Genomic DNA, 56,291 nt, shown 5'->3' with positions numbered 1-56,291 from the left:
ACGCTGCTCTTGCTCAGGCGTTTTGCCATGTGATTATCAAAGAGTTTTATTTAAAACAACCTAGCGATTATTTCCTTGATTATGCTCGCCGTTATACTGATTTGCCTATGCTTGTGATGATTGAAGACGAAGGTAAGTCAGCTCGTGCTGGGCGTTTTTTGCGTGCGTCTGATTTGGTAGGTCATCTAGGTCAGGACAATAACCCTGAGTGGAAAACCATTGCCGTCAATGAAACAGGCGAGCTAGTCTCACCGATTGGCTCTATCGGTTATCGTTGGGGCGAAAAAGGTCGCTGGAATTTGGAAACTAAAGAAGGTACACATAACAGTGAAGTCAAACTACAACTATCTCAAAAAGGCTCTGGCGAGACAGTAGAAGTAGGGCTTGATTACTTTGGTGGTGGTGAGCATCCGTACTTTACGTCTGCCAAAGGCGATGATATTCAATACAAAACCATTCCTTGTCGTAGCCTAACCTTGGCTGATGGTACTACTGCCAAAGTGGTGACAGTATTTGATTTGATGCTTGCCAATCTGGGTGTAGATAATGGCGTCGGTGGTCAGCACGTTACTGATGATTATAATGATGCAACAGTAGCTGGTACACCTGCTTGGCAAGAAGCCATTACAGGGGTTAGCCGTGAGAAGGTCATTCAAATCGCCCGTGAATTTGCCGAAAATGCCCACAAAACTCATGGTAAGTCCATGATTATCATCGGGGCGGGGATGAACCACTGGTATCACATGGACATGAATTACCGTGGTGTCATCAATATGCTAATTCTGTGTGGCTGTATTGGTCAATCTGGCGGTGGTTGGGCTCATTATGTCGGTCAAGAAAAACTGCGTCCGCAGACAGGCTGGGCTCCGCTAGCGTTTGCTCTAGACTGGCACAGACCACCACGCCACATGAATGGCACAAGTTTCTTTTATAATCATTCAAGCCAATGGCGACACGAAAAAGTCTCAGCCCACGAGATTTTATCGCCACACGCTGATAAATCCAAATTCCCCGAGCATATGCTAGACTACAACGTACGTGCTGAGCGTGCGGGGTGGTTGCCGTCTGCTCCCCAGCTTAATCAAAATCCGCTACACATCGGCAAGGCTGCCAAAGCCTCAGGTGATGCCGAAAATTATGTCGTGGATAATTTGGCAAATGGTCAAATCCGCTTTGCTGCCGAAAGTCCAGACAATCCCGCCAACTTCCCGCGTAATTTGTTCATTTGGCGGTCAAACTTGCTAGGCTCATCAGGTAAAGGGCATGAATATATGCTTCATTATCTGCTAGGGACAAAGCACGGCATCCTAGGTGAAGAAACGGTACATGACGGCATTCGCCCAACCGAAGTAGAGTGGCTAGAAAATGCCCCAACAGGCAAGCTTGATTTGGTAACGACGCTAGATTTTCGTATGTCGTCCACCTGCTTGTATTCAGATATTGTCTTGCCAACCGCCACTTGGTATGAAAAAGACGATATGAATACTTCGGATATGCATCCGTTCATTCACCCTTTGACGGCGGCGACCGATCCTGCTTGGGAATCCAAGACTGATTGGGAAATTTATAAAGGCATCGCCAAAAAGTTTTCCGAACTAACGCATGGTCATTTAGGTGTCGAGACCGATATTGTCACTTTGCCAATGCAGCACGACAGTCCTGCTGAACTTGCTCAGCCTTTTGGTGGTACGGATTGGAAAACTGCAGGTGAACGCCCAATTCCAGGGATTAACTGCCCGCACATCAAGGTAGTAGAGCGTGATTATCCTAATACCTATGCTAAATACACATCTCTTGGGGTGTTGATGGATAAACTGGGTAATGGCTCAAAAGGTATCACTTGGGATACCAATGAAGAGGTGCGCCACTTGGCGGATTTGAATTATACCGTTACCGATGATGCCATTAGTAAAGGGCGTCCACGCATTGAGTCGGCGGTTGATGCTGCCGAGACAATTTTGATGCTGGCTCCTGAAACCAACGGACACGTAGCGGTCAAAGCATGGGCGGACTTATCAAAAACCACAGGACGAGACCATACTCACCTTGCCAAATCTAGCGAGCATGAAAAAATCCGTTTCCGTGATATTGTCGCTCAGCCTAGAAAGATTATTTCAAGCCCTACTTGGTCAGGTCTTGAGTCTGAAAAAGTCAGCTATAACGCAGGCTATACCAACGTGCATGAGCTAATTCCTTGGCGTACCATTACAGGTCGTCAGCAGTTTTATCAAGACCATCCATGGATGCAAGCTTTCGGTGAGCAAATGCAACAATACCGCCCACCGATTGATACACGTACCACCGATGAGCTCAAACGCTATAAGCCCAATGGCAACAAAGAAGTGGTGCTAAACTTCTTAACACCACACCAAAAGTGGGGCATTCATTCTACTTATTCTGAAAACTTGCTTATGCTGACGCTAAGCCGTGGCGGCCCTATTGTATGGATGAGTGAGATCGATGCCAAAAAAGCAGGCATTGTGGATAACGACTGGATTGAAGTGTTCAACCATAACGGTGCTATTACTGCCCGAGCGGTTGTCTCGCAGCGTGTCAAAGAAGGCATGACCATGATGTACCACGCTCAAGAAAAGCTAGTCAATATCCCAGGTTCTGAAAATTCAGGTACGCGTGGCGGTATTCATAACTCAGTCACTCGAGCAATCTTAAAACCAACTCACATGATTGGCGGTTATGCACAACAAAGTTATGGATTTAACTATTATGGCACAGTGGGGTGCAACCGAGATGAGTTTGTTGTGGTGCGTAAAATGGCAAATATTGACTGGCTAGAAGGCAAGCCAGACGACAGCCTGCCACAGCAATTACCTACCACTTTAGACTGATGCGCACGCTCTTTGGCAGAATAAAGAAATTCTGCCAAAGCAGGTACTATACTCAATGACACATTTTACCCAGCTTTTGCTAGGTTGAGGAAAATTAATATGAAAATTCGTTCTCAAGTGGGCATGGTGCTAAACCTTGACAAATGTATTGGTTGCCATACTTGTTCTGTTACTTGTAAAAATGTGTGGACCAGTCGTGAAGGCATGGAATACGCATGGTTTAATAATGTAGAGTCCAAACCTGGTATCGGTTTTCCCAAAGAATGGGAAAATCAAGAAAAATGGAAGGGTGGCTGGATAAGAAATGCCGACGGCTCTATCAATCCTAGAATTGGGGGCAAATTTCGTATTTTGGCGAATATCTTTGCTAACCCTGATTTGCCAACGCTAGATGATTATTATGAGCCGTTTGATTTTGATTATCAGCATCTACACACCGCCCCAATTAGTGAGCATCAGCCGATAGCACGCCCTCGTTCTTTAATAACGGGCAAAAGAATGCAAAAAATTGAATGGGGTCCAAACTGGGAGGAGATTTTAGGCTCTGAATTTGAAAAACGCCGTATTGACAAAAATTTTGACAATGTCCAAGCCGACATTTATGGTCAATACGAAAACACCTTTATGATGTATCTGCCAAGACTGTGCGAGCATTGCTTAAACCCAACGTGTGTGGCATCGTGCCCATCTGGGGCGATTTATAAGCGTGAAGAAGATGGTATTGTCTTGATTGACCAAGAAAAATGCCGTGGATGGCGGATGTGTATTTCTGGTTGTCCTTACAAAAAAATCTACTACAACTGGAAATCAGGCAAATCCGAAAAATGTATCTTTTGTTATCCACGTATTGAAAGCGGTCAGCCGACCATCTGTTCTGAGACGTGTGTGGGGCGTATCCGCTATCTTGGCGTACTGCTTTATGATGCTGACAAAATCAAAGATGCAGCCAGCACCCCCAACGAAAAAGACTTATATCAAGCACAGCTTGATGTATTCTTAGACCCTAATGACCCCAAAGTTATCGAGCAGGCTCTCAAAGATGGCGTGCCGATGAGTGTGATTGAAGCGGCTCAAAAATCCCCTGTGTACAAATTGGCGATGGACTGGAAACTTGCCTTGCCATTGCACCCAGAGTATCGCACTTTGCCGATGGTGTGGTATGTGCCACCACTATCACCCATCCAAAATGCTGCTGAGGCGGGGCAAGTGGGTATGGACGGGCTAATTCCTGATGTGGATAGCCTGCGTATTCCGCTAAAATACCTTGCCAATATGCTGACTGCTGGCGATGAAGAGCCTGTCCGCCTTGCCCTAAAGCGTCTGCTTGCCATGCGTAGCTATAAGCGCCTTGAACTGGTTGAAAAACAAGATGCTAAGGTAGTGCTTGATGCGGTGGGCTTGACCAAATTGCAAGTAGATGAAATGTATCGCTATTTGGCGATCGCCAATTATGAAGATAGATTTGTCATTCCGACAGCTCACCGTGAAGAAGCACTAAGCGATGTCTTTGCCGAGAAAAATGGCTGTGGCTTTAGCTTTGGCTCGGGCTGTGGCGGTGGCAGTGATACCAATATGTTTGGTCAAACCAGAGCCAATCGCCGTGAGATGATTGCAACGGTACAAACTTGGGAGAACTAGATGGATTTTCGTCTTTTGAAGGTCATTAGCCTATTGCTCGACTACCCAAGCGATGAGTTGTTCGTTGATGATACCTTAGAGCAATGCAAACAAATCGTGGCTAGCTCTGTGCTGATTAGTCCGCCTGTCCGCCAAGAAATTGCTGATTTTATTGATGAATTGGTAAGCCTAGGTGAGATTGAAGCCCAATCACGTTATGATGGCTTGTTTGAGCGGGGACGTAGCTTGTCGCTATGGCTATTTGAACACGTGCATGGCGAGAGTCGTGACCGTGGGCAGGCGATGGTGGACTTGATGGGTCAATACGAGCAGGCGGGCTTTGAAATTGGTGTCAAAGAATTGCCTGATTATCTGCCGATGTATCTAGAATTTTTGGCGTATCAAGCGACCCAGACTGATGATGATATGGACATTCGTATGCACATTGCCGATGTCAGCCATATTTTGACCTTGCTATCTGCAAGACTTGTGGACAAAAACAGCAGTTATGTCTGTTTGTTCAAAGCCTTGCTACAAGTGGCAGGCAAGCCACTGAGCGTGATTGATGATGAGCTTGCCAAGCTAGGCAAGCCTGTGGATGACAGTACGCCTGAAGCGATGGATAAAGAATGGGAAGAAGAAGTGGTGGACTTTTTGTCTGCCAAACAAGAAGACCGTTGCCCATCTAGCCAAACCGACCAACGTATCGCCGAAACATTGGCAAGACAAGCCAATCAAAATGCCCAAATTCCTGTGCATTGGGTTGGATTTGACAAACAAAATACAAGTGCAAGCTCTAAGGGGGTGTTCGCATGATTTCAACCGCTATAACCACAAGCTTTGACAACCTTGCTCATCTAAATTGGTTGCAAGTGTTTGTTTTTGGGATTTATCCTTATCTTGCTTTGGCGGTGTGCTTGATTGGCACATGGGCAAGATTTGATTTGTCTCAATATTCATGGAAAACAGGCTCAAGCCAAATGCTCAATGACAAGGGCATGAGAATCGCTAGCAATATGTTTCATATTGGTATCATTGGGATTTTGTGCGGGCATTTGGTCGGTATGTTAACACCACACGCTGTCTATGAGCATTTTATTAGCTCATCTCAAAAACAACTACTGGCGATGGTCGCTGGTGGCGTGATGGGGGTGGTGTGCTGGATTGGGCTTGCCATGCTGTTGGTTCGCCGTTTTACCGACCCACGAGTGTCGCATACGTCAAGTTTTGCTGATAAGCTGGTGCTGGTGATTTTATTTATTCAGCTAAATTTGGGCTTGGGGACGATTTTTGCTTCTACCAAGCACATGGACGGCTCGGTGATGGTAGCCTTGTCAAGCTGGGCTCAAAACATCACGGTGTTTCGCCCCATGCAGGCATTGGCAAATATGCAAGATATTAGCTTAATTTATCAGCTACATATCGCCTTGGGGATTACGATTATTTTGATTTTCCCATTTACTCGCTTGGTGCATATCATTTCTGCTCCAATCTGGTATCTAGGTCGTAATTATCAAATCGTCCGCCAAAAAATATCACAATAATAACAATAAATAAAACAATAACTTAACGAGTTTTGCCACAAAGATGACCCCAGCCAAGCCTTTGTGGTTTTTTATACGCATTGATTTGAGCGGATTTTGGTCGCTTATCCGCCCAAAGAAGTATGGCAAAGATAAAAGTTATCCTTGATAATATTGCTATCTGATTTTAAAGCAATACATTGCTGTCTTGTTTCGAACTTAAATTTTAAAATTTGTGTCAAGGTGATCTTATGACTGTCAGCACCTTTAATCCTAATTCAAGCCAAACGCCATCGCCAAAAGAAGCGTCACATGGCTGTGGCGGTGGTCATTGTACTTGTAGCGGTGAGCCTGCCAAAGCAGATGGTCATGATAAAATTACTCAAGAAATTCAAGAATTTACACCGCTTGGATTGATTGAAGATGATGATGGTATTCGTATCATGCCTACTAGCGATGATTTGACCAAGCCGTCATCGGACGCTGAATTTATCAAAAAAGCCTTGGCGGAAGAAAATAGCAATCACAGTAATTTGATTGCATCTAGTCGCCAAAGTCTGCCCAATATCAGTATCAATGGGGTCGCCATCGACCCAAAAGCCATCGCCAGCGAAGCCCAATATCACCCTACCGATAGCCAAGAAGAGGCTTTGTATTTGGCGGCTCAAGCCTTGGTGGTGCGTGAGCTGTTACATCAGGCGGTGTTGGCTCACCCCAATCTTGGTAAACAGGCATGGGCGGACGATGAAGAAAAAGCAATCGCCAAGCTATTACAATGGCAAGTGGATGTCAAAACCCCTCAACAATCCGCCTGTGAGCAGTATTATCACAACAATTTGACCAAATTTGTCAGTACGCCTGTCATGTCAGTACGTCATATTTTGATGGCAGTACCGCCAGAAGAAGGCGATGAGCGTCTAGAACTCAAAAAACAAGCCAGTCAACTGATCGCTAAGCTACAAAATAGCACTAACCGTGATGCTGATTTTATTGAATTGGCTCGCCAATATTCATCTTGCCCATCCAAAGACAATGGCGGTGAGTTGGGAATTTTGTACAAAGGGCAAACCGTACCTGAATTTGAAAAAGTGGTCTTTGCTCTTGATGTCGGCGTGGGCGTCAACCCCATAGAAACTCGCTATGGCGTGCATATCGTAGAAGTGCTATCCAAGCAAGATGGCAAACAGCTTAGCCTTGATGAGGCCTTGCCGATGATAGAAAACCAGCTCAAGCAACAATCTTTTCATCATGGCTTGTGTGATTATTTGTTTGAATTAAGCCAAAAAGCCGATATTGTCGGCATCCAATTACAAATGAATGAAGAAAATGTCTATCGGGGGTAGTATGATTGGGGTAGATGAACTAAAAAACCAAATAGCCAAACGTATCCAAGACTATGTCAATCATGACAACCCTATGGCTACTCGTACAGTGATCAGTATAGGCCTTGATAAGGCGGTGGGTCATGTCTTGGCTAGTCAGGTGGTAGCAAGTTTTGATGTCCCCCGCCAAAACCTATCGGCGATGGACGGTTTTGCCTTTGGGGTGAGGAGCCGTCTTGATAATAATGCTCGCCTAGAGATTATCGGGGAGTCGTGTGCAGGCGTGCCTTTTGTTGGGCAGATTTTGCCCAATCAGGGGGTGCGGATTTTTACGGGGGCGGTCGTGCCAGATGGCTGTGATACGGTGGTTATGCAAGAAAATACCGATTTTGAGACTATCAAGCGCACGCTAGATAAGCACCAAGCTTATCACATTACTTTGACCAAACCTGCCAAAATTGGGGCAAATATCCGTCATCAAGGCGAAGAAATCCAGCAAGATGAATTACTGCTTAGCCCCAACAAACGCCTAACCCCTAGCGATATTAGCTTGCTTGCGAGCATGGGCGTGGAGCAAATCAAGGTATTCAAGCCACTGGTGGTGGGGCTGATTGCCACAGGCGATGAGTTGGTGGCGATAGGTGAGCCTTTGGCACATTTGGCTCAAATTTATAATTCTAATACCCCTACGCTCAAGGCATTATTGGCAAGATTGCCCATTGTACTGCATGATTATGGTATTATCAAAGATGACTTACAGGCGACGACTGATGGTATCAAACGGGCGATTGATGAGTGCGATGTCATCATCTCTAGTGCAGGCGTGTCGGTGGGCGATTATGATTTTTTGACACAAGCTGTTGATAAGCTTGGCAAAATTAATCATTACAAAGTCGCCATGAAACCTGGTAAACCCTTTGTTTTTGGGGAATTTAAACGTACTGATGGGCAAGTGGTGCTGTATTTTGGGCTACCAGGTAATCCTTTGTCCACGGTGGTGGGCTGTCTTAACTTTGTCCGTCCTGCCCTATGGCAGATGGTGGGGGCGGATGTACCGACCACGCTACGCCTAAACGCCAAAACCACGCACACCATTCACAAAAATGCAGGTAGAAAAGAATATCAGCGGGGGTTTTTTGAACAAAAAGCCGATGGCGAGCTGGTGGTAACGCCTGCTGTCGCCCAAGACTCGCACCGTATCAAACAGCTAGCGTATGCCAACTGCCTAATCGTTCTTGATGAGAATAACACAGGTGTGGCGGTCGGTAGTGAAGTGGTGATTGAACCATTTGATTGGACATTTGGATAAGGTTAAAGAAAAGCCTAAATAAACTTGGATAAGCCCAAAACACCCAATAGCTAAGCTTGGCTTTTGGGTGTTTTTATGGTTTTGGTGTATGCTAAAGGTGATAAATCTCATCGGTGAGTTGTTTGATTTCGTCCTTGTCGTGGCTGACATAAATCATAGGAATGTGAGTGCTGGCGATAATTTCTTGAAAAAACGGCAAAATTTCTTGTTTGTGCATGCTATCAAGTGCCGATAAAGGTTCATCCAAAAGTAGCAGTTTAGGGGAGTATAACAAAGCACGCCCCAAAGCTACTCGCTGCTTTTCACCACCAGACAGTTTGTTTGGCAGACGGTGGATTAAATGACCAACTTTAAGTAGCTCAATAATCTCATCAGGATGAAACCGTCTTTCATTTGGATGAATATTTTGATAACCATAGGTTAAATTTTCTATGACAGTTTTGTGCGGAAAAAGTTGAGCGTCTTGAAAAACCATTCCAACACGGCGATTTTGAATGCTAAAATTAATATGGGTATTGCTATCAAACCAAGTTTGTTTGTTGATGATGATTTTGCCTACTTGGGGGGTTTGAATGCCTGCAACAGCATGAAGTATGCTGCTTTTACCTGAGCCTGATGCTCCAAACAAACCCACCACTTGTGCATTTGAGTATAAATTGACATCAAGATTAAACTTTCCCAAAGTCAGATGGAAATCACATTCAAACATACTCATTGGATCAGCCTGTTTCTTTGAGTTCGATTATACCATTGAGCAGTCCACATTGCTATAAATGCTACGCTGATACTAATTATCATTAAGCGCATTATCTTATCATCGCTGTTTGGTTGTTGTAATAGGCTATAAATGGCCAAAGGTAAGGTGCGAGTTTGTCCTGCAATATTTCCTACAAAAGTAATGGTCGCGCCAAACTCTCCTAAGCTACGACAAAAAGCAAGCATTGCACCGATCAAAATACCATTTTTTGATAAAGGTAAAGTAATCCCAAAAAATATCTTAAGTCGACTTGCACCCAAGGTCATGGCGGCGATCTCAAGCCGTCTGTCCACCAGCTCGATCGCTAAACGCACTGACTGCACCATGAGCGGAAAGCCCATAACGCTGCTTGCTAGAACCGCACCTTTCCAGTTAAAGGCAACCTCAAACCCTAAAGCAGATAAATGACGACCGATAACACCTTGATTACCAAAACTGATAAGTAACAAATAGCCTGGTACGACAGGGGGGAGTACCAATGGCAAAAACACTAAAGTTTCTACTAAAGATTTTCCCCAAAATTGCTTGCGAGCTAACCAGTATCCCACTCCTATTGCAGGTACCAAAGTAATGCTTAAGCTAAATAAAGCGATTTTACAGGATAGATAAACAACTTGCCACTCATCGTGGGTTAGGCTAATCATGGCAATACTTCAAAACCGTATTTTTTATAAATGGTTATTGCGTCAGCACTCTGAATAAAATCATAATATGACTTGATATTGAGATTATTCTGATGATCATTTTTAATCATCGCTAAGGGATAGGTAATTGGACGATGACTATCTTTGGGAAATATGGCGACAATCTGAACAGTGTTTGCTATGGTGGCATCACTTAGATAGACCACACCAAGCTGACACTCACCTCTATGAACAAAGTTTAAAGCAGAGCGTACATCTTGGGTTTCCACCAATTTATCTAAAAGACCATCCCATATACCCAAATAGGTAAAAGCTTCTTTGGCGTATTTGCCAACAGGCACGCTTTGGGGATTGCCGATACAAAGTTTGCCTTGAAAAAGATGAGGGTCAAACAATCCATTTTCTGCAACATTCAGTGGAACTGGCTTATCTTTTGGAGTAATAAGTACCAAACGATTGGTCAATAAATTTTTTTGGCTACCCTCGACCAAATAATTTTTGTTTGCCAGATTATCCATCCAAGTGGTATCTGCCGATAAAAATACTTCAGCAGGCGCACGACTTTGTATTTGTTTAGCAAGTGTACCTGAAGAGGCGTACGAGGTATGTACGACAGTATCATACTGTTGCTGATATAATGCATTAATCTCATCTAGGGCATTTGATAGGCTGACCGCAGCATAAACGGTCACAGTCTGCGCTTTGGTTGAAGGATCCTGACTGCATGCACCTAAACTTGATAAAACTAACAATATTAATATGCTAAAAAAGAATTTTTGCATAATTTTTTGACCTAACCGTTATTAGAAAGCCATAAGCTTTCCTGACTATCCGTATAAAACTCCTGTTTCCAGATAGGAATCTGTGCCTTGATGGCGTCGAGCAACCACTGACAAGCTTCGAAGGCAGGATAGCGATGATGAGCGCTAACGCCTATCCACACCGCCATATCGCCTATGTTCAGATCACCGATGCGATGCATGGCGATGGCATTTTCAATTTTAAAACGTTGACAGGCTTCACTGATCAATAGCTTTCCTTGATTAAGTGCCAATGCCTCATAACCATAATAGGTGAGCTTCTCTACCGGGCGGCTGTTGTTATGGTTTCTCACCCAACCTTCAAAGGTCACTAAAGCTCCACAGCGGTCATCAAGCAGACCTTTTTTTAGTTTCTTGTCATCGATAGCGATGTCCAATAGGGCGAATCCATCAGTGATTGCTGCATGATAGGCAGCCTCATGGCTTAAGGTGATTTTTGATGAGCTTTGATGTAGTTTTTGAGCCATATTAGCCTCCAGCGACAGGTGGAATGAAGGCAATGATATCACCATTGCTAACTTTAGTCTGCCAACTGGCAATCTGATGATTGACAGCAACCGCCAATTCATCTTGTGTTAATTTAAAATCGTATTTACTTGATAAATCAGAATAAATCTTATTAAGGCAGTGATGCGAGGTCGTTAAAATTTCTTCATCTATACCTGCCTGTTCGGCAAGACTGGCAAAATATAATACAGTAACAGTTAAGTTATTTGGCATAATCAGATTTCCCTCCAGTTTTATTTAATAGACAAACATCGGTAATGATAATGTCTTGGCTCATTGCTTTGGTCATGTCATAGATGGTCAGACAAGCTACTGATACTGCTGTTAAGGCTTCCATTTCTACACCAGTTTTGTGAGTAACCTTGACAGCTGCTGTCACAACGATGGCACATTTTGCATCATTATATTCAAAGCTTAGCTTGACACTATCAAGGGGTAACTGATGGCATAAAGGGATTAAATCGCTGGTCTTCTTGGCGCCCATAATGCCTGCAATGTGAGCTGTTTGGGTAATTGACCCTTTTTTTGTCATGCCATCAGTGTTTTTGATGGCTAAATAGATGTTTGAAGGAAAAATTACCTGAGCGCTTGCGGTGGCACTGCGCTGGGTTGCTATTTTGGTTGAAACATCAACCATGCTAATATCACCATTGGCGTCTAGATGAGTTAGGGTGCGGTGATCTAAATCAGTCATAAAAATTTTCCAAAGCTAAGGCAAATTCACTAGGTGTATTAAAGTTGGTCAAAGAGTGTAAATCATCATTAAGATCAAAAGTTTGGCGGTCAACAAGGTCTAAAAATTGCATGACTGAGCGACCACCCTGAGCCAGAAAATCAAGTAATATTGGTAGAATACTGGTGTGGTAAACCCCTAATAAGGGACAGTCTTTTTTTGCGTATAGATAGCCAACTTGAGCACTGGTAAACTTTAATATATCAGCAATTTTATCAATGGCTAGCAAATGATCGCAGCTAACAGTCAAAATATAACCTTTGCTTTCTACCGCCTGTAAGCCAGCAGCGATGCCGGATAAAGGACCTGCACCTTTCCCTGAATCATTGCAAGGCAAATAATCTTTAAGTGGCGTAATGAGTGGATCATGCACACAATTTTTACCATTATCTGCCAAAAAAATGGGTAAGTTTAATTTTTTGGCACAAGCGATATGAAAATCAAGTACCGTACTTTTGTTAGGTAGGGCAAGCTGTGCTTTGGGTTGTCCCATTCGAGTTGACTCTCCCCCTGCTAAAATTAAGACAGCGCATAAATTCATGGCTTAATTCCGATGTTAAGCATCATATTATAGTTACCATTAAACCGAGAATCCAAATCTGCCACTATTAGCCATGCGATGGATTTTGACGCATTAAATGTGGTACAAAGTTACAAGGACGAGTTCGGTTATCCAGCTGCTGTTTGATAATACCCTCCCAGCCTGTTCGACATGCTCCTGTTGATCCTGGTAAGCAAAAAATTACTGTGTTGTTTGCCATGCCTGCCACTGCTCTAGATTGTAGGGTTGACATTCCGATTTCGCTATGAGATAAGTATCTAAACATTTCACCAAAGCCTTGCACTTCTTTATCAAATAGCACGCCGACTGCTTCTGGCATGTTATCACGATGATAAAAACCTGTACCCCCTGTGGTAATAACGGCATGAATGCGTTCATCAGCGATCCATGCACTAATCACTGCACGGATTTGATAAATATCATCTTTGGTCAGCTTGCGGTCAACCAATACATGACCTGCCTCCACTAGGCTATCTACCAAGAATTTTCCTGAAGCATCTTCGTCCAGTGTGCGCGTATCAGATACCGTTAGTACAGCGATGTTTAAGGGAGTAAATGGTTTATCGGATTTTTTGGCTTGTGGTTGATGATTAGGGTCATTACATAAGTTACACATAAGATGTCCTGTGGGTTAATTAAAGTATCAAATCAAAGTTAAGGTCTTAGGGTTTTATTAAAAATTTTTTGTTTCCAGCTGCTCTCAAGGCAATCAATGTTCAGCCACTGATTGGCAGTAGCGGCATCGATTTTGCTTTTTTGATTCACTATTTGCCAAAGAGTGTGCAAAGTGGCGTATTCAAAAGGGCGTTCGATGAGGTAGACGGATAAGTCAGGCTTAATGATGCCTGTTTTGACCACTTGATAATACCACCCAGCAATGCCTTGATGACTAACAAAAGAAGATATGTTTGGAGTGTTTAATCGATCATTGATCTTATAACAAGGACGGCGAGGCTGCACCAGCTGAAGCTGTACGCAATCATCTGCATCACCGAATTGATAGATATCGCCAATGCATACCGAGCGTTCGTCCATCGGTATCTTATCGGTAATGAAGGTTAAATTTTCTCCGAGTGAGCCAACAGGGACGTTCAAACCAAACGCCTGATTGATGACATCATAGGTAGTGATTGGCATTTGATGCACTGCTTTGAGTGGTCCACCGTGAAATTTATGCTCAGCTTGTTCGTCTGCATCTAGACCCAGTAAATCAACTTTCATGCTGCCATCAATGGGAATTTTATTAATAGCACTCACGCCACGCACAAACGGCTCAATTTTACCTGTACGTACGGTGGTCAGAGTGCCAATAAATTTAGGTAGAGTATTCATTTCCTGCCTCATTATGTACTGATGGTTTCAGCAATCAGTGAAATAACCGATCAATCACACTTTAGCCGCCTACCAAGGATAAATTATGCATCATGCCGCTGTCGGCAGAGTGCAGGTGATGATGTTCAGGTTTGATAGGCATTAAGGCTTGTAAAGCTTGAATGAGCCCTTGGGTGTCACCTTGTGTCAGATAAGGACGAATGTCGTAATTTTGGCTATCAAACAAGCAAAGATGCACTTGACCTTGACTACTAACACGCAGGCGATTGCAATGATCACAAAATTTGGGTGAATAAGGTTCAATCAGACCAATTTTACCGACATAATCAGGGTGGCTGTATTCAGTTGCAGGTCCACCATCCGTTGCACGCATTTGAGCTCTCCAACCGTGCTTGATTAAATAGGTTTTGATATACTGACTGCTAGTATGTTCGGCAAAAAACAGTTGGCTATTATCTGATGTTTGCATAAATTCAATGAAACGGTAAGTAATGGGGCGATCTTTGACAAAGTCCAGTGCTGCCATAAGATTGTCATAGGCGGTATGTGCCATCAAAATACCGTTGAGTTTTAGGGTGATGCTAGTTGAGTATAAGAGTTTATCAATATCACGAAGTAGAGCAGGCAAGCCATCATATCCTGTAATTTTATGAAATGTTGTGGGGTTAAAACTGTCAATACTTAGATTTAATTTATCCAAGCCTGCATCATGCCAAGCGGATAGATGTTTGCCTAATTTATAGCCATTGGAGCTGATACACGCGGTCTTGATACCCTCTGTATTTTTGATGAGTCTGATCAAGTCAGGCAAATCATGGCGTATAGATGGCTCACCCCCTGTCAGACGAACTTTGGTGGTGCCAAGAGCAGCAAATCCTGCCAATAAAGTAGCAATTTCTTGTTGTGTCAGCTCGTTATTAGGACGTTTGCCTTGATAGCCATTAGGTAGACAATAATTACAACGAAAATTACAAAAATCAGTGATGGAAAGTCTAAGATAGGTTAGTTTACGCTGAAAGTTATCAGTCAATTTTTCTGTTGAGTTGGATGTTGCTAGGGTAAACTCATTGCCATAAAATACCGTGTCAAAACAATCCGTCGCTTGGTGGGCTGGCTGCGCCGGTTGGAATAATAAAGAGTTTTTCATGACAATAACTTATGGGCGTTGCCTCGGTGATGAATGTATTACAACTATAACAAAAAATACCCAAGCTCCCTATAGCCACATGGTTAAAATTTTTTGACATTCTCTACTACTTTGGATGTATGTGTCACTACAATGCTTGATTATTTCGCTTATCACTGATAATGACCAACCGCCCAAACGGCAATCTCAACGCGCGTACGCAGGCCAATCTTACCAAGAATGTGTTTGACATGAACTTTAACTGTGGATTCAGCAATACCAAGCTTGTTACCAATCATCTTATTACTCATCCCTTGAGCAATCATTTTAGCAACTTGGATCTCGCGCTCTGTCAGCTCGTGACTGCTGTCAGTTTTAACAGGTTTGCGCATAGCTTGTGCTAAAATCGGTGCAAGACTTGGACTGATGACTAATTCACCGCGCAAAATCTTACGTATATCAGTAATGATTTGCTCTGGCTCCATATCCTTGAGTAGATAGCCATCAACGCCTAAATGAAGCGCATCTTGAACATCTTTGCTATTGTCTGATACGGTAAATAATAGAACTTTGGTTTGAATACCCAACTCCCGTATTTTTTTGAGCGTTTCAATGCCATTTAAGATAGGCATGGTGTGATCTAAAATCACAAGATCTACAATTTCTTGATTTAGAATATCCAGAGCTTCCATCCCATGGTTGGCTTCAGCAATGACTTGAACATCCTTTTCTAGACTTAATAAATCTGCCAAACCACGACGTAGCATCGGATGATCATCGACAAGAAGAAGGTGTGCAGGATTGGCTGCGGTAAAAATCTTTAAAACCATGTTATTCCTAGTTCTCATAAAATTTAGGTAAAAACCAAATACGCACCAAAGTGCCCTTCGGGGTGTTTTGACTGATATCAAACTCGCCACCCAAACTGTGCGTGCGCTCTTGCATAATTTTTAATCCATGATGCTGTTGTCCATCAATATGCTTTGGTAAACCCACGCCGTCATCACCAATTTCCAGATAAATACGCTGTTCAGTGTCTAAATGTGTTTTTTGATAAAGGCTGACAGTTACCTCTTTGGCGTATGCATGGCGCTGAATATTGGATAATGCTTCACGAATAATTTGTAATAAGTCAATTTGCTCATTAGCGCTTAGATTTTGGCTTAAAATCCGATTATCTAATGTAATATTAAAACCGCCTTTCGCAGAAAATTCATCACAAGCTTGTTCGATGGCATTATCAAAACTGCCCGATTCTATTTTTAAGCGAAAGGTCACGAGTAACTCGCGCAGCTGAATGTAGGCAGCATCAAGCCCTGAACGTGCTTGCCCTAAAACTTGAAGCATGGCTTCAGTATGATCCATGAGCGTATCATTTTGGTTTTGTTGAGCTGCGTCAGAAAGTTGGCGCGCGTGCGTACCTAGCATAGAAAGCTGAATTTTTAGATATGACAATGACTGTGCCAATGAGTCATGTAGTTCGCGGGCAATGGTGTTCCGCTCTTCTAAAAGTATTAATTGATGCTCTTGCTGACGTTGCTTTTGGATGGTGAATACTAGGCTTACTAAACTTGCCAACGTTTGTACAAGTTCTTTGGTAATGGTGACATCATCTTCTTCAGACTGCTGATGAACCATCAGCTCGCCCCAGTAGCTGTTTTGGGTGCTGATTGGATAAATTCTTGTCGTAGATCTGGCTTTAAGAGCGCATTGATCGCAGTTGCCTGTAGAACAAATTTTACTCGACAAAAGATCGGTTTTGCCTGTTTGCAATTCTTCAACAGAGTGACTGTGAATACTAATGCTATCTTTAGATGACACAAGTACAGTGTCATTTTTCAAGAGAGGTCCTGAAGTGCTAGATTCACTTAATTTTAGGTGATCATGCAAGCATAATGTAAACCCAAAACTTGGATTTATTTTTGAAAAATTCTCAAGTAAATGATGTAGCTTAGATAATGTAACGGGCTCTTGATTGAGCTGATTAGAAAAATCATACAATAATTTAAGCAATTGGTTGGCTTGAGTAAGATGGCGAGTTTTGTTTAACACTTCTTGATTGAGCCTGGCTTGATGTTCGCTAATGGTATCTGCCATATCATTGAATGAGTTGCTAAGAGTTTGAAATTCTTGATAGCCAGTTACCAGTGCAGGCACATGATGACCGCGTCTGAAATGCTGCGTACTGTCTATGAGAGAGTGAATGGGTCTTAGTACATTACGCCGAAGCTCGTACATACCTAATAATAGGGTTAATAAGATGATACCAAGCGCAGACATTTGTAATACTTGTTGCCAGTGCTGACGGGTTTCACTGCGAACCTGAATTTTTTTAGTTAGCTCGTTAACTTCTTTAATGTATTTACCAGATGCCATTAATACCGCAGCATTATCATTATTAACTAGAGCAGGTTTTAGCATCTTTAACCAATGGTGTTGAATTGTTTTAGTTTGGCTATCTATCTCGGTGTCCTTATTGCCAGGCATATTCTGATATGCATACAGAACATTCAAACGTGCTTGCATATCATCAATCAATTGCTGATTGATCGATAAGGTTGGATCAAGTTTTAAATGATCATCAATTGGTAAAGTGGTATTGGTTGTTAATAAATAATTAATGCGATAAGTTGCCATCCGAATTGATCCGACAGAGTTGAGCGCTTGAGCATCAGATTTTGATACCCAGGCTAATATTGCTGAAGTGCTAGCTGTGACTGTAGCAAAAAATACAATAACGCCAACTGCTAGCCAAGCACGCACTGAAAGCGATCTGGGCAAAAAGCCACTAAGTCGGTTATTTAACATACATACCCCCAAAAAGCCAAGATCTGCTGTTTGAGTAAAAAATGATTGATTATAATCAGATGTTTAAAAACAAGTTCTTGAAAAATCAGGCAATTATACGCTAATCCTTATGAAGAACGACTACTTCTTAAGTAGTAGTAATCCATATTTTAGACATAAGAGTATCGATTTATGATTGATTTAAATCAACTAATTCAAAAAAATTTCAATTTATTATAGCTTGTGTACTTTTCTAAAGCTGATTTATTTGGAGAGATTTTGAGATCCAAATAAAAGCTGTTTTTAGCATCTTGTAAAAAGAGCCTATCATGACAACAAAATCTACCATTGTACTCATCTCATCGACCGTCGCATTTACGGTATGTTTTATGATTTGGATGATGTTTGCTGTTTTGGGCATTCCTATTCAGCAGGCACTTGATTTAAATGAAACTCAATTTGGACTACTTGCCGCCACGCCTGTTTTGACAGGTTCACTGGTTCGTTTACCGCTGGGTATCATGACGGATAAGTATGGCGGGCGCATTGTATTTTTCGTCTTAATGTTAGCGACAGTATTACCTATCTTTTTAATGGGGTATGCTGATCAATATTGGCAATTTTTGTTATTAGGCTTGTTTGTTGGTTTGGCAGGTGGATCCTTTTCAGTAGGTATCGCCTATGTAGCCAAGTGGTTTGAGACAGACAAGCAAGGCTTTGCCATGGGTGTATTTGGCGCAGGTAATGCAGGTTCAGCGATTACCAAGATGATTGGCCCTGCCATTATTGCTGTAGGGGCTTCCACAGCGGTCAGTGCTGCAGAAGGCTGGCGTTTTTTACCTAAAGTTTATGCAGGTATTATGCTGATTACTGCCATTGGTTTTTGGTTTTTTAGTTATGATAATAAAACACATCGTACTGCCAGTAATGCCACTCTTGCCAGTCAACTGGCTGTTTTAAAGGATAAAAATGTTTGGCGTTATAGCCAATACTATTCGATCGTTTTTGGCGGCTATGTGGCACTGGCGCTTTGGATGACCAAGTATTATGTCGGAGAATATGGTTTTAGCCTACAAACAGCAGCATTTTTGGCAGCGTGTTTTAGTTTGCCTGGTGGGGTATTGCGTGCACTGGGTGGGTGGCTGTCAGATAAGTATTCGGCACACACAGTCACTTGGTGGGTACTTTGGTCATCGTTTTTGCTGCTATTTGCCTTATCCTATCCTCAAACATTCTTGACCGTTCAGACAGTTGAGGGGGAAAAAAGCTTTTATATTGGCTTAAATGCCACCGTCTTTACTGTATTGATTTTCTTGCTAGGTATTGCCTTTGCTATTGGTAAGGCATCGGTATTTAAATATTTGTCTGATGAATACAAGGATAATATGGGTGCAGTATCAGGTGTTGTGGGCTTGGCAGGGGGTCTTGGTGGCTTTATTCTACCGATTATGTTTGGTGCCGCTGTAGATATCACAGGCATTCGTTCATCGGCATTTATGATCATGTTTGGTGTGGTGTGGGTGAGTTTGATTTGGATTTATTTATCAGAGGTCAAGCCAAAAATGGAACAAGACCATCAATCAAAAACCCTAAAATTATAGCTAATATTTTGGAGACCTAAATGAATAATCAACTCAAAGGTGGTCGTTGTATCAATGACTGGCGTCCTGAAGATGAAACATTTTGGCAAAATGGCGGCAGCCGTGTCGCTACTCGAAATCTTTTTATCTCAATTCCTGCACTATTGCTTGCATTTTCGGTCTGGGTTATCTGGAGCGTGATTGTAGTTCGTATGCCTGAAGTTGGATTTCAATTTGATAAAGCGCAGCTGTCTTGGCTTTTGGCACTACCTGCCTTATCTGGGGCAACCATGCGTTTATTTTATGCGTTTTTAGTACCTGTTTTTGGCGGTCGCCGCTGGACGACACTGTCAACAGCATCTTTGCTTATACCTACAATTTGGTTGGGTTTGGCTATACAAAACCCTGAAACTTCTTTCACCACATTTGCAATCATCGCGCTATTATGCGGTTTCGGCGGTGCCAATTTTTCATCTAGTATGTCTAATATCTCATTTTTTTACCCTAAATCTAAACAAGGTATGGCGTTAGGCTTAAACGCAGGTTTGGGCAATTTAGGGGTATCTGTACTGCAGTTTGTTGTGCCTGTGGTTATTGGATTTTCTTTATTTGGTGCATTGGCGGGAGATGGCCAGGTTACTGAATCTGGTAAAGTTTTATATTTACAAAATGCCGCTTTTGTTTGGGTTATTCCAATTGCTATTATGACTGTACTTGCATGGTTTGGCATGAATGATTTAAGCAACGCCAAAGCGTCATTTAAAGAACAGTCGATCATTTTTCGAAGACAACATAATTGGATCATGTGCATTCTTTACTTGGCAACTTTTGGATCTTTTATCGGCTTTAGTGCGGCGTTCCCTATGGTTATTAAGCAGTCGTTTCCTGAGATCGATCCCCTAAAAGTTGCCTTTCTAGGCCCTTTGGTTGGCGCTCTATTTCGTCCTGTAGGTGGTTGGTTGTCTGATAAGGTTGGCGGTGCGCGCGTCACATTCTGGAATTACATTATTATGACAATTGCTGTCATCGCAGTTATGTTTTTCCTTAAAAATGGTAATTTTACAGGCTATTTTGCTGGGTTTATGTTGCTATTTATCACCACTGGGATTGGTAACGGCTCAACGTTTCGTATGATTCCTGTGATCTTTCGAACCCTGCATGAGCGTTTACATTCCTCCGATGCTATTACACAAGCACGCAAAGAATCCGCCGCAGTTGTAGGTTTTTCGGCGGGATTTGCGGCATATGGTGGTTTTTTTATCCCAAAAATGTTCGGTTCAGGTCTGGGGGTAAATGGCACCTTCCTTGTACTAATTGCATTTTATATTATATGTATCGCTTTGACATGGTGGTATTATTCACGCAGAAATGCCCCATATCCTTGTTAGTATTAAATAAAAAACGGCTTATTGATAAAAGCCGTTTTTTATTATTTCTTCATATTAAATTATTATAGCGCGATAGATTTTTGACAAATAGGGCAGGAGGGGTTTTTGGTAAACTTCATTTTTTGAAAATTGGCACGAGAACCTTGCCATACCATCAGCGTATCTTTTAAGGTATTTTGATCTTTACCGAGAAAATGTAAGGCGATGTCAGCACCGAGTGCACCGATCACCGCCACCGTGCTTGCTAAGATACTAGAATTTGCACAGTTTTGGGCTGCGCTCATTGAAGTGCCAAATAAACATGCATAGCAGCCTGTTTTTCTTGGCTCAAAAAGTGCAACTTGCCCAGTTTCGCCAATGGCGGACAATGAAAGTAGAGCTGTACTGGTTATGATCGAATGGCGGTTAAGCGTTTGGCGAATATCGAAATTATCACTGCAATCAATCCATAAGTCTGATTTAATAGATATTAAGTTTTCTTTTATAGTACCATCATTGAGCGCAATATTATGACTATGGACTGCAGCCCAAGAGTTCTGTTCTATAAGTGCTTGTTTGGCTATTTGTGCTTTTGGTAACCCAATATCTGCTTGAGTGTACAACAGCTGTCTTTGTAAATTACTGTCATCTATCGTATCAAAATCAAATAAATGCACTTCACCCACACCCGCCCTCACTAAAATCGGAGCAACCATACAACCTAGACCGCCCATTCCAATTAGTGAAACGGATGATTGCTTAATTTTAAGTTGTGCTTCAATATCCCATCCGTCTAATAAAATTTGACGACTATAACGCATCAGTTCTGCATCACATAATACGGTTTTGGGGTGGGGTTTGGTATCGGTATTCATCATAGGATATGTATCGAATTATCAAGAAATACAGTTTGCCCAGATTATCGTGTTAGGTCAATACAACTTTTGGGTAAATGATATTGTTGTGAGTTTTAGACAAATGATTTCATAATATATTTTAGAGGGATTATTTTGTGTAGCGAACTACAGACATGATGTTAGATTGCAAAAAAACAATTTGAATAATTTGCTTTAAAAACCCGTTAATGAATTGGATAGTACACTAAAGTTGATGACATACATTTAGACAATTTGATTTAATATTATATTTAATAAATATAACTTATTAGAATATTGGTAAATAACTGATAAAAAATTAGGGACTGTACTAGATAAACCCCTAAATCCCACACCATTTTCTTAACAATCTTAATGGATTGGATGGTGTGCCATAGTTAAATCTAAACTCGCATTCTTTGATAAATAAATGGAAATGCTTTTTGTCAATACCGTTATATTTTCTTAGAATGCGCTTGGATTGCGATCAAAAGTTTTCAATGCCATTAATGTGATTATGATTGTTTGCAAATTCTTTGGAATGATTAATTCTATTTGGAATGATTAATTCTAAAGTGTTTAAAATCACTCACATCTAAAGCATGATAACTTCGATAGCTATCTGTATAAACCACGCTATCAGGTTTGATTTTACTGGCAATAATAGGTAGTAATGTCTTAGCTTTGGTATCTTTAACGCAAGCAGTATAAACCTTACCATTGCGTTTTAAAAGACCAAATACAGCAACTTTGCCAGCAGCGCCACGCCCACGCTTGCCTTTACGAATGCCACCGAAATAGCTTTCGTCTCATTCTACTTCACCATCAAATAATTCACAGGCTTCAAGGTTTCAGTGATACTCAATCACCAAGCGAATTTTATGATAAAACAAAGCGGCTAAATTATGATGTATCTCTAACAAATCAGCAGCTGATCTTGCGGTGACTTCAAGCACAAAGAATTCAAGCAGTTTAACTTGAACTTTTTTACTTAATTTACAACGGGTTATCTTCATAAAACTAGTATAGCATTATTGCTAATCTAGTATAGTCCCATATAAAATACTGTGTCTGTAATACATATAATAATGATTCATTGAAGTAATTGGCATCTGGATAACCGAATAAAAAATAACCATAAATCTCAAATAATATAAAATTAATAAGATAACTTATTTTATTATTTATTGCCAATCTGACTAGTGCAAGCAAAATAAAAATTGGAAATGAAAATATCGGCATTATAATTAGAAAAGCCATCAATCCTTTTAAATTTAAAATAAATTCCGTACCAAAATTATCAAAAAATTTTGGATACATTAAGTAAAAAAATGGAATAATACAAATTGAGTAACAAATCGAAAACCCTGCTATAATCCCCAAAAGAATGTAAAAATAATTTTTTCTTCTCATGGCTTGCACCCCTGTTGTTCAGTATAGCCTAGGTATAGCCTAGAAGTTTGCAACCATATCTAATTCCTGAACTTTTATCCAATATATCTATTCCACCAGATTGGGTTTGCTCTTCTTTGATAAGCTTTCCTGTGTATTTACGATTTTCACTATCCGTCATTTGGTTGGAAAACCATCTAAATAAATTTGCATCGGATAGATACTTTTCATGAATTGGCTGTAGCAAAGTTTGCTCATCACGTAATTGTTTAATATCCCATTGCATGGTATTTGGACAATTATTATACAAAATTACCGTATATCTGCCAGGTGATCAGCTTTTGGTAAAGATTTTATTCACCATCAATATTTATCGCTCAAATCACCGTGAGCGCCTCATCCAATCTGGTGGTAAATCGCTGACTCATCATTGTGCGGCTCATCTGCCAGTCATCAGGCAGGGTTTCGGTCGCAAGTTTGAGTGTGCCTTTGCCGTAAGTGTGGTTGATGCAGTCTAGCGCTTGCATCAGTTGGGGGTTATGGTCATCTGATGCACCAAACAGATCAAACTGATGGCGGCTGATCGGCTCAATGCCACCAAGCTCGATGCCACATTTTTATATCCAAATCCTGGCTGATAAATCTGTTTGAGTAGATGCTGCGCCAGTTTGTTGAGCACCAAATCATCACAGCTGCCCTGTGAAAGGGTCACACATTTAAAGCCGTTATAGTGACGGTTTTGATCAAAGGGGCTGGTTTTAATGAATACACTCAGTAGATGGGCTTTGGTGTTTTGCTCACGCAGCTTTTTGGCGCCAGCACTGATATGATGGCTGATGGCGACTTGCAAGGGAATCAAATCCGTGATGGTTTTGGTAAAGCTTCGGCTTCTGATGATGTGCTTTTTGGCTTCTTCAATCTCAAGAGCTGCACAAGGCTTGCTATTGATTTCTTGCCATGTTCTTTGAGTGACGACATTAAAATGATGTTTGAGTGTCTGCAGGTCAAGATTGGCAAAGTCTAACGCCGTGATCACTCCTAAGGCTTGTAATTTTTTGGCGGTTTGCTGACCAATGCCCCATATTTGCGACACTGGCTCACTGGCTAACGCCCTGGTTTGAACGTCCTTTGACCAATCCGTCCAAACCATCACTCCAGCAAATTGCGGATGTTTTTTGGCCAAATGATTACAAAACTTTGCCAATGTTTTGGTTGGTGCGATGCCAACACAGGTTGGAATGCCTACCCATTGCCAAACCCAGTTTTTAATCTCTTTGCCCAAAGTGTGTAACTTGGCTTGGCTGATGCCTATTAAATCGGCAAAACATTTATCAATGGAGTAAATCTCAGTGGCAGACACCAAGCTTTTGATAGTTGTCATCATGCGCTTTGAGATGTCGCCATACAGCTCATAATTACTTGAAAAGGCGATGACTTGCCACGATGCACCAACTCTTTGATTTGAAAATATGGCACACCCATCTTAATGCCAAGGGCTTTAGCTTCTGCGGTGCGTGCCACCACACAGCCGTCGTTATTAGATAACACCACAACAGCTTTGTTTTTAAGCATGGGCTTGAATGCACGCTCACAAGAGCAATAAAAGCTATTGCCATCAATCAACGCATACATCAGTGCTTGACTCTCATGTCTTTTAAAACATGCATCACCACACCTACAATGGCAAGCTCATCCCCCTCGCCAAAGGTGTAATTTGGATAGTTTGCTTGGCTGCTGCTATTTTCTGAATGCAACTTCACTCCACCTTGCTTTAAAAAATGTAATCGCTTGATGGTATATTGGGCACCTAAGTCTGCCATGACGATATCACGGTGACTGGGGGTCACACTGCGATCAATCACCAGCAGATCGCCTTTGACAATGCCAGCATCAAGCATGGAGTCGCCACCACAGCGCACGATAATGGTTGCTGAACGATTGCGTACTAAGTACTCATTAAGATCAATATAATCTTCAGCATAGCCTTCAGCCGGTGAAGCAAAACCTGCCGGAATGTACTCTAAGGTAAGGGGTATTTGGATCACATCCGCTTTAGGATCGATATGCTGAGCATCCAAAGGCATGCAAGCAAGGGTTTTGATGACGCCATTAAACGGTTTTTGGTGGGTTTTTATGAGCGTATCGACAATCGGTATCAATCCTTTGGGTACACGCTTGACCACAGTTTCACCCATTGGGTGTGGCTTGCGCCCACTGTTTGGACGCTTGCCGCCATAATTACTCATGTCGCATCCTGAAAAAGTAACATTTCAAGATTTTACTGTATTTAATAGGCTTTGTAAAGTCCTCTTTATAAAAATACCGCTTGCATCTTTGCAAACGGTATTTGTTTTAACTAAAGCCATCAATGATAGGTCTTAAAGTGACCCTGCTGGGAATTGTTTAATAAAATCAGCACGTATCTCATCATACACATCGTCATAGCTGCCAGCACTGAATGCTTGAGCATTATCGCTCTCCACCCATGCCATCACCCATCTCCAAACTGCCAGATAGTTATAATAGCAAGGACTTACGTTTAAAAAGTAACATAATCCATGCCCTTCTTGAATGTTTAAATCGACAATTAATTCTTTGGTCAGTCTATTTGCCAGTTGCATATCACTCATTGAAGATAAGTCTTGGCTATCACAAGCGAATACTGTTTGCATTTTGTTTTCCTTAAAAGTGAGTTTGATGATCATATTCAGATTGGGTGTTAAAAAGCATGGCCTCAAAAGCACTGCCATCACGGCGGGTGGCGTTCGGTACATAACGGCTATATACTTTAAATAGCATCATGGTATTAACATGACCCATTTGCCGTGCAATCCATTCAGGTGCTTCTCCTGCCGATAGCCACAATGTCGCAGCCGTATGCCTGGTTTGATAGGCACTTCTTGGCTTTAATCCAAGATTTTTTAGGGTTGGGTGCCAAATACGATGATTGACATTGTGATAATCGAGTGGCTCTCCAGTGTGCGCACAAAAGACAAACTTGGATTTGCCATAGGTGACCTGATACTGTGCTTTTAGCGCTTCATAGACAAAAGGTGACATGATAATCTCACGATTGGATTCTATTGTCTTAGGCTCACTCATCACACCATTAACTAAGGCTTGTCTGACACGGATTTCTTTGCGTTCAAAATCCACATGCTCCCAAGTTAATCCATCAATTTCGCTGGTACGCATACCTGTAAAGAATCGTACGATATAGTAGTTTTTATAATCATCTCGCACACCATGGATGAATTGCCACACTTCATCAATGCTAAACGGCTCAATCTGTGATTTTGGCGTCTTTAATTGCTTAATATCTTCACAAGGATTGTCAAAGTTATAGCGTTTTGACGCTTCTTTTAGTATCATAGTCAATGTGGTCATAATCGCGTTGATTCTGGCTGCAGACAGGGTGTTTTTGGTATTGTTGTAGGTCACTTTGGCGAGGGAACTACGAAATGCCAAGACATCCGACTTTTCAATCATAAATAAAGCCCGATTTGCAAACTTAGGCAATAAATACTTGTTTAAGATAATCGTAATTTTCTCCTGATAAGTTTTACGCCATTCAATCTGCCTTTCTTCAAACCAAAGTTCTACAAACTCTTTAAATAACGGCGTATCACTTTGTAAGCTCAATCGTCGATCATTGAGTGCATCAAAATAGGCAGCTTTATCACTCTTTGGGAAATACTGCTCATAACGAAAACTGCCCAATAAAATCTCCGCTTCCATCTTCTCAAGCACCTTAGCAAGCTTTTTACGATTTGCTGGTGTGTCAGTAAGATTGGTTGTTTCTCGGCAGCGTTTGCCCATATAACGAAAATCGACGATCAGTTTGTTATATCGCTTAGTAATTGTTGCCATATTATTCTCCTATTGTAGTGCCATACCATTAATACTACCCATAATGCTGGTACGCATGTCTTTTTCAATTTGTTCCCAAATATACAAGATCTTGCGACCACCAAATGGTCTGAAGTAATGAATGCCTTCAATCAATACAGAATCCTTCAACTGATTGCGAATAGTACGCTCATCATATTTAATCATCTGCGAAAGCTCTTGAGTGGTGAGATAGGTTTGTGTCATAATATTCTCCATTTGAAGTCGAAAATATAAATATCGAAATTATAAATACTTCTTTTGAATTATTTAATACTTCTATAGAAGTATATTAGCGTATTATATTATTTGATGCAAGTACTTTTTTAGAAAAAATTGGAGTTTTTTATGATTAAAAGCAATTTGCCGGTATTATTGGCACAAAGGCGATTGAAAGTTGCAGATCTGATTCGCATGACAGGGATTAGCAAATCCACAGTGCATAAGATTTACAATGATCAAACAACACGGATTGATTTTGAGACGATTGATAAAATTTGTGAAGCACTAGATGTGCAGGTTGGAGAGATTTTTGAGTATGTGCCAAATTCAGATTTAACCAAATAGGATTGCAAGTGCCAACCATAAGTACTTTAGGATTTGCAAAATGCTTATTGCTGGCAAATTGATTATTTGTACTTAAGATTACAAAAAATGGTACAAAAACGAGCCGGGGTCAAATTGGTAATTTGCACAGTGCACCACAAAGCACCTTTGGTCACCAAAGTGGACACCTTTTGGTCACCATCAAAATCAGTGGTGACCAAGTAAAGAAAAGTGATCACACAACAATAAAGATAAGCAGCCACACAAACCCTTGATTTTAAACAACAAAAAAGCCCAAATCTTTCAATTTGAGCTTTTTAAAATCTGGAGCGGGAAACGAGATTCGAACTCGCGACCCCAACCTTGGCAAGGTTGTGCTCTACCAACTGAGCTATTCCCGCTAATCAGCACTGCTTTATGAGTGCGTATTATATAGAATTTTAACGTTAAGTCAAGCACTTTTTTCAAAAAAATTTTAAAATTTTTTATCTTTTTGATGATTATTTTAAAAATCAATGACTTAAATTAACCAAAGCACACCACCCCAAGCACCACGCCTTTTTGTGCACCCGTTACCGCAGGTAGGTTGCCTGTTTGCATGAGCATACTTTGGCGAGCCAGCCACGCAAAGGCAAGTGCTTCTACCCATGTAGGGCTAATGCCTTGGGTGTCGGTTGTTTGAATGTCAAATGTTGGTAAGTAATGCCCCAAACGTTCAAGCAGATGTTGGTTGTATGCACCACCACCGCAGACATACAGCTTTTTGATATGGCTAAATTTTTGGATTTGTTGGCTGGCTGATAAGGCGGTAAACTCACATAAGGTTGCTTGTACGTCTTGGGCGGTGATTGTAAAATCTGTCAAGATCTCATCAAGCCATGTCAAATTAAATTCTTCTCGCCCTGTGGATTTGGGAGCGGATTTTGCCAAAAATGGGTGAGTCATCAGTGCATCAAGCAAGGTTTGATTAACAGTACCAGATTTTGCCCAGTCGCCATTTTTGTCAAATGGCATGCCCAAATGACGATTTGCCCAGCCGTCCATCAATAAGTTGGCAACGCCTGTGTCATAGCCGATGACTTGGTCTGCTTTGTCATCTAAAACGGTGATGTTGGCAATACCACCCAAATTTAAAACAACCACGCCACGCCCAAATATCGCTTGATGAAATGCAGGCACTAAGGGAGCTCCTTGACCACCAACCGCCATATCACGACGGCGAAAATCACTTACCACGGCAATGCCTGTTCGCTCAGCGATGATATTGGGGTCAATCAGCTGTAAGCTAAACCGCCAATTTGGGCGATGACGTACCGTTTGTCCATGGCAGCCAATGGCGGTAATGTCATCAGCAGTTAGCTTTGTTTTGTTTAGCAGTTCAAGCACCACATCGCTTGCCAGCTCGCCATAGAGCCGACTTGCTAGCCCCCAAAAATCTAGCTCACTAAACTTACTAAATTCTTCTTGTGTCAGTTTCTGCACGACGTTTGGTGTACAAAGCGCGAGCAATATCTGACGAAGCTCATCAGCAAAAGGCGTGCTGTGTGTGGCGATGATGGTTGGTTTGCCGTGTTCATCAAACTGACACAACACCGCATCTAGGGCATCAAGACTGGTGCCGCTCATCATGCCAATATAATACTCTGAGTCATTTGATAGCTCACCAAAGTAATCTGTTGGTGCTTGTGTTAATTGTGTCATTGTTGTTCCTTATATAAAGCATACATTATACTCCAAGTAAAATAGATAGATAAGAGCAGATTGTGTTACATGGATTACATTTTTGGTAACGATTGCAAAGTTGTTCTGGTTTTGGGAAGTGGGCATAATAATTTGTAACAATATCATACACAAGCAGCACAGATAATTTACATTAAAATCTCTATGATATACGGCATGGCAAGTTAGGCAGTCAATAACTTGTGTTGTTATTAACTTTTAGTGGAAAAGACTACTATGAAAAAATCACTGATTTATATGACCGCTTTGGGTTTGGCAATGGTTGGCATGAATGCCAATGCAAATGTGGCAGCACAAGAAGATGCAGCTACTGTGCATGCTCAAACCGTCAGCAAAAAAGCAGCCAACTATACTTGCCAATCAGGCAAAAAAATTAAAGTTACCTATGGCTTTAACAAGCAAGGTTTGCCAACTTATGCCCAAGCAACCCTAAATGGCAAATCACGCTTTATGCCCATTAACCTAAATCGTTCTGGCGATAACAACACAGTGTTTGGTGATGAAAATAACTTTTCATTGACCGCACACACAGAGCTAAACAGCCGTAACTATCGTAAAACCAATTTTATGATATTTAGCCCATCTAGTGAAATCTTGTACAAAGATTGTCATACTGGCAAAAGATAATAGCTACTTGTTTAAAAACCGCTCTTGATGGGGCGGTTTTTTCGTATCTAAAAATTTGTTATACTAAGTGGTTTTATCAGCATATAAAAGGTGTGTTATGTCAGATTTTTTACCCATTGAAGAGCAACTTGCTTTGATTAAGCGTGGCGTTTCAGCCATTTATTCTGAGGAAGATTTAATCACTAAACTCAAACAAAACCGCCCTTTGCGTATCAAACTTGGCATGGACCCTACCGCCCCTGATTTACATTTTGGGCATACAGTGGTTTTAAATAAACTGCGTCATTTTCAGGATTTGGGGCATGAGGTGCTGTTTTTGATTGGTGATTATACCGCCCGTATTGGCGACCCAACAGGCAAAAACACCACACGTCCGCCCCTGTCCGAAGAAGATGTCAAACGCAATGCCCAAACTTATGCCAAGCAAGTGTTTAAGATTTTGGATAAAGACAAAACCACCATCATGTTTAACTCAGATTGGTTTGGTAAAATGAGTGCAGGCGATATGATTGCCCTAGCCAGTCAGGTAACTGTCTCTCGTATGCTTGAACGTGATGATTTTGCCAAACGCTATGATAGCCAAACACCCATTGCCATTCATGAGTTTTTGTATCCACTTGTCCAAGGCTATGACAGCATTGCCATGCAGGCGGATGTGGAGCTTGGTGGTACTGACCAAACCTTTAATATTTTGATGGGGCGAACGCTACAAGGGCGATACAACCAAGAAGCCCAAGTGTGTATCACCATGCCGATTTTGGAAGGTTTGGACGGTGTACAAAAAATGAGTAAATCGCTAGGCAACTATATTGGCATCAGCGACCCTGCCGGTGTGATGTACCAAAAAATCTTGTCCATGCCTGACACGCTCATTGCTCGTTACTTTGAGTTACTTAGCTTTAAGCCGATGAGCCAAATCAATGTTTTGTTAGATGAGATGGCAAACGGACGCAACCCCCAAGAGATTAAGCGTATCTTAGCCCTAGAACTCATTGAGCGTTTTCATGATAAAGAATCTGCCGAAAATGCCCACAAATCAGCAGGTAATCGCTTGGCGGATGGTGAGTTGCCTGTGGATTTGCCAGAAGTGTCATTGCCTTTAAATGGGGCGGATAAGCTGTTTATTACGCAAATTTTAAATGGGGCAAACCTTGCCAAAAATTCTGCCCAAGCCAAAGATATGCTATCTCGTGGGGCGGTCAAAGTGGATGGACAAGTGGTGGATAGTGGCTTTGCCTTAGAATTTGGACAAACAGTGGTTATCCAAGCAGGGAAAAAGGCGTATGCTCGGATAACGGTGGCATAATCAACGAATGATTTTGGCATTATCTACCAAGCACAGCACTTTGGTGTTGTGCCAAGCACTATGCTCGCCAAAAAGTTCACTGCATTTTACACGAATACGTTTACCATTTGACCTGCTGTATTGAATGCCTGAATTATTATCAGCCAACTGAATGAGCTTGGTATTGATATGCTTGTACTCATCAAAATCATCATAACCTGTAACAGTTAGCGTTTTATCCAGTGTGATGGCAGGATAATTACTTTCATTATAAGGAGGTTCATCAATCAGACTTTTTATCATCATGATTTTTCCTGTCAAAACCGCAGGCTCACCAAGATGGGCAACATCTTGGGCATTGGCACATTGAATGCCCATTACCAAGGTAAAAATTGTTAGGAGCTTTTTCATAACACACCTTAATCACATTTGTTTGATTATTTTGGCTGTTGTTAAGATGATTATAGGCACATTCAAAGCAAAAAATCTATAATCATCTGATGTCAAGTGTATCAGTTTTGTATGACTAAATAGAAGTAATCTTATGAGTAAACGTGTCTTACCCATCACCCCATGGAGCAATACATCGCATTGGGCATTAAAGTTTAAACCCCTTGCTATGTTGTGTGTGTCGCTTGTTTTGTTTGGTTTTGGTGAAGCCTTGCTACTCAAATCACAACTTGGCTCGGCACCGTGGACAGTATTTGCTCAGGGACTTGCCGTGCAAACAGGCTTAAATATTGGGCTTTTGACCTTTATCGTCAGTTGTGGTGTGTTGGCATTGTGGTTGCCACTCAACCAAAAGTTTGGCTTGGGAACGGTGTTAAATATCTGTATCATCGCCATAAGCTTGGGGCTGTTTGATGGGTGGCTGCCTGTGATGGATGCTTTGGTATGGCAAATCATCTTTGCTGTGCTTGGTGTGGTGATTGTGGGTGTGGCGTCTGCTTTATATTTGACATCGCACATGGGTGCAGGTCCACGAGATGGCTTGATGGTGGGCTTGACGCAGCTGACAGGTCTAAAAGTGGGCATCATTCGCACCTTTTTGGAAGGCTTGGTGTGCCTGATAGGTTGGCTACTTGGTGGTGTGGTGGGCTTGGCGACTTTGCTGTTTGCTTTTGGGGTGGGGGTAGTGGTGCAGGTGTCGCTAGATGTGCTGTTTAAACTTTACCCACAACGTCCATGATTAAGTGAGAGATTGATGAATAAAATAACCACAGGCATTTATCGCCATTATAAAGGCAATCTGTATCAGGTTCTGTACACTGCGTGCCACAGTGAGACGGGCGAGTGGGTGGTCGTCTATCGTGCCTTATATGGCGAGTATGGAGTGTGGGTGCGACCTGTGGCGATGTTTTGTGAAATGGTGCAGTTTGATGGGCAAAGTGTGCCTAGGTTTAAACTAATCAAGGAGATAATATGACAGATTTTCAAATCATTGATTTGGTGGTTGGTACAGGCAAAGCAGCCGAGCGTGGCTCATTAATCACCGCTCACTACACAGGCACGCTCACTGATGGTGCAGAATTTGACAGCTCACACCGCCGTGGACAAGTTTTTGAATGCGTGATTGGCACAGGGCGAGTAATTAAGGGTTGGGATTTGGGCGTACTTGGCAGTGAAACTGGGGTAAAACTGCTTGATAAATGGGGAATTGAATTGGATTTGCCAAATTTTCCACCCATGCAAGTTGGCGGTAAAAGACGGCTTTATGTACCTGCGTTTTTGGCATATGGTGAGCGAGCGGTGGGTAAAATTTTGCCCAATAGTGATTTAATCTTTGAGATTGAGCTGATTGATGTCAAAACAAGAGATGAGTAACACAAGGGAAGAGAATGTCTGAGATAATCATAGGACTGGTGGTCATTGGGGCGGTGTTTTTACTGATTTTGTGGTATTTACATCGTCAGCACACCAAGGAGCGTCATGCATACGCCCAAGAGCTTACCCACCTTCGTCATGAACTGACCACACTACAACAAAGCCACCATGAGAGCGTAAATCAACGTGAACAGCAGCACCAAGCTGAGATTCAACATCATCACAACCAAATGACTGCCAAACAAGCTGAGCATTTAGACGAAATAAAGGCACTGCAACAGCAAATCACCGCATTAAAGGAAGAATTTGGCACAAAACAACTGGCGACTTTGACCGAGCATCAGCACCTTTTGGAGCAAAAACAACACACTATCAGTGAGCTAAATCAGCGTCTGATGGAGCAAGAGACGGCGTTTAAATTATCGCTAGATAAAGCGATAAAAGACGCTCAAACCCGCTCCAATAACGCCCAGCGTCATGTAATTAAGGGGCAGATTTCTGAAAAGTTTGTGCCGTTTATGGCAGGCTTTGAGTATAGCCCTGCTGATTGTCGCTTTATGGGTGAGCCGATAGATTATGTGGTGTTTCATCGTTTGCATGATTGTGTGGATGGGCAAGCAAGTCTTGATGAGGTCAGTGTGGTGTTTTTGGAAGTAAAAACAGGTCAAGCCAAACTCAACAAACGCCAACAGGTGCTAAAAGAAGTCATCACACGCGGACAGGTGAAGTTTGAGACTTTGCGTATCCATCAAAGCGATAATATGGGTGATGAGGTGCGTGTGAGTATTGACGTGCCGTATGTCAGCCCCGATAAACAGCTTTACCCTAATAGCGGAGCAAAATGGAGTGCAGAAGAAGAGTTGAGACTTATCCATGCCTTTGATAATGGTGCTAGTATTGATGAGCTGATGGCAAAGCATGGACGCAATCATGGCGGTATCATGAGCCGACTTAAAAAACTGGGTAAATTCCAAGAATAAATGTACAGCTTGATACTAGCTTAACCGCTCCAAGATATTTGCACCAATAATCTCAATAGACAGCTCGATCAAAGCCAACGCCATAATTGCCACCAAAGTAGAAAAGTCAAACATACCCAAATTTGGGGTAATGCGGCGAAATGGGGCGATGATGGGTTCTGCCATTTGCATGACCAAATCCATCACAGGGTGCATTTTATTGGCAAGCAGTATCACCCAGCTAAAAATCACCGAGCCTAGCACGATGTATTTGAGCATACTTACAAAACTTAGTATTCCCCCAAGTGTCCCTGCAAAAAACAAGGTTAAAGCATCTAAGGGTTTGCCCAGAATGCTTGCCATACCTGCAATCTTAATATAAGTCAAAAGCAACATCAGCACCACCGCCGACAGACTGATGCGTCCTTTGTCCAAATCAGGAAATATCCGCCCAAAAACCGACACCACCGCCGAGATATTATAGGTGGCTTTGGCATAGGGGTGGTTTTTGTCAATTTCGGCAAATTGAAACATAAACCGCAAAAAAATCACAAGCAAGGCAAAATTTACAACAATATTAAAAATAATGGTCAATGGGTCATTCATGGTGTTTGATAAGATTCAATGTTTAAATGTTAATGTCAAAATAACTTGCCAAGTTCATCGCTTCGTTTGGCACACGCCATCATGGCGTTGCTTAGGGCGTGCTGAAAATCGTGCTGTTGTAGGGTGTTTAGGGCTTCTTGGGTGGTGCCACCTTTGGAAGTTACTTGGGTACGAAGTTTGCCAATGTCATCGCTAGATAAGGCAAGTTCACCTGCTCCAATTAGGCTCATACATGCCATTTGTTTGGCGGTGGTGCGGTCTAGCCCCATTTTTACCGCTTGGTCTATCATCGCTTCTAGGGCATAAAAAAAGTAAGCAGGAGATGAGCCTGCCACGGCAGTAATGGCGTGTAAATGCTCTTCGCTGGCAATCCACGCTGTAAGGCCCACACAACTCATGATGGCAAAAGCAGTATCTTTGTCAGCTTGACTGATGTTTGGGGGAGCAAACAGTCCTGTTGCCCCACGTCCGATAGATGCAGGCAGATTTGGCATACATCTGACAATCCGAGATGTGCCAAGCCACAGCGATAAACGTTCGGTGGCGATACCTGCCATGACAGATAAGATGAGTTTGTCCTGCACCAAATCACAAAGCGTGGGGGCGACTTCTTGTATGACTTGTGGTTTGACCGCCAAGACGATGACATCGGCATTTTTGGTGAGTGTATGTACGTCATCAGGTGTGGCGGTTGATATGCCTTTTTGTGCAAAGCTGGCAAGTTTGGGGGGATTTTTATCGGACACACCCAAGCTTAAACCAAGTTGGTGCTGTTGATTGGCAGATAACAAGCCATCAATAATAGCACTTGCCATGTTGCCCCCACCGATAAAGACAATGTTTTTGTGGTATAAGGCAAGTGGGTTGAAATTATCCATAATCATCTAATGTATGTGGTTGGTCTTTTTAAATTGCCATTGTACACCATCGCCCCCATCATGGCAAAATTATCTTTCTTTGCCAACGCATGCCGATGATATGACAAGGTGTGCCTGACAGTTGCCATGATTGATAAGGGGCGATGAGCCATGAGTGTTTTTTATCAGTGATAAGGTATAAATGTTCTCTAAAAAATGGAGCAATCCCTAAGGTTTGATAGAGTTTTTTACCATGTAAGTGGCGTAGTTTGCCATGAATGGTGATGCTGATTTTATCGGTGCGGTCAAGCAGGCGGGCTGTATGGTCAGGTGGTAGGGCAAGTGCGATGGCGTTGTCTGTACTTTGCCCATTTAGATAATCCCATGCTTTATCCCAAAAGCGATACAGATGATGGCGATAGCGACAGATGACATAACCATAAGAGCCTTGCCAAAACAGCTTGGTGCGCTGGTCAGGGTTGCTACGGTGAACAAGTGTCAAGATGTCTTTGATGATTTGGCTAGGTGGTGGCGTGGTTTCGTTAGTGCTTAGCCAAGCGTGCAAGATGGCAGATTGATGAGAGTCGTCAAAGGTTGTTAAGGCGTTGATGTCTAATACGCTTTGGTAGGGGGTATCGCTTTGGTTGTGGCACAGACATTTACCCAATGATGAGCTGATGATGGGGCGTAAAATGTCCGTGCTTTGAGTGATGAGTGTGGCACTGCGAGCGATGTTGGCGATGACTTGGGGATTTAAGTTGGCAAGGCGTGGCAAAATGTCATTGCGGATAAAACTGCGAGCGTTGTCTGTGGTGGTGTTGGTGGGGTCATCCACATAGGGCAGGGCGTGGGTATGAGCAAAATCGCTGATGTCTTGACGACTGACTGACAGCCACGGACGGTGTAGATGTATGGTTTTGTCATCTAAGGTTTTGGTTTGCCATGCTCTGATGCCTGATAAGCCATGAATGCCTGTGCCATTGATAAGTCGCATGAGTACAGTTTCGGCTTGGTCGCCTTGATGATGAGCCAAAAGCAGGACATCGCCATCACTCATGATGTCTGCCATTGCTTGATAGCGAGCGTGGCGGGCGGTGGTTTCGCTTTTTTTGTTTAGGCAAATTGGTAGAACATGACAAATAAAATCATGTTTATCAGCCCAAGATTTGACCAATTTTGCCCAGTCATCATTGGCGTCTTGCATGCCGTGGTGAACGTGTAACAAGATGGGTTTGGTGGTCAGTTTGCCATCTTGATAAAGCAGGTGGCACGCCCACGCCAAAGACAAAGAATCCCGTCCGCCACTGCACGCCAAAAATAATCGTGAGTGGTCAGACAGATGAGATAAGCAAGTTAAGAGTGCAGACATGATGTGTTAGGATAAAATTTTTGCTTATTTTATCATAACTGTCCCCATGTTGGTTTAGGCGGTATAGCACCCTTCCATGCGTTTGGCAAGCTGAATGTCTCGCCCTTGTACTGCCGATTGGTCAAATTCGCCAATCTTGACACTGACGATGTTTTGGTGATTTGACCAGTTGGGATAGTGTTCTAGCTCCACACAATAAAACGCCACTTTGGTCATAAATGCGATGGCGGAGGCAAAATCTGTAAACACAAAGGTTTTGCTGATGCTGTTGCCTTCTAAGTTCCAGCCATCTAGGGCATCAAGTTGTAGGGCGACTTGGTCGGAAGTAAGACTGCTCATGAGTTCTCCTAGGAGTTAAGATTATCCAAAATCATACATCATTCTTGGGCAAATGAGAAGAGTTTGGCTATGATGAGGTTTGTGCAATTTTTGTGCCATCTTGTATGATGGTGTCAAGCGTGGTTTTGGCTTTATGGTTTGGTGTATTTTACCCAAAATCCACCCAAAAATGCTATAATACCCAACTATTTTATTTACTTTATGTTTATTCCAAGGAATACTATGACCGCCTTATCTCAAATCACCACCGACCGCATTCTTATCTTGGATTTTGGTTCGCAGTACAGTCAGCTCATCGCTCGGCGTGTGCGTGAAGCAGGCGTGTACTCTGAAATGCACCCTTTTGACATGGACAGCAACGCCATCAAAGCCTTTAACCCTAAGGGCATTATCCTGTCAGGAGGCCCTGAGAGCGTGTATTTGGAGAACTCCCCCAAAGCTCCCCAGATTGTTTTTGAGCTGGGCGTACCTGTTTTGGGTATTTGCTATGGCTTTCAAACCATGTCGGCTCAGCTTGGCGGTTCGGTGGTGGCAGGTAAGGTGCATGAGTTTGGTCATGCACAAGTGCAAATCAACCATCGAGATAGATTGATTGGCAATTTAAAAGACAATGCTGATGATGAGTCTGTTTGTGATGTGTTAAATGTGTGGATGAGTCATGGTGATAAGGTGGCAAATCTGCCAGAAGGGTTTGGTGCAACATCAAGCACGCCAAGCTGTGCGTTTGCGTCCGCCAGTGATGAAACTCGTGGTTTTTATGGCGTGCAATTTCATCCAGAAGTTACCCATACCGCCAAAGGCGTGCAGCTCATTTCTAATTTTGTGCATGGCATTTGTGGTTGTGATAGTTTGTGGAATAGCGAAAACATCATTGAGATGCGTGTTGCTCAGTTGCGTAAACAAATCGGTGATGAAAAAGTGTTGCTTGGTCTGTCAGGGGGTGTGGACAGCTCGGTGGTGGCAGCTCTTTTACATAAAGCCATTGGCGACCAACTGACGTGTGTTTTTGTGGATAATGGTTTGTTACGTCTAAATGAAGGTGAGCAGGTCATGCAAATGTTTGCCAAAAATATGGGCATTCATGTCATTCGTGCTGATGCTGAAAATGACTTTTTGAGTGCATTGGCAGGCGTTACTGACCCAGAAGCTAAGCGTAAAATCATTGGATATAAGTTCATTGAAGTATTTAGCGAAGAAGCTCGCAAACTAGATGGCGTAAAATTTTTGGCACAAGGTACGATTTATCCTGATGTGATTGAGTCGGCCAAAACCAAAAATGGCAAAGCCCATGTGATTAAATCGCACCATAATGTCGGTGGCTTGCCTGATGATTTGCATTTTGAGTTGGTTGAGCCGTTGCGTGATTTGTTTAAAGATGAAGTGCGTAAATTGGGTGTGGCACTTGGTTTGCCCCATGAGATGATTTACCGCCATCCGTTCCCAGGACCGGGTTTAGGCGTGCGGATTTTGGGCGAGATTAGAAAAGAATATGCTGACATTTTAAGAGTGGCGGACGACATTTTTATGCAGGAGTTACGTGCAAGCGGTTGGTATGATAAAACCGCCCAAGCCTTTGCGGTGTTTTGCCCTGTCAAATCGGTTGGCGTGGTGGGTGATGCACGGCGTTATGCGTGGGTGATTTCGCTCAGAGCGGTGGAGACGGTGGATTTTATGACGGCTCGTTTTGCTTATTTGCCTTATGAATTGGTGGATAAAATTTCAACACGTATCATGAACGAAATTAAAGACGTATCACGTGTGGTTTATGATGTGTCAAGTAAGCCGCCTGCCACGATTGAGTGGGAGTGATGAAAAAAACCGCCAAGCATTCATTGGCGGTTTTTTATTAGGCTAGGTGGAAAAATCGGTTAGGAATTAGCTGTGCCTTGGGGTCATCAATATGGGGTCTGTCAGCGTGCTGTAGTGCTTGGGCTATCCAAGTGTCCGCATCTTTAATGGCTTGCACCAAGTCCATACCTAATGCCAGCTTACCTGCGATGTGGCTTGCCAAAGAACAGCCCGACCCATGAAACTCACCGTTCAAGCGTGGAACAATGCTGGTGTGAGCAATTTCACCATTGATGTATAAAAACTGCTCAATATCACCTGTTTCATAGTCATGAGAAGTTTTGACCAGTACAGCATTTACCCCATTTTGACACAGTTTTTTTGCCCCAGCGTGCAAATCCGTCTCGCCTGATAAGGCTCTAAGCTCATGTGTGTTTGGTGTGATGAGTGTAGCAAAAGGCAAAAGTTCTACAAAGGCTTTGACCAGTGTCTCTTTATCACCCAAACTGCCCCCACTATTTGCCACTAATACAGGGTCAAGCACAAAAGGCGTGCCTTGTTTGATGTGGTTATTCTTAAAAAGTGTGGCTATGGCATGAATGTTGTCGGTCGTGCCAAGCATGCCTGATTTGACAGCTTTAATGGGCAAATCATCAAGTACCGCCATTGCCTGAGCGATTAATAACTCCGCCGATACAGACTCAAAACCCATCACTTGCTGTGAGTTTTGTATGGTGATGGCAGTACACGCCACGGCTGCGTGAGCACCTGCCTGACCAATGGACTCAATGTCCGCTTGCAAGCCTGCTCCCCCTGATGGGTCAAGCCCTGAAAAACACAGTACCACAGGACGCATAAATACTCCTTAAATAAAAAACCTTATCATAGCAATTTTTTTAGATAATCGCCAAGATTTTTTTAAAAAGTACTTGCATTTTGTGGATTATTTGCTATAATACCGCCCACAGTAGATTTACTGACTCGGTGAAGTGGGTGAGTGGCTGAAACCACGTCCCTGCTAAGGACGCATACGGGAAACTGTATCGAGGGTTCGAATCCCTCCTTCACCGCCATTAAATTTAAAAAAGGCTTGACATAGATAAATTATCTGCTATAATAGCCGACCATACGCACCCGTAGCTCAGTTGGATAGAGCACTTGGCTACGAACTAAGGGGTCGGGAGTTCGAATCTCTCCGGGTGTGCCATTTTAAAGAAAAACCAAAACGTTATGTTTTGGTTTTTTTATTTTATGTCAATCAACTTGTCTTTTTGTTCACAGGTGTTTTGTGCTAAAATACCCGCTTTTATGATAAAACCAACATCATCATGTCAAATCAAGCTCCCACATCTCCCCCCGAAGAAAGTGCTGTTATTGCTCGTCCAATGGTGCGTCTGTTTGCCATTGTTTATGATGGCATGTTGATTTTGGCAAGTTTATTTTTGGTGGGAACATTATTGGCAGTCATTGGTACACTGATGTTTATGGATGTGGGAACAACGTCTGAGCAAGCTCAAAAACTGCCCATTTGGTACCAAAATGGCATCATGACACCAGCTTTTATTTTGACCTTAGTGGGATTTTATGGGTTATTTTGGCGAAAATCTGGTCAAACGCTGGGCATGCAGACATGGCGACTAAAAACAGTTGCGATAGATGGCAAATTATTAACTTGGGGACAAAGTTGTCGGCGGATTTTTAGTGCCTGTCTATTACCGATTCTTTGTGCGATTGTTGGTGGTGCTTTGTACGGCTCACGTTTATCATTATTGGTAAGTGCCTTTGTTGGGTTTTTGTTTAACTATCTATTTTGTTGGGTGAATGTGAAAGGTTTGGCGGTGCATGACATATTATCAAACTCTTTAACCCTAAAAATTCCCAAATATCAACACGAAAGTATTTTTTCAAAACTTAAAAAATCAAAATCCAATAAGGCAAAAACCCCATGAAAAAGTGGCTATTGTGTTTGGGATTGGCACTATCTGTTAGTGCTGGTGCAACATCAAATATTAAAGAGATATTGGTAAATGCAGGGCTAACCATGCCCATTAAAGACATCCGCTCATCTATGATAGAAGGGCTTTGGCAAGTGCATTTGGATGAAGCAGAGCCATTATTTATCAGTCAAGATGGGCGTTATGTGCTACAAGGAACGCCTGAGCCTAATCCTAGCCCAAAAGTTGCCATCAGTTCATCATTAATAACATCAACTGATAAAGCAGGTAAGCCTGTATCAGATGAGTATCATCAAGCACTGCTTGCCAATATGACATCGCTTAAAAACCTAAATGCAGATACTGCCTTTTTTTATACTAACATCAAGGATCTGTTATGGGGTGTATCAGGAGTGGGTGGTGTGCCATTTTTGGTTAGTGGCGATGGTCGTTATTTTATCAATGGCGAGATTTCTGTCATTGAAAATGGGCAGTTTGCAGGTTTGGATACGGATTTTGAATGGACAAAGAACCGCCATGTTTTATCATCACTTGATGAAAAAACGCTGACCATTTACCCTGCCAACCCTCAAAAAGCGGTGATATACGTCGCCACAGACACCCAATGTCCTTATTGTCGTTTGTTTCATAAACAAATCAGTCGTTTAAATGCTCAGGGCATTACCGTGAAAGTCATCGGTTATCCTGTGTATGATGAAGCACATGAGCCCATGCGACAGATTTGGTGTGAGGCGGATAATACCAAGCGTGCCAAACTGTTATCATTGGCAATGACGGGGGTTCACCCAAAAAACACCTGCCAAACTCAAACAAATGCTTTGACAAAAAACCAAAAGATGGCCCAAGCTCTTGCACTGATAGCAACACCTGCCATTTATCGTGCTGATGGTGTGTTGTTTGAAGGGGATTTTCAAAATGGTGAGCTATTGGCGTTTTTGGGTGTGCGTTGAGTTGGCGTTGGGTCTTATGATTTGTTAAACATAAAACTGGCATTGGCAGTTGGTTTTGCTTTAAACAAAATAAAAACCAAATGAGATAATCAATGACTGCCAATGTGGCTGAGTGCTAAACTTATGATTGGCTCAACGCACATTTATTGGGTTTGTTTTTATTCTTCGCTGGTCTCAAAACGCAAACCAGATGTTTTAATTGCCCAAATCAGTTCCACAAAAGCACGGTTATTGGTCAAAGGTTCGCCATCTAGGATTAACACATAGCCTGAACCATCAATCCACAAAAACACAAAACTGGTCTTTGGCATCAGCAAGTCCACCTGCTCAAAAAATGAGACAGCTTGGTCTTTAATAATCCAGCCACGTTGCTGCTGGCGATTTAAAAAATCAAAAAAGTCTGCCGCCGCCACACTTAGTGTGTCTGCTTCTTCTTGGGTGTAGCCAACACGAGCCAAACAAAATCCTTCGTTTGAACCAATGGCGGCACGACGTGTACCCGACAAACTGGCAACCACGTAGGGCAAAAATTTATCCAAAGGCAGGTTTGGTGCAGATAAAGAGTTGTCCAAAAACTCAATCCAACCATTACCAGAGAAGTCTTCTAGCCATTCACGATAGTATTTATTTGCCCAAGTGGACACCTGTGGACAGCTTTTGGCTGAGATAATCTCTTGTAGGGCTTGCTGTTGTTCATTGGGTTTGGTGCCTGTAAAGGCTTCAAAAACCCCTGCAGGCGTTAAAATGATGTACGAGTCGTCAGTAAAATGTGCGTGCATGATGAGACCAAAATAGTTAAGCAGAAATCATATATACCAAAGAACGCACTAAGTTTTGCATTTGTTCACGTTTGCGAGCGTCCACCAAGCTAACATTGGCAGCGACATTATGATTGACCAGATAGTCGGACAGGCGTTGATGTAAATCCCAAGGTGCATTTTCACAATGTGTTACTCCAACCACCAAAGCACTGCCTTTGATGAGTGGCTGAAAGCTTTCTAAATAATAAGCAAGGTCGCCCACAGGGTCGGACTCTTCGGCGTTTAATAACAGCAAAAGCCCCAAAGCATTTTCGCTTAAAATATCCCACATAAAATCAAAACGGCGTTGCCCGGGTGTGCCATACAGTCGCACCTGCTCGCCACTTTCTAAAATCATCACTCCATAATCCATCGCCACGGTGGTGGTTTTTTTCATTTTGGCGACACCATCAGACGCAATCTCTTCGGTGGTAACCACGCCTTTATCAGATAAAGAGCGAATGGCTTCGGTTTTACCTGCACCCACAGGGCCTGCGATGATGATTTTATAGGTGCCTGCACCGATTTCTTGGTCTAACATAATGACTCCAATTGATGTGAATGTACGAGATGATGATTACTAAATTGTGCCAAATACCTGACAAAAATTGTTCAATTTCTCTAAAAAGCCAACTTTCTGAGCAGTCGCTTAAAAAAGCCTGTTTTGGTTGCTTTTGCCACACCATCATTTTTCTTTGGGGCTGTTTCTGGGATAAAGCCGCTTACGTGTTGGGGGCTGACAAGCTGTAAGCTGTCTAAATCCACCGTTTTTGAGATGATGGCAAGCAAGCATAAGCGGTTGAGTTTGCCTGTATGAGCTTCACTAAATAAGGTATATATGTCGCTTAGTGTCTTGGGAGTGGACAAACACGATGCCATGACTGCTTGGGTGTAACTTGGCAAATCCTCAATGTCGTTAAGGTTTGGCATAAACTTTAATTTTATTTGCAAGTTATGTGCCGTAGTGTTAATTTCTTCGGGTAAAATTGCTTGATACATTTGCCAAATGAGTGTATTTAGGGCGTATTTTTTGGCATCATGCTCTTGCAGTCTGTCTGTGTGTTCTTGATAAGTGGCAGTATCTAGCGGTTCAACGGTGATAGAATTGGCAAATTCATCATGACTTTTGGCAATGGTCAAGTAGTCAATAATACGAGCCACATTGGTGCTGATTAACAAGTTGCGAGTGGGGTCAATCAGTGCTTCATAACGACTGGTTTTTAGCAAAAATGGTTCATCTTGCCAAAAAAGTTGGCACAGTTGTCTGACCATGGGTAAATAATAAATGTCTTTAAAATGTTCACCCAAAACAGCATCTAAGATACTTTGTTCTTTATTGTTGGGTTTTTGTAATAAAGTATTATCTGACAAGGGTTGTTTACGGTCTGTCTCTTTGGGTTTGGGGGTTGGGATAGGTGCTGGGGTAGTAGCGACCGAAATGTCATCTAAAATCTCGTCGTTTGAGTGTTGTATCGTGTCTGCTAGGGGGCTAAACAGCTCGCCTTTATCTATCAGTTGTTGCAACACGGGTAAGATGGTGTCTTTGCTGTACGGAGACTGAATGTATATATAATGACCAAATTCTGTCAAAGCTTCTTGCCACACATCAATTGGTGTGCGTGTTGTCAGCAGGGTGGGGCGGTTTTGGGTAAAATTGAGTAGGGCTGCTTTGTGTTGGTGTTGATAGGACAGCATGCCAATGCCTCCCAGATTGATAATCAACCCTTGTGCGTCTTGGTGTTGGCTTGGAATATTTGGCAGGGCAAAACGCAAATCGGAAGTCAAATCACGTTCGATATAAACACATTGAATGTTTGTAAAATGTTGCTCAATCAAAAAGCTTAACAAATTGGCGTTTTGTTCTGAAAAACCAACAAATAAAAGTTTCATTTAAAAAAGTCTCCATCATCATGACGACTAAACAGCGTCAATCATTGAGTTATGATAAACAGTCAAGAGATATCAAATCATGTCATCACAAAGTTAGGTGATGATAAATTGGGTTGTGGCAGAGTGCGTGTATTTTAATCTTATCTGCTGATTTTTCCTAGAACAGTCATCACTTTTGCCATTTGCCCAAACATTCAAATTGTGCATTTTGTGCTAAAATTTTTTGTTTAATTTGATGATATTGGGTCATTTATTTGCCATGAACTGCTGATAAATTTGCTGTATTGACCAGATGACCTAAATGGTTGTTTGGGTGGTTTGGATTTGCCCATCAAAGGCTTTCTAAAAGTTTACGACACTGTGTCCAACGTTCATCAAAAACCCAACCTTCTTTATTTAAGCGAAACCACACCACCATAAATGCCATGCGGTCAGCACAAGCGATACAATGCTCCAAAAAATCATCTTCCATTTGGGTCAATAAGGAGCTGTTTTCAGTTTTGGTTTTAAGTAAGTTGGCGATGATGCTGTCTGCCATGTGCCACGCATGGTCGCTACTGGTGCGTAATTTGTGGGCAGGTACGTCCAAAGATGGTGTTACCAAAACGCTCCAACGAGTTGCTAAGGGGCTGATGTCCCAAACATAATCTTGTTTGTGAACGCAGTTTAAAAATGCTTGATAAATTGGTGCAGACAGTCGCTCTTTGGCTTCATCTAGGATTTGTTGCCCTTGATAGGGAGCGTCGTACCAACAACCAAAAAAATAATCCGCCAACGCTCCTTGTAGTGGCTCGCTTTCAAAAAAATTCATTGCCGTGCGAATGCGTTCTTTGTGATAAGTGATGATAGTGGGCGAGCCTAAGATACGCCGAGACATACGGCGGTACTGTTCACGCACCATAGTGGGTGTTCGCTGTAACTCAGACATGGTGTTCCTTGATGTGGTGATAAACCAGATGTGCTTGTTTGACCGTGGTGATTGGGCGTGATGGTTTTGTTTAATGAAACAAAAGCCATGTCAAGATTTTATCAGTTACCCAAAATTAACTCATTGAAATTTAATAAGATATTTTTATCAAAATGGCGTTTGACATAAAATATGGTGTTTGTATGCGGATTGGCGTGTGTTGAGCTTTATGGCGTGATTTGCAATTGGCAGTGTTTGCAAATAAAAAGTTTCGCCCCAAAATTCCCATATCTTGTTAAATTGTTCTTTGGGTGCAAATTCAAAGCTCAACACACAACGTCTATCCACTGTGTTTTGATGAATAGACATATACCAAACTGACAAAATGTGTCAATGTGTACTTAGTCTAGCAAAGTTTCCATCAGGTCAATCATAAACTCAGCTTCTTCTTCGCTGACTGCTTCAAAACCATTTGGCATACCAAGTTCACTTAGTACCGCTTGACCATCGGCATCATTTTTTAATGACAACAGCACATCACAAATGGTGTTGGCATCGCTCAAATCATCTTTGGCAAGTAGTACATGAGTGATGTCAGCAAGGTCGCTTTCAATCAGGACATTAAGCTGCATTTTGGTCAGATTAGACAGTGAGTGATAAATCTCAGCAATAAAAAACGCAGCATCTGCTTGACCTTGGGCAACCAATTTGGCGGCAGCCTGATAAGTTTCAGTAATCTCAAATTTGACATCATTTTCGGTCAAATCAACCGCTTCTAGCAGACGCAAACCAATCAGTTTGACATCACGGTTATCTGCCATGGCAATGGTTGCCCCAGCTTTTAGGTCATCTAGGGTTTTAATGTCGCCTTTGGACGATGATACGATGACCATTTCATCAGATTTGCCCACAGGACGAGCAATGGCTTTGTAGCCTTTTTCACGAATCAGTTTGGCAGCATCAAAAGGGTTGGCATAAACCAAAGCGATGTCGCCACCATCAATCATTTTGGTTTGTTCCTGAGATGAAGCGGGGGTTTCTAGGTGAACTGCTAAATTTGAGCGTTTTTGTAGTAGGGTGTTTAGGGTGTACCAACCACTAAATAGATTTGGTGGAAAATCAGGGGCGATGACAAAACGATGAGACATGATTAGTTTGCTCCTTTTAGGGCAGCATATTGTTTGCTGGCTTCTTCAATTTTACTACGTGATGGTTTGCGACGAACCGAAGTGTAGCCCACAACTTCTCCACGGCGGATATTTGGCACAACGGTGGCATAGACCCAGTAGTGTCCACCATCTTTGCACAAGTTTTTGACATAACCATGCCATTTGTTGCCAGCTTTGACAGTTGCCCAAAGGTCAGCAAAGGCTTCGCTTGGCATATCAGGGTGGCGTAAAATGTGATGGGGTTTGCCCAAAAGCTCTGGCAACAAAAGCATCATTAACGTGTGTCAAAATGCCGTTTAGGTCGGTGCTAGATACGATGAGTTTGCCATCTGGATAAGGGTGTTCAACGCCAGTATCATAGACGGTGCGTGTTGTGCCATCATGATAGCTCAGTTGGTGTTCAACGCTATCGCCACTGGGTTTTTGCATGTCGGATAATTGTGTCATGAACGAATTTCCTATTCTTGTAAATGTTAGGTCTGATGATGCCAAAACCACCAACTAAGATGATTTTGGCAACCAAGATTAAAGCAGTTTAGACAATGCCTCAGAAGCACGTTTGATGTCTAGGAAAATCAGACCTAGTTTGGCGTTAGATTTGGCAAGTACAGTCAATACCGCCTCAGAGCCTGCCGATGTCATGATGACATAGCCTTTTTCACCTTGTACCAAAACACGGTCAGTGCTACCACGACCAAGCTCGCTACCAGCACGGTCCCCCAAAGATAATAGGGCGGCACTCATCGCACCCACACGGTCTTCGTCAATACCAGTAGGCAAGGCAGAAGCAATCATCAAACCGTCTGTTGAGATAAGGGCAGAAGCTTCAACGTCAGCAGATGAGCTGTTTAGGTCTTCTAGGATTTGTTGGAACATATCGGTACGCATAATTCACCTTTTTGTGTTAGTGTAAAAACCTATTTGGTCAGATAGCCAGTCAGATGGACAATGTTTCTGACCTCCATGATTGATGGGTTGGGCACAAAGTCCATCTGTCAATCATACTGGATAAAGCAAGTTTTGTGCCGAATTTTTTTTAAAGCGTGTGATTTGTGGGTAATTTAGGATAAAAGGGGGTGTTTTGGGGTTAAAATTAATTTTTATCATTATACCTTTAAACATTTGTTGATGTCTTTGATGTGCGATTGTTGAAATTGTATCAATTTTGTTTTGTCCGTTGAGTGATTGACAGTTTTTTGGTGTGAAAAGGTGCGATGAGAGCGATTTTTGCTAAAAATTAATCTGTCCTGATTTAATGCATGGTAGCCCAAGATGAAAAATGCTAAAATAGTTATTTTTATACTAGGAATCAATCATGACTTTGACTGCTGACCAAGTTCTTTTTGAAAAAGCCAAACGCCATATTGCAGGTGGGGTAAATTCACCAGTGCGTGCTTTTGCTGGTGTGGGTGGTACGCCTGTATTTATCAGCCGTGCTGCTGGCTCAAAGATGTATGACACGACAGGGCGTGCGTATATTGATTATGTTGGTTCGTGGGGTCCGATGATTTTGGGGCATACTCACCCAAAAGTCATTGCGGCGGTCAAAGCTGCTGCCGATGATGGATTGTCCTTTGGAGCTCCCACACCCAGTGAGACGACGATGGCAGACATCATCGCTGACATTGTGCCAAGTGTGGAGCTTTTGCGTATGACCAGCTCTGGCACAGAGGCGACCATGAGTGCCATTCGTCTGGCTCGTGGCTATACAGGACGTGATAAGATTGTTAAATTTGAAGGCTGTTATCATGGGCATTCGGACAGTTTGTTGGTCAAAGCAGGCTCAGGCATGCTAGACATTGGTGAGCCAACCAGTCAAGGTGTGCCAGCCGATTTTGCCAAACACACGCTGACCTTGCCTTATAATGATGTGTCAGCTTTACAGGCGGCGTTTGAAAAATTTGGCAGTGAAATTGCTTGCGTGATTGTTGAGCCAATCGCAGGCAATATGAATATGATTATTCCTAGCCAGCATTTTCATGACACACTCCGTCAGTTATGCACAGACAATGGTGCGGTGCTGATTTTTGATGAAGTGATGACAGGTTTTCGGGTGGGACTTGGTGGGGCTCAGGCTTATTTTAACATCACGCCAGATTTGACTACCTTTGGTAAAATCATCGGTGCAGGCTTGCCTGTTGGGGCGTTTGGGGGTAAGCGTGAGATTATGGAATGCATCGCACCGCTTGGTGGCGTTTATCAAGCGGGCACACTCTCAGGTAACCCCTTGGCAATGCGAGCAGGTAAGGCGATGTTTGATGAGCTGACGGTAGAGGGCTTTTATGAGGCACTAAGTGCCAAAACCGCCAAACTGGTACAAGGCTTGCAAGCATTGGCTGACAAACATGGTGTAGATTTTGCAACCTGTCATCTTGGCGGTATGTTTGGGCTGTTTTTTGCCAAAACTTTGCCCCAAAATTTTGGTGAAGTTAGCCAAGCTGACAGCCAAAAATTTGCCAAATTTTTTCATGGCATGCTTGACCGTGGCATTTATTTGGCGCCTTCTGCGTTTGAGGCGGCATTTATGTCCATCATGCATTCTGATGAAGACATTCAAAAGACGCTTTTGGCAGCAGATGAAGTCTTTGGCGAGCTGTCAGGCACATAAACCCTTGTTATTTTTTTGAGAATAACCATATAAATGCAAGTTTAATGATTGCCGGCTGATTTGGTTGGCACACAGCATGCCTAGCATTGGGCGTGCTGATAATTGATGGTGGATATATTATGTTAGCAAAAATCATCGGTGGCGTTATTGGCACCAAAAATGAGCGTGAATTAAAACGCATGAGAAAAATCGTAGACAAAATCAATGCCTACGAACCCACCATTTCGGCACTGACCGATGATGAATTGCACCAAAAAACCACCGAATTTAAAAACCGCTACCAAGCAGGCGAAAGCCTAGACAAACTGCTGCCTGAGACCTTTGCGGTGTGTCGTGAAGCGTCCAAGCGTGTCAATGGCATGCGTCATTATGACGTGCAGCTTATCGGTGGTATCACACTCCACGAGGGCAAAATCGCCGAGATGAAAACGGGTGAGGGTAAAACTTTGATGGCGACCCTTGCCATTTATCTTAATGCCATCAGTGGCAAAGGCGTTCATGTGGTTACGGTCAATGACTACTTGGCTACCCGTGATGCTGAGTTAAACCGTCCTTTGTTTAGCTTTTTGGGGCTGACGGTTGGGGTGATTTATAGTCAGCAGCCATCTTATGAAAAGTTTGACGCTTATCGTGCCGACATCACTTATGGCACCAACAACGAGTATGGCTTTGATTATCTGCGTGATAATATGGTGTTTAGCATGGATGAAAAAAAACAGCGTCCGCTCAACTACTGTATTATTGATGAGATTGACAGTATTTTGATTGATGAGGCTCGCACGCCGCTTATCATCTCTGGGGCAGCGGAGGATTCGGCACATTTATACGCCTTGATTAACACCATCATTCCCCGCTTGATACGCTCAAAAGATGAGGAGCTTAACAAAGAAAACAAAGAAGGTGATTTTTGGATTGACGAAAAAAACCGAGCCATTGAAATCAGCGAAAAAGGCTATGAAAAAATAGAAAAGTTTTTGATAGAAGTGGGCGAGCTGGGCGAAAAAGAAAGTTTGTACAGCCCTGCTCGGTTGCCTTTATTGGCTCATGTACAAGCAGCCATCCGAGCCCATCATATTTTTGTCAAAAACATTCATTACATCGTCTCTGAGGGCGAGGTGGTGATTGTTGATGAAAACACAGGGCGTACCATGCCAGGTCGGCGTTGGAGTGATGGCTTGCACCAAGCGGTAGAAGCCAAAGAAGGCGTGGAAATCCAAGCTGAAAACCAAACGATGGCGACCACCACTTTCCAAAACTATTTTCGTTTATATGACAAACTCTCTGGCATGACTGGTACTGCTGACACCGAAGCGGCAGAGTTTAAGTCCACCTACGACCTTGATGTGGTGATTATTCCAACACACCGTCCGATTGCTCGTACTGATTTAAACGACCAGATTTTTTTGACCAAATTAGGCAAATACCAAGGCATTATCCGTGAGATTCGTGAAATCACCGCCAAAGGAGCACCTGTGCTGGTGGGAACGGCGACCATTGAAGCCAGTGAGGAGCTGTCTTATTTGCTTGACCAAGAAAACATCGCCCACAATGTCCTAAACGCCAAACAGCACGAACGAGAAGCAGAAATCATCGCTCAGGCAGGTCGCCCCAAAGCGGTAACGATTGCCACCAACATGGCAGGACGTGGTACGGATATTATTTTGGGGGGTAACTGGCAAGCCCAAGTCCCTAATTTAGATGAGCTTACGGACGAACAAAAAAAGGCACTAGAAGCAGATTGGCTCATCAAAAACGAACAAGTCAAACAAGCAGGTGGTCTGCACATCATTGGCTCAGAGCGTCATGAATCACGCCGTATTGACAACCAGCTACGTGGGCGAGCAGGGCGACAAGGCGACCCAGGTTATTCACGCTTTTTCTTGTCGCTAGAAGATGATTTGATGCGTATTTTTGCAGGCGACCGTGTGGTGGCGATGATGCGTACCATGGGTCTTAAAGAAGATGAAGCCATTGAACATAAAATGGTCTCCAAATCCATTGAAAACGCCCAAGGCAAAGTAGAAGCACGAGATTTTGATGCCCGTAAACAGCTGCTTAAATATGACGATGTCGCCAACGAACAGCGTAAAGTCATTTATGCTCAGCGTGATGATTTGCTTGGTCAAGCAGATTTACAAGACGACATTAAAGCCATGCACCATGAAGTGTACAATGCCTTGATTGACCAATTTGTGCCACCAGGTTCGGTGGATGACCAATGGAATATTGATGGCTTAGAAGATGAGATTGAAGAAGCGTTTCGTTTTTATATGCCCATCAATGACTGGCTAGATGCTGACCGCCGTTTGGACGAAGATGGACTGCGTAAAAAAATTGTGGACACCGCCATCGCTCATTATGACAATAAACGCACACAAATGGGCGAGCAAAACGCTGCTCGCTTGGAGCGTGATTTTATGCTTCGTAATCTTGACCGCCACTGGAAAGAGCATTTGACGCAAATGGACCAGTTGCGTAAAGGTATTCATTTGCGTAGTTATGCCCAAAAAAATCCCGAACAAGAATACAAACGCGAATCTTTTGAGCTGTTTCGTGCCATGCTTGGGGCGATTAAGTCAGACGTGGTGCAGGATTTGGCACGCGTGCATATCCCGACCCCAGAAGAGATGGCAGCTTTGGCAGAAGAACGCCGATTACAAGCTGAGCAGATGCAAATGCGTTTTGAACATCATCAGATGGGGCTTGAAGGCGAGCTTGATGACCAAGCCATAAGCCAAAAGCCAGCAGCTCACACGCCATCAGTGGCAATGAGTATCAGTTTGGGAGCAAGTCCATCAGGCAATCAAACCGCCACTACAAATGATGAAGATTTGGTCATTCCTGCCAATATCAGTCGTAATGCCCCATGTCCTTGTGGCAGCGGTCTAAAATATAAGCAGTGCCACGGCAAGCTCTAATAATTTTTTTAAGGTAATTTATGAACTACAAAATCATAACAACAGCCATTATTTTGGCAGCACTTGGTTTGTCAGCTTGCGACAACAAAAACACCCAAGATGTCAAAACCCAAGCACAGCCTGAACCCGAGGTGCCTATGTCTGCTGAGCCAGCCGAGCCAACTGGCGTGATGAATGCTGAACCTGTGGTCTTGGAAGCAGAATCAGAAGCGGCTGAGGCAGCTTCTACTACCGATACCGCAAGCGGTGCACCCACAAGCGGTCAGTAGTGAATTTAAAGATGGGCTTGTAAGATAGATAAGGTATGTTTAGAGCTGTTTGGTGCCAAAAATCTTATCACCAGCATCGCCAAGCCCAGGAATGATATAGCCTTGCTCATTAAGATAGCTATCCAAAGCAGCGGTAAAAATATGTACATCAGGGTGGGCATCATTGACCAGCTTGACACCTTCTGGGGCAGCAACCAGCACAAGAGCTTTGATGTTTTGACAACCATGTTTTTTGAGCATGTCAATGGTGGCGACCATGCTACCACCTGTGGCTAGCATTGGGTCTAGGATAAGGGCAGGACGTTTATCAATGTCTTTGACGAACTTTTCAAAAAATGGCACAGGTTCAAGTGTGGTCTCATCTCGCTGTAAGCCCACCACAGAAATTTTGGCGGTTGGTAGCAGGTCAAGCACGCCATCAAGCATGCCAAGCCCTGCACGCAAAATTGGCACTAGGGTAACTGTTTTACCCTTAATCTGCTCACCATCAATCTGTCCGCACCAGCCAGCCATTTTAAAGGTTTCAATCTCAAAATCACGACTGGCTTCATACGCCATGAGTCGCCCAAGCTCTTTGGTGAGTGTGCGAAATTTATAAGTGCTACAATCTTTTTCACGCATGAGTGAGAGTTTGTGGCGAACTAAGGGGTGGTTGATGACGGTGATGTTCATATGTGTGCCCTATGCAAAAATCTTGTGTATTATAGCGTTTTTTTAAGACATCTGCTAAAATAAATCATCAAATGATAATCATATTTTTATAATAAAAGGCTTGCATTTTTTAATATGTACTTTATAATTTCAGCGTTCAGCCAAATTTATCCTTAAATGCCATTAAAAATCAGTATGTTAATGGTTTAGCTTCATGTTTCTTTAATAAAAGTCCGTCTGTGTATGGGCTTTTTTTGTTGTCCAAAATTTATTCTAAGGGTGGTAAAAATGACTGACACTACCCAACCCCTGCAAAAAACCACCACAAAACAAACTAAATCTAAAAAACGCATTGCTGAGCATGGCGAGGTATTTACTGCTGAGCGTGAAGTCAATGCCATGCTAGATTTGGTTAAATTTCAATCTGAACAAATTGCCAGTACCTTTTTGGAACCTGCTTGTGGCAATGGCAATTTTTTGGTGGAAATTTTAAGCCGAAAACTTACAACCGCCTTAGCGAAATCTCAAATCAATAAAAGCCAAAAATCCCCCAAATATGCCCAATTTTATTACGAAAAAAATGCCATTCACGCCATTTCTAGTATTTATGGCATTGAGCTGTTGGCGGATAATTGTGCTGAATGTCGCAGTCGATTGTTAGATTTATTTCAAGCGCATTATCAAAGTTATTTTAAGCAAATTAACCCATTGGTAATAAAAACCGCTCAATTTTTGTTATCAAAAAATATCGTCAATGGCAATGCCTTAACCCTAAAAGATTTAAATGACAAACCAATTCTATTTAGTGAATGGAAATTTATCAGCGACACACTCATTCAAAGGCGTGATTATATTTATGAGAATTTGGTAGAAAAAACCGACAATCAATTAAGCGACAACCAAGGATTTATTCCAAAAAATATCCAAGATTACCCACCCATTCATTATCTAAAATTAAGCGAGCAATAAATGGACAGCGCCAAATTTCAGATAAATAGTAATATCACCAAAGACTTAGATAAATTAAATCAAGGTCAATTATCGCTATTTGAGCAGAGTTATAATCCTGATGTATTGGACTGTTTATCCAGTCTATCCAACGATGAAGTATTTACCTCGCCAAAACTTGCCAATTTAATGCTGGATTTATTGCCAAATGATATTTGGTCAAATCCAAAGGCGACATTCTTGGATCCTGTGTCAAAATCAGGTGTATTCTTGCGTGAAATTGTCAAACGATTGGATAAAGGCTTAGAAAATCAAATCCCTGATAAACAAACTCGCATTAATCACATTCTAAAAAATCAAGTGTTTGGCATTGCCATCACGCAGCTCACCGCTTTATTGTCTCGCCGTAGTGTCTATTGTGCCAAAGTTGCTAATTCGCCGTTTTCTATCTGTGATGAATTTGATAATGAGATGGGAAATATCATTTTTGGACAAGTTCATCATCAATTTAAAGACGGCAAATGCACAGAATGCGGTGCTAGCCAAGAGGTTTTTGGTTATAGAGATGGCTTAGAAAATCATGCCTACGCCTTTATCCATACCAATAAAGACAAGATATTTACGGAGTTAGAAAAAGTGAAATTTGATGTCATTATTGGTAATCCGCCTTATCAATTAGATGACGGTGGGGCAGGGGCAAGTGCCAAACCCATTTATCATTTGTTTATAGAACAAGCCAAAAAATTAAACCCCAATTATCTGATTATGATTACGCCAAGCCGATGGTTTACTGGTGGTAAAGGGCTTGATAAATTTCGGGATAATATGCTAAATGATAAACGTATTGCTCAAATTCACGATTTTCCTAATTCCAAAGATTGTTTTGATAATGTAGAAATTAAAGGCGGGGTAAATTATTTTTTATGGGATGCCAAACATAATGATGATTGTGAGGTATTTACTTATGAAAATGGAAACTGTGTTTCACAACTAAAAAGACCATTAAAAGAGCAAGGTTTAAATGTTCTAATTCGCTATAACCAAGCTATTAAGATTTTGAATAAAGTTAGGAAATTTAATGAACCAAGTTTTAATGAGATTATTAGTGGTGCAAAGCCGTTTGGTTTAAGAACTTACTTTAAAGGCAATAGCAAGCCTTATAAAAATAAATCAGATAATGTTATGCTTTATCAAAATGGCGGAATAGGCTACATTAGTAGAGCAGATATCCTTAAAAAAACAGAATGGATTTTAAGACATAAGGTGATTGTACCTTATGCCATAGGAACAGGAGATGGAAAAACAGATAGGGTTAATCCAATTTATGCGGGGATAAATACAGCTTGTACAGAAACTTATTTGGTCATTGGACCTTTTGAAAATGAAGAAATTTGTAATAATGTGATGGGCTATATCAACACTAAATTTTTACATTTTATGCTAACCTTAAAGAAAAATACACAGCATGCTACAAGGGGAGCTTATCAATTTGTACCTATGCAAGACTTTACCCAATCTTGGACAGATGAAAAATTGTATCAAAAATATGGCTTAACCAAAGATGAGATTGAATTTATTGAAACTATGATACGCCCAATGGATGGCGACAGCGATAAATCCAAAAAATCACACACCAAAAAATCAAAACAAGATAAATTAGCATTGGAGAATGATGATGAGTGAAATAATTAGAATTGAGAGTATTTCAGATTTTGTCAACGCTTTATCAGAGTTGGGGGAGTGTAATAAGGAGAAATCACGATTTTTTCATGGACATTCTAATGCTTGTTATCAACTTATGCCAAGTATTTATCGTCAAAAATATTTAATAGATAAGAGTGAAGAAGAAAAGAAAGAAAAATCCTTGCGTAAACAAATCCAAGAAAAGCTCATCAAATTTGCCACACGCATTCCGGTTTTTATGTATCTAAGCGATTATCGTGAACACAGCCTAAAAGATGTTATTCAAGAGTTGGAACCTGAGCTATTTACCAAGGTAACAGGACTATCGCAAGCAGATTTTTCTTTGCTTGTGTCGCTAAATGTCTTTGATGAAGGCGTGATGAATGATGCAGTATATAAGTTTAAACGCTATGAAGATGCTAGCTTAGAGTATACAGGTATTCATAAAAAAGAAGCTTATATTGGATTGTATAATACAGTAATTATGTGCTAAGTTGGGGTTTTTTGACATAATGGAGATAACGTGGTAATTTCCCTCTAAAAACCAACCACTTACAAAATATCTCCAAAACCCCCTTTACAATCCTATTTTATCAGGTATAATACCCACCACTC

General features: G+C 42.2%; 61 protein-coding genes, 3 tRNA genes and 1 pseudogene (1 of these 65 running past the window's edge). 26 read left to right on the top strand and 39 right to left on the bottom strand.

What is annotated here, in order from left to right:
* The 6 genes from CEW93_RS09220 to glp all read left to right on the top strand — a co-directional run.
* On the top strand, positions 1-2,846 hold the 3' portion of the coding sequence (locus CEW93_RS09220) for a nitrate reductase subunit alpha (protein ID WP_146416659.1). The gene continues 907 nt to the left of window position 1, outside the view; 2,846 of the gene's 3,753 nt are visible here — the last part of the coding sequence; its start codon lies beyond the left edge, outside the window; the stop codon is at positions 2,844-2,846.
* A gap of 99 nt (positions 2,847-2,945) precedes the next feature.
* Positions 2,946-4,484, top strand: coding sequence for a nitrate reductase subunit beta (narH, locus tag CEW93_RS09215; RefSeq protein WP_089540954.1), 1,539 nt, complete (start codon positions 2,946-2,948; stop codon positions 4,482-4,484).
* Positions 4,485-5,279, top strand: coding sequence for a nitrate reductase molybdenum cofactor assembly chaperone (gene narJ / locus CEW93_RS09210; RefSeq protein ID WP_089540956.1), 795 nt, complete (start codon positions 4,485-4,487; stop codon positions 5,277-5,279).
* Positions 5,276-6,007 (top strand): respiratory nitrate reductase subunit gamma, encoded by a 732-nt coding sequence (gene narI / locus CEW93_RS09205; RefSeq protein WP_089540958.1) that lies wholly within the window; start codon positions 5,276-5,278, stop codon positions 6,005-6,007. The genes narJ and narI overlap by 4 nt, the downstream gene beginning before the upstream one ends.
* A gap of 230 nt (positions 6,008-6,237) precedes the next feature.
* On the top strand, positions 6,238-7,329 hold the full coding sequence (locus tag CEW93_RS09200; RefSeq protein WP_089540960.1) for a peptidylprolyl isomerase: 1,092 nt from the start codon (positions 6,238-6,240) through the stop codon (positions 7,327-7,329).
* Between the two features lies 1 nt (position 7,330).
* The gene (gene glp / locus CEW93_RS09195) at positions 7,331-8,617 is read left to right on the top strand and encodes a gephyrin-like molybdotransferase Glp (protein ID WP_089540962.1); all 1,287 of its coding nucleotides are present in this window, start codon (positions 7,331-7,333) and stop codon (positions 8,615-8,617) included.
* Positions 8,618-8,708: 91 nt separating this feature from the next.
* Here glp and CEW93_RS09190 read toward each other — a convergent pair whose 3' ends face one another.
* From CEW93_RS09190 to CEW93_RS09135, 12 genes are all read right to left on the bottom strand, one after another.
* Positions 8,709-9,326, bottom strand: coding sequence for an ATP-binding cassette domain-containing protein (locus CEW93_RS09190; RefSeq protein ID WP_089541036.1), 618 nt, complete (start codon positions 9,324-9,326; stop codon positions 8,709-8,711).
* 2 nt (positions 9,327-9,328) lie between these two features.
* Positions 9,329-10,018: a molybdate ABC transporter permease subunit gene (modB, locus tag CEW93_RS09185; protein ID WP_089540963.1), complete on the bottom strand. Its 690-nt coding sequence runs from the start codon at positions 10,016-10,018 to the stop codon at positions 9,329-9,331.
* Positions 10,015-10,800, bottom strand: a complete 786-nt coding sequence (modA, locus tag CEW93_RS09180; protein WP_089540965.1) for a molybdate ABC transporter substrate-binding protein — start codon at positions 10,798-10,800, stop codon at positions 10,015-10,017. Before modA ends, modB begins: the two co-directional genes overlap by 4 nt.
* 11 nt (positions 10,801-10,811) lie before the next feature.
* Positions 10,812-11,306 carry a molybdenum cofactor biosynthesis protein MoaE gene (locus tag CEW93_RS09175; protein WP_089540967.1) on the bottom strand — a complete coding sequence of 165 codons (495 nt, stop codon included), beginning with the start codon at positions 11,304-11,306 and terminating at the stop codon, positions 10,812-10,814.
* 1 nt (position 11,307) lies between these two features.
* Positions 11,308-11,559, bottom strand: a complete 252-nt coding sequence (locus CEW93_RS09170) for a MoaD/ThiS family protein (RefSeq protein WP_089540969.1) — start codon at positions 11,557-11,559, stop codon at positions 11,308-11,310.
* The gene (gene moaC, locus CEW93_RS09165) at positions 11,549-12,040 is read right to left on the bottom strand and encodes a cyclic pyranopterin monophosphate synthase MoaC (protein ID WP_089540971.1); all 492 of its coding nucleotides are present in this window, start codon (positions 12,038-12,040) and stop codon (positions 11,549-11,551) included. The genes CEW93_RS09170 and moaC overlap by 11 nt, the downstream gene beginning before the upstream one ends.
* A complete protein-coding gene (locus CEW93_RS09160) occupies positions 12,033-12,620 on the bottom strand; it encodes a molybdenum cofactor guanylyltransferase (protein ID WP_089540973.1) in 588 nt (195 codons plus the stop codon). The genes moaC and CEW93_RS09160 overlap by 8 nt, the downstream gene beginning before the upstream one ends.
* Positions 12,621-12,687: 67 nt before the next feature.
* Complete coding sequence (gene moaB, locus CEW93_RS09155) at positions 12,688-13,257, bottom strand: molybdenum cofactor biosynthesis protein B (RefSeq protein WP_089540976.1); 570 nt, start codon at positions 13,255-13,257, stop codon at positions 12,688-12,690.
* A 38-nt stretch (positions 13,258-13,295) separates the two neighbouring features.
* Positions 13,296-13,973, bottom strand: a complete 678-nt coding sequence (locus CEW93_RS09150; RefSeq protein ID WP_089540977.1) for an MOSC domain-containing protein — start codon at positions 13,971-13,973, stop codon at positions 13,296-13,298.
* Between the two features lie 61 nt (positions 13,974-14,034).
* Entirely contained in the window at positions 14,035-15,120 is a 1,086-nt protein-coding gene (moaA, locus tag CEW93_RS09145; protein ID WP_089540979.1) for a GTP 3',8-cyclase MoaA, read from the bottom strand.
* Between the two features lie 152 nt (positions 15,121-15,272).
* Positions 15,273-15,929: a two-component system response regulator NarL gene (narL, locus tag CEW93_RS09140; protein ID WP_089540981.1), complete on the bottom strand. Its 657-nt coding sequence runs from the start codon at positions 15,927-15,929 to the stop codon at positions 15,273-15,275.
* A gap of 7 nt (positions 15,930-15,936) precedes the next feature.
* Positions 15,937-17,907: a type IV pili methyl-accepting chemotaxis transducer N-terminal domain-containing protein gene (locus CEW93_RS09135; protein ID WP_089540983.1), complete on the bottom strand. Its 1,971-nt coding sequence runs from the start codon at positions 17,905-17,907 to the stop codon at positions 15,937-15,939.
* Between the two features lie 308 nt (positions 17,908-18,215).
* On the opposite strand from CEW93_RS09135, the gene CEW93_RS09130 reads away from it, so the two are divergent.
* Both CEW93_RS09130 and CEW93_RS09125 read left to right on the top strand, forming a co-directional pair.
* Positions 18,216-19,487 (top strand): nitrate/nitrite transporter, encoded by a 1,272-nt coding sequence (locus CEW93_RS09130; protein WP_089540985.1) that lies wholly within the window; start codon positions 18,216-18,218, stop codon positions 19,485-19,487.
* Positions 19,488-19,507: 20 nt separating this feature from the next.
* Positions 19,508-20,854 (top strand): NarK family nitrate/nitrite MFS transporter, encoded by a 1,347-nt coding sequence (locus CEW93_RS09125; RefSeq protein WP_089540987.1) that lies wholly within the window; start codon positions 19,508-19,510, stop codon positions 20,852-20,854.
* A 62-nt stretch (positions 20,855-20,916) separates the two neighbouring features.
* On the opposite strand, the gene CEW93_RS09120 is transcribed toward CEW93_RS09125, so the two are convergent.
* The 10 genes and pseudogenes from CEW93_RS09120 to CEW93_RS09085 all read right to left on the bottom strand — a co-directional run bounded on the left by CEW93_RS09120 (position 20,917) and on the right by CEW93_RS09085 (position 27,195).
* Complete coding sequence (locus tag CEW93_RS09120; RefSeq protein WP_089541037.1) at positions 20,917-21,708, bottom strand: HesA/MoeB/ThiF family protein; 792 nt, start codon at positions 21,706-21,708, stop codon at positions 20,917-20,919.
* 343 nt (positions 21,709-22,051) lie between these two features.
* A pseudogene (locus tag CEW93_RS09115) lies at positions 22,052-22,724 on the bottom strand (IS1595 family transposase).
* 425 nt (positions 22,725-23,149) lie between these two features.
* Positions 23,150-23,386, bottom strand: coding sequence for a hypothetical protein (locus CEW93_RS09110; RefSeq protein ID WP_089540991.1), 237 nt, complete (start codon positions 23,384-23,386; stop codon positions 23,150-23,152).
* 91 nt (positions 23,387-23,477) lie between these two features.
* Positions 23,478-23,627, bottom strand: a complete 150-nt coding sequence (locus tag CEW93_RS10925; RefSeq protein ID WP_222432742.1) for a DUF4113 domain-containing protein — start codon at positions 23,625-23,627, stop codon at positions 23,478-23,480.
* On the bottom strand, positions 23,627-24,481 hold the full coding sequence (locus CEW93_RS09105; protein WP_222432741.1) for a hypothetical protein: 855 nt from the start codon (positions 24,479-24,481) through the stop codon (positions 23,627-23,629). The genes CEW93_RS10925 and CEW93_RS09105 overlap by 1 nt, the downstream gene beginning before the upstream one ends.
* The gene (locus CEW93_RS10920) at positions 24,481-24,732 is read right to left on the bottom strand and encodes a hypothetical protein (RefSeq protein ID WP_222432740.1); all 252 of its coding nucleotides are present in this window, start codon (positions 24,730-24,732) and stop codon (positions 24,481-24,483) included. The genes CEW93_RS09105 and CEW93_RS10920 overlap by 1 nt, the downstream gene beginning before the upstream one ends.
* Positions 24,732-25,346: a LexA family transcriptional regulator gene (locus tag CEW93_RS09100; RefSeq protein ID WP_089540993.1), complete on the bottom strand. Its 615-nt coding sequence runs from the start codon at positions 25,344-25,346 to the stop codon at positions 24,732-24,734. The genes CEW93_RS10920 and CEW93_RS09100 overlap by 1 nt, the downstream gene beginning before the upstream one ends.
* A gap of 132 nt (positions 25,347-25,478) precedes the next feature.
* On the bottom strand, positions 25,479-25,772 hold the full coding sequence (locus CEW93_RS09095; RefSeq protein WP_089540994.1) for a hypothetical protein: 294 nt from the start codon (positions 25,770-25,772) through the stop codon (positions 25,479-25,481).
* Between the two features lie 10 nt (positions 25,773-25,782).
* Complete coding sequence (locus tag CEW93_RS09090; protein ID WP_089540996.1) at positions 25,783-26,970, bottom strand: Arm DNA-binding domain-containing protein; 1,188 nt, start codon at positions 26,968-26,970, stop codon at positions 25,783-25,785.
* Between the two features lie 9 nt (positions 26,971-26,979).
* On the bottom strand, positions 26,980-27,195 hold the full coding sequence (locus CEW93_RS09085) for a hypothetical protein (RefSeq protein ID WP_049237017.1): 216 nt from the start codon (positions 27,193-27,195) through the stop codon (positions 26,980-26,982).
* A 141-nt stretch (positions 27,196-27,336) separates the two neighbouring features.
* Between CEW93_RS09085 and CEW93_RS09080 the strand changes: the two genes are divergently transcribed.
* Entirely contained in the window at positions 27,337-27,555 is a 219-nt protein-coding gene (locus tag CEW93_RS09080; RefSeq protein WP_089540998.1) for a helix-turn-helix transcriptional regulator, read from the top strand.
* Between the two features lie 304 nt (positions 27,556-27,859).
* Here the strand turns inward: CEW93_RS09080 and CEW93_RS09075 are convergent.
* A tRNA-Gly gene (locus CEW93_RS09075) sits at positions 27,860-27,935 on the bottom strand.
* A 124-nt stretch (positions 27,936-28,059) separates the two neighbouring features.
* Positions 28,060-29,235 (bottom strand): anhydro-N-acetylmuramic acid kinase, encoded by a 1,176-nt coding sequence (locus CEW93_RS09070; protein ID WP_089541001.1) that lies wholly within the window; start codon positions 29,233-29,235, stop codon positions 28,060-28,062.
* 255 nt (positions 29,236-29,490) lie between these two features.
* On the opposite strand from CEW93_RS09070, the gene CEW93_RS09065 reads away from it, so the two are divergent.
* Both CEW93_RS09065 and tyrS read left to right on the top strand, forming a co-directional pair.
* Positions 29,491-29,901, top strand: a complete 411-nt coding sequence (locus CEW93_RS09065; RefSeq protein ID WP_089541003.1) for a hypothetical protein — start codon at positions 29,491-29,493, stop codon at positions 29,899-29,901.
* Between the two features lie 97 nt (positions 29,902-29,998).
* The gene (tyrS, locus tag CEW93_RS09060) at positions 29,999-31,207 is read left to right on the top strand and encodes a tyrosine--tRNA ligase (protein ID WP_089541005.1); all 1,209 of its coding nucleotides are present in this window, start codon (positions 29,999-30,001) and stop codon (positions 31,205-31,207) included.
* Here tyrS and CEW93_RS09055 read toward each other — a convergent pair whose 3' ends face one another.
* Positions 31,208-31,597 carry a hypothetical protein gene (locus tag CEW93_RS09055; protein WP_089541007.1) on the bottom strand — a complete coding sequence of 130 codons (390 nt, stop codon included), beginning with the start codon at positions 31,595-31,597 and terminating at the stop codon, positions 31,208-31,210.
* 133 nt (positions 31,598-31,730) lie between these two features.
* Here CEW93_RS09055 and CEW93_RS09050 point away from each other — a divergent pair, with 133 nt between their 5' ends.
* The 4 genes from CEW93_RS09050 to CEW93_RS09035 are packed head-to-tail and all read left to right on the top strand — an operon-like array spanning position 31,731 to position 33,990.
* Complete coding sequence (locus CEW93_RS09050) at positions 31,731-32,375, top strand: YitT family protein (RefSeq protein WP_089541009.1); 645 nt, start codon at positions 31,731-31,733, stop codon at positions 32,373-32,375.
* Between the two features lie 15 nt (positions 32,376-32,390).
* Positions 32,391-32,612: a DUF1653 domain-containing protein gene (locus CEW93_RS09045; protein ID WP_089541011.1), complete on the top strand. Its 222-nt coding sequence runs from the start codon at positions 32,391-32,393 to the stop codon at positions 32,610-32,612.
* Positions 32,609-33,010, top strand: coding sequence for an FKBP-type peptidyl-prolyl cis-trans isomerase (locus CEW93_RS09040; protein ID WP_089541013.1), 402 nt, complete (start codon positions 32,609-32,611; stop codon positions 33,008-33,010). The genes CEW93_RS09045 and CEW93_RS09040 overlap by 4 nt, the downstream gene beginning before the upstream one ends.
* A gap of 14 nt (positions 33,011-33,024) precedes the next feature.
* Positions 33,025-33,990 (top strand): Holliday junction resolvase-like protein, encoded by a 966-nt coding sequence (locus CEW93_RS09035; protein WP_089541015.1) that lies wholly within the window; start codon positions 33,025-33,027, stop codon positions 33,988-33,990.
* A gap of 15 nt (positions 33,991-34,005) precedes the next feature.
* Here the strand turns inward: CEW93_RS09035 and CEW93_RS09030 are convergent, their stop codons facing one another.
* The 4 genes from CEW93_RS09030 to CEW93_RS09015 all read right to left on the bottom strand — a co-directional run bounded on the left by CEW93_RS09030 (position 34,006) and on the right by CEW93_RS09015 (position 37,140).
* Positions 34,006-34,503: a YggT family protein gene (locus CEW93_RS09030; protein ID WP_255504061.1), complete on the bottom strand. Its 498-nt coding sequence runs from the start codon at positions 34,501-34,503 to the stop codon at positions 34,006-34,008.
* A 107-nt stretch (positions 34,504-34,610) separates the two neighbouring features.
* Positions 34,611-35,453 (bottom strand): pyrroline-5-carboxylate reductase, encoded by an 843-nt coding sequence (gene proC, locus CEW93_RS09025; RefSeq protein ID WP_186727954.1) that lies wholly within the window; start codon positions 35,451-35,453, stop codon positions 34,611-34,613.
* A gap of 58 nt (positions 35,454-35,511) precedes the next feature.
* Positions 35,512-36,801, bottom strand: coding sequence for a tRNA lysidine(34) synthetase TilS (gene tilS / locus CEW93_RS09020; protein ID WP_089541018.1), 1,290 nt, complete (start codon positions 36,799-36,801; stop codon positions 35,512-35,514).
* Between the two features lie 54 nt (positions 36,802-36,855).
* Entirely contained in the window at positions 36,856-37,140 is a 285-nt protein-coding gene (locus tag CEW93_RS09015; RefSeq protein WP_089541019.1) for a 4a-hydroxytetrahydrobiopterin dehydratase, read from the bottom strand.
* Between the two features lie 222 nt (positions 37,141-37,362).
* Between CEW93_RS09015 and guaA the strand changes: the two genes are divergently transcribed.
* Positions 37,363-38,949 (top strand): glutamine-hydrolyzing GMP synthase, encoded by a 1,587-nt coding sequence (guaA, locus tag CEW93_RS09010; RefSeq protein WP_089541020.1) that lies wholly within the window; start codon positions 37,363-37,365, stop codon positions 38,947-38,949.
* Positions 38,950-38,986: 37 nt separating this feature from the next.
* Here guaA and CEW93_RS09005 read toward each other — a convergent pair whose 3' ends face one another.
* A complete protein-coding gene (locus CEW93_RS09005) occupies positions 38,987-39,784 on the bottom strand; it encodes a hydroxymethylpyrimidine/phosphomethylpyrimidine kinase (protein ID WP_089541021.1) in 798 nt (265 codons plus the stop codon).
* A 127-nt stretch (positions 39,785-39,911) separates the two neighbouring features.
* Between CEW93_RS09005 and CEW93_RS09000 the strand changes: the two genes are divergently transcribed.
* From CEW93_RS09000 to CEW93_RS08985, 4 genes are all read left to right on the top strand, one after another.
* Positions 39,912-40,001: transfer RNA gene (locus CEW93_RS09000), tRNA-Ser, on the top strand.
* A gap of 57 nt (positions 40,002-40,058) precedes the next feature.
* Positions 40,059-40,135: transfer RNA gene (locus tag CEW93_RS08995), tRNA-Arg, on the top strand.
* 121 nt (positions 40,136-40,256) lie between these two features.
* Positions 40,257-40,877: an RDD family protein gene (locus CEW93_RS08990; protein ID WP_255504060.1), complete on the top strand. Its 621-nt coding sequence runs from the start codon at positions 40,257-40,259 to the stop codon at positions 40,875-40,877.
* Positions 40,874-41,833 carry a thioredoxin fold domain-containing protein gene (locus CEW93_RS08985; protein ID WP_089541022.1) on the top strand — a complete coding sequence of 320 codons (960 nt, stop codon included), beginning with the start codon at positions 40,874-40,876 and terminating at the stop codon, positions 41,831-41,833. The genes CEW93_RS08990 and CEW93_RS08985 overlap by 4 nt, the downstream gene beginning before the upstream one ends.
* Positions 41,834-41,991: 158 nt before the next feature.
* On the opposite strand, the gene CEW93_RS08980 is transcribed toward CEW93_RS08985, so the two are convergent.
* The 8 genes from CEW93_RS08980 to CEW93_RS08950 all read right to left on the bottom strand — a co-directional run bounded on the left by CEW93_RS08980 (position 41,992) and on the right by CEW93_RS08950 (position 47,487).
* The gene (locus CEW93_RS08980) at positions 41,992-42,612 is read right to left on the bottom strand and encodes a hypothetical protein (protein ID WP_089541023.1); all 621 of its coding nucleotides are present in this window, start codon (positions 42,610-42,612) and stop codon (positions 41,992-41,994) included.
* 16 nt (positions 42,613-42,628) lie between these two features.
* A complete protein-coding gene (locus CEW93_RS08975) occupies positions 42,629-43,174 on the bottom strand; it encodes an ATP/GTP-binding protein (protein ID WP_089541024.1) in 546 nt (181 codons plus the stop codon).
* An 80-nt stretch (positions 43,175-43,254) separates the two neighbouring features.
* Entirely contained in the window at positions 43,255-44,523 is a 1,269-nt protein-coding gene (locus CEW93_RS08970; protein WP_089541025.1) for a hypothetical protein, read from the bottom strand.
* A 331-nt stretch (positions 44,524-44,854) separates the two neighbouring features.
* Positions 44,855-45,451, bottom strand: coding sequence for a hypothetical protein (locus tag CEW93_RS08965; protein WP_089541026.1), 597 nt, complete (start codon positions 45,449-45,451; stop codon positions 44,855-44,857).
* 380 nt (positions 45,452-45,831) lie between these two features.
* Positions 45,832-46,578: a phosphate/phosphite/phosphonate ABC transporter substrate-binding protein gene (locus tag CEW93_RS08960; protein ID WP_089541028.1), complete on the bottom strand. Its 747-nt coding sequence runs from the start codon at positions 46,576-46,578 to the stop codon at positions 45,832-45,834.
* Positions 46,579-46,580: 2 nt separating this feature from the next.
* On the bottom strand, positions 46,581-46,862 hold the full coding sequence (locus CEW93_RS11025; RefSeq protein ID WP_255504058.1) for a PAS domain-containing protein: 282 nt from the start codon (positions 46,860-46,862) through the stop codon (positions 46,581-46,583).
* A complete protein-coding gene (locus tag CEW93_RS11020; protein ID WP_255504056.1) occupies positions 46,816-47,046 on the bottom strand; it encodes a hypothetical protein in 231 nt (76 codons plus the stop codon). The genes CEW93_RS11025 and CEW93_RS11020 overlap by 47 nt, the downstream gene beginning before the upstream one ends.
* 78 nt (positions 47,047-47,124) lie before the next feature.
* The gene (locus CEW93_RS08950; RefSeq protein WP_089541029.1) at positions 47,125-47,487 is read right to left on the bottom strand and encodes a roadblock/LC7 domain-containing protein; all 363 of its coding nucleotides are present in this window, start codon (positions 47,485-47,487) and stop codon (positions 47,125-47,127) included.
* A 427-nt stretch (positions 47,488-47,914) separates the two neighbouring features.
* On the opposite strand from CEW93_RS08950, the gene hemL reads away from it, so the two are divergent.
* The 3 genes from hemL to CEW93_RS08935 all read left to right on the top strand — a co-directional run bounded on the left by hemL (position 47,915) and on the right by CEW93_RS08935 (position 52,394).
* Positions 47,915-49,207 (top strand): glutamate-1-semialdehyde 2,1-aminomutase, encoded by a 1,293-nt coding sequence (gene hemL, locus CEW93_RS08945; protein WP_089541030.1) that lies wholly within the window; start codon positions 47,915-47,917, stop codon positions 49,205-49,207.
* A gap of 119 nt (positions 49,208-49,326) precedes the next feature.
* Positions 49,327-52,125 carry a preprotein translocase subunit SecA gene (gene secA / locus CEW93_RS08940; protein WP_089541031.1) on the top strand — a complete coding sequence of 933 codons (2,799 nt, stop codon included), beginning with the start codon at positions 49,327-49,329 and terminating at the stop codon, positions 52,123-52,125.
* Between the two features lie 20 nt (positions 52,126-52,145).
* A complete protein-coding gene (locus tag CEW93_RS08935; protein WP_089541032.1) occupies positions 52,146-52,394 on the top strand; it encodes a hypothetical protein in 249 nt (82 codons plus the stop codon).
* A gap of 39 nt (positions 52,395-52,433) precedes the next feature.
* Here CEW93_RS08935 and upp read toward each other — a convergent pair whose 3' ends face one another.
* Positions 52,434-53,066 (bottom strand): uracil phosphoribosyltransferase, encoded by a 633-nt coding sequence (gene upp, locus CEW93_RS08930; protein ID WP_089541033.1) that lies wholly within the window; start codon positions 53,064-53,066, stop codon positions 52,434-52,436.
* A 267-nt stretch (positions 53,067-53,333) separates the two neighbouring features.
* On the opposite strand from upp, the gene CEW93_RS08925 reads away from it, so the two are divergent.
* From CEW93_RS08925 to CEW93_RS08915, 3 genes are all read left to right on the top strand, one after another.
* The gene (locus tag CEW93_RS08925) at positions 53,334-54,014 is read left to right on the top strand and encodes a DNA methyltransferase (protein ID WP_089541034.1); all 681 of its coding nucleotides are present in this window, start codon (positions 53,334-53,336) and stop codon (positions 54,012-54,014) included.
* Complete coding sequence (locus CEW93_RS08920; RefSeq protein WP_089541035.1) at positions 54,015-55,676, top strand: Eco57I restriction-modification methylase domain-containing protein; 1,662 nt, start codon at positions 54,015-54,017, stop codon at positions 55,674-55,676.
* A gap of 115 nt (positions 55,677-55,791) precedes the next feature.
* The gene (locus CEW93_RS08915) at positions 55,792-56,169 is read left to right on the top strand and encodes a hypothetical protein (protein WP_255504055.1); all 378 of its coding nucleotides are present in this window, start codon (positions 55,792-55,794) and stop codon (positions 56,167-56,169) included.
* The last annotated feature ends 122 nt before the right edge of the window (positions 56,170-56,291 follow it).

This window comes from Moraxella sp. VT-16-12, from assembly GCF_002224245.2.
Taxonomy (GTDB): Bacteria; Pseudomonadota; Gammaproteobacteria; order Pseudomonadales; family Moraxellaceae; genus Moraxella.
The sequence above is the reverse complement of the archived record's forward strand: the minus strand, read 5'-3'. Positions and strand labels throughout refer to the sequence as shown.

Bases quoted from the DNA above. Each gene is read 5' to 3' on its own strand.
- narH (WP_089540954.1), top strand. From the start codon at position 2,946: ATGAAAATTCGTTCTCAAGTGGGCATGGTGCTAAACCTTGACAAATGT.
- narJ (WP_089540956.1), top strand. From the start codon at position 4,485: ATGGATTTTCGTCTTTTGAAGGTCATTAGCCTATTGCTCGACTACCCA.
- narI (WP_089540958.1), top strand. From the start codon at position 5,276: ATGATTTCAACCGCTATAACCACAAGCTTTGACAACCTTGCTCATCTA.
- CEW93_RS09200 (WP_089540960.1), top strand. From the start codon at position 6,238: ATGACTGTCAGCACCTTTAATCCTAATTCAAGCCAAACGCCATCGCCA.
- glp (WP_089540962.1), top strand. From the start codon at position 7,331: ATGATTGGGGTAGATGAACTAAAAAACCAAATAGCCAAACGTATCCAA.
- CEW93_RS09190 (WP_089541036.1), bottom strand. From the start codon at position 9,326: ATGTTTGAATGTGATTTCCATCTGACTTTGGGAAAGTTTAATCTTGAT.
- modB (WP_089540963.1), bottom strand. From the start codon at position 10,018: ATGATTAGCCTAACCCACGATGAGTGGCAAGTTGTTTATCTATCCTGT.
- modA (WP_089540965.1), bottom strand. From the start codon at position 10,800: ATGCAAAAATTCTTTTTTAGCATATTAATATTGTTAGTTTTATCAAGT.
- CEW93_RS09175 (WP_089540967.1), bottom strand. From the start codon at position 11,306: ATGGCTCAAAAACTACATCAAAGCTCATCAAAAATCACCTTAAGCCAT.
- CEW93_RS09170 (WP_089540969.1), bottom strand. From the start codon at position 11,559: ATGCCAAATAACTTAACTGTTACTGTATTATATTTTGCCAGTCTTGCC.
- moaC (WP_089540971.1), bottom strand. From the start codon at position 12,040: ATGACTGATTTAGATCACCGCACCCTAACTCATCTAGACGCCAATGGT.
- CEW93_RS09160 (WP_089540973.1), bottom strand. From the start codon at position 12,620: ATGAATTTATGCGCTGTCTTAATTTTAGCAGGGGGAGAGTCAACTCGA.
- moaB (WP_089540976.1), bottom strand. From the start codon at position 13,257: ATGTGTAACTTATGTAATGACCCTAATCATCAACCACAAGCCAAAAAA.
- CEW93_RS09150 (WP_089540977.1), bottom strand. From the start codon at position 13,973: ATGAATACTCTACCTAAATTTATTGGCACTCTGACCACCGTACGTACA.
- moaA (WP_089540979.1), bottom strand. From the start codon at position 15,120: ATGAAAAACTCTTTATTATTCCAACCGGCGCAGCCAGCCCACCAAGCG.
- narL (WP_089540981.1), bottom strand. From the start codon at position 15,929: ATGGTTTTAAAGATTTTTACCGCAGCCAATCCTGCACACCTTCTTCTT.
- CEW93_RS09135 (WP_089540983.1), bottom strand. From the start codon at position 17,907: ATGTTAAATAACCGACTTAGTGGCTTTTTGCCCAGATCGCTTTCAGTG.
- CEW93_RS09130 (WP_089540985.1), top strand. From the start codon at position 18,216: ATGACAACAAAATCTACCATTGTACTCATCTCATCGACCGTCGCATTT.
- CEW93_RS09125 (WP_089540987.1), top strand. From the start codon at position 19,508: ATGAATAATCAACTCAAAGGTGGTCGTTGTATCAATGACTGGCGTCCT.
- CEW93_RS09120 (WP_089541037.1), bottom strand. From the start codon at position 21,708: ATGAATACCGATACCAAACCCCACCCCAAAACCGTATTATGTGATGCA.
- CEW93_RS09110 (WP_089540991.1), bottom strand. From the start codon at position 23,386: ATGCAATGGGATATTAAACAATTACGTGATGAGCAAACTTTGCTACAG.
- CEW93_RS10925 (WP_222432742.1), bottom strand. From the start codon at position 23,627: ATGCAAGCGCTAGACTGCATCAACCACACTTACGGCAAAGGCACACTC.
- CEW93_RS09105 (WP_222432741.1), bottom strand. From the start codon at position 24,481: ATGACAACTATCAAAAGCTTGGTGTCTGCCACTGAGATTTACTCCATT.
- CEW93_RS10920 (WP_222432740.1), bottom strand. From the start codon at position 24,732: ATGTATGCGTTGATTGATGGCAATAGCTTTTATTGCTCTTGTGAGCGT.
- CEW93_RS09100 (WP_089540993.1), bottom strand. From the start codon at position 25,346: ATGAGTAATTATGGCGGCAAGCGTCCAAACAGTGGGCGCAAGCCACAC.
- CEW93_RS09095 (WP_089540994.1), bottom strand. From the start codon at position 25,772: ATGCAAACAGTATTCGCTTGTGATAGCCAAGACTTATCTTCAATGAGT.
- CEW93_RS09090 (WP_089540996.1), bottom strand. From the start codon at position 26,970: ATGGCAACAATTACTAAGCGATATAACAAACTGATCGTCGATTTTCGT.
- CEW93_RS09085 (WP_049237017.1), bottom strand. From the start codon at position 27,195: ATGACACAAACCTATCTCACCACTCAAGAGCTTTCGCAGATGATTAAA.
- CEW93_RS09080 (WP_089540998.1), top strand. From the start codon at position 27,337: ATGATTAAAAGCAATTTGCCGGTATTATTGGCACAAAGGCGATTGAAA.
- CEW93_RS09070 (WP_089541001.1), bottom strand. From the start codon at position 29,235: ATGACACAATTAACACAAGCACCAACAGATTACTTTGGTGAGCTATCA.
- CEW93_RS09065 (WP_089541003.1), top strand. From the start codon at position 29,491: ATGAAAAAATCACTGATTTATATGACCGCTTTGGGTTTGGCAATGGTT.
- tyrS (WP_089541005.1), top strand. From the start codon at position 29,999: ATGTCAGATTTTTTACCCATTGAAGAGCAACTTGCTTTGATTAAGCGT.
- CEW93_RS09055 (WP_089541007.1), bottom strand. From the start codon at position 31,597: ATGAAAAAGCTCCTAACAATTTTTACCTTGGTAATGGGCATTCAATGT.
- CEW93_RS09050 (WP_089541009.1), top strand. From the start codon at position 31,731: ATGAGTAAACGTGTCTTACCCATCACCCCATGGAGCAATACATCGCAT.
- CEW93_RS09045 (WP_089541011.1), top strand. From the start codon at position 32,391: ATGAATAAAATAACCACAGGCATTTATCGCCATTATAAAGGCAATCTG.
- CEW93_RS09040 (WP_089541013.1), top strand. From the start codon at position 32,609: ATGACAGATTTTCAAATCATTGATTTGGTGGTTGGTACAGGCAAAGCA.
- CEW93_RS09035 (WP_089541015.1), top strand. From the start codon at position 33,025: ATGTCTGAGATAATCATAGGACTGGTGGTCATTGGGGCGGTGTTTTTA.
- CEW93_RS09030 (WP_255504061.1), bottom strand. From the start codon at position 34,503: ATGTTTCAATTTGCCGAAATTGACAAAAACCACCCCTATGCCAAAGCC.
- proC (WP_186727954.1), bottom strand. From the start codon at position 35,453: ATGGATAATTTCAACCCACTTGCCTTATACCACAAAAACATTGTCTTT.
- tilS (WP_089541018.1), bottom strand. From the start codon at position 36,801: ATGTCTGCACTCTTAACTTGCTTATCTCATCTGTCTGACCACTCACGA.
- CEW93_RS09015 (WP_089541019.1), bottom strand. From the start codon at position 37,140: ATGAGCAGTCTTACTTCCGACCAAGTCGCCCTACAACTTGATGCCCTA.
- guaA (WP_089541020.1), top strand. From the start codon at position 37,363: ATGACCGCCTTATCTCAAATCACCACCGACCGCATTCTTATCTTGGAT.
- CEW93_RS09005 (WP_089541021.1), bottom strand. From the start codon at position 39,784: ATGCGTCCTGTGGTACTGTGTTTTTCAGGGCTTGACCCATCAGGGGGA.
- CEW93_RS08990 (WP_255504060.1), top strand. From the start codon at position 40,257: ATGTCAAATCAAGCTCCCACATCTCCCCCCGAAGAAAGTGCTGTTATT.
- CEW93_RS08985 (WP_089541022.1), top strand. From the start codon at position 40,874: ATGAAAAAGTGGCTATTGTGTTTGGGATTGGCACTATCTGTTAGTGCT.
- CEW93_RS08980 (WP_089541023.1), bottom strand. From the start codon at position 42,612: ATGCACGCACATTTTACTGACGACTCGTACATCATTTTAACGCCTGCA.
- CEW93_RS08975 (WP_089541024.1), bottom strand. From the start codon at position 43,174: ATGTTAGACCAAGAAATCGGTGCAGGCACCTATAAAATCATCATCGCA.
- CEW93_RS08970 (WP_089541025.1), bottom strand. From the start codon at position 44,523: ATGAAACTTTTATTTGTTGGTTTTTCAGAACAAAACGCCAATTTGTTA.
- CEW93_RS08965 (WP_089541026.1), bottom strand. From the start codon at position 45,451: ATGTCTGAGTTACAGCGAACACCCACTATGGTGCGTGAACAGTACCGC.
- CEW93_RS08960 (WP_089541028.1), bottom strand. From the start codon at position 46,578: ATGTCTCATCGTTTTGTCATCGCCCCTGATTTTCCACCAAATCTATTT.
- CEW93_RS11020 (WP_255504056.1), bottom strand. From the start codon at position 47,046: ATGACACAATTATCCGACATGCAAAAACCCAGTGGCGATAGCGTTGAA.
- CEW93_RS08950 (WP_089541029.1), bottom strand. From the start codon at position 47,487: ATGCGTACCGATATGTTCCAACAAATCCTAGAAGACCTAAACAGCTCA.
- hemL (WP_089541030.1), top strand. From the start codon at position 47,915: ATGACTTTGACTGCTGACCAAGTTCTTTTTGAAAAAGCCAAACGCCAT.
- secA (WP_089541031.1), top strand. From the start codon at position 49,327: ATGTTAGCAAAAATCATCGGTGGCGTTATTGGCACCAAAAATGAGCGT.
- CEW93_RS08935 (WP_089541032.1), top strand. From the start codon at position 52,146: ATGAACTACAAAATCATAACAACAGCCATTATTTTGGCAGCACTTGGT.
- upp (WP_089541033.1), bottom strand. From the start codon at position 53,066: ATGAACATCACCGTCATCAACCACCCCTTAGTTCGCCACAAACTCTCA.
- CEW93_RS08925 (WP_089541034.1), top strand. From the start codon at position 53,334: ATGACTGACACTACCCAACCCCTGCAAAAAACCACCACAAAACAAACT.
- CEW93_RS08920 (WP_089541035.1), top strand. From the start codon at position 54,015: ATGGACAGCGCCAAATTTCAGATAAATAGTAATATCACCAAAGACTTA.
- CEW93_RS08915 (WP_255504055.1), top strand. From the start codon at position 55,792: ATGCCAAGTATTTATCGTCAAAAATATTTAATAGATAAGAGTGAAGAA.